This is a genomic window from Chitinophaga sp. (genome assembly GCF_019236475.1).
Lineage (GTDB): Bacteria > Bacteroidota > Bacteroidia > Chitinophagales > Chitinophagaceae > Chitinophaga.
In genome coordinates, this window is the sequence record NZ_JAFAIX010000012.1 from 576,715 (window position 1) to 634,385 (window position 57,671).

Genomic DNA, 57,671 nt, shown 5'->3' on the forward strand with positions numbered 1-57,671 from the left:
GCGGCGAAGGTTCCGTTTAATACGTAATTCTTATCGCTCGTATATCCGATCGCGTTAGTTCCGGTTACAACAGGGTTATCACCATATTCAATATCCGGACCAGGCAAGCCATTAGGCCAGATAGCATTCTCCGTAGGGCGACCACGCATTAATGCTCTGAAGATAGAACCTGCACTGCGTGGAGGGAAATTACGGTCTTCCAACCTTCCTGCCAGATCAAATCTCAAGCGGATATAATCATTCACCACCGCATCCAGGTTGGCTCTTACGTTCTGTTGTTTGTAATTGGTAGCACTGCTTTTGTAGATACCATCCTGGAATAATGATCCTGCTGATACGAAGTAAGTCATTTTATCTGTTCCACCGGAGAGGGAGATATCATGTCTGTTTTGCAGGGAAATTTTCTTGATGGCAGCATCATACCAATTTGTATTTGGGTGCAGCCAAGGGTCTGAACCATCTCCGAATTTTTTAATGTCGTCCGCAGAATAGCGAATAGGATCGCCACCATAGCTCAGAATTTCATTTACGATCTGTGCATAAGTAGGCGCATCGGCCATTTTAGGCAAACGAGTAGGCGTTACAAAAGATTGGTTGTAACCATAGCTTACAGTAGGTTTACCGCCTTTACCTCTTTTAGTGGTAACGAGGATTACTCCATTTGCAGCACGACTACCATAAATCGCTGCAGCAGCATCTTTCAGAATGGAAACGCTTTCGATATCATTTGGATTCATGCGTTCAAAACCATCCCTTGGAAAACCGTCTATTACTACTAGTGGCTTACTGTTTCCCAGCGTACTACGTCCGCGGATAAAAATCTGTGAGCCATCATATCCAGGCTCACCACTTTGGTTAACGGCGATAATACCTGGAATACGCCCGACCAATGAGTTCGAGATGTTGACGTTGGGCGACTGTTGTAATTCAGTACCTTTTACCATAGATACAGCACCTGTCTTGGTAACTTTTTTCTGGGTACCATAACCTACTACTACGTATTCATCCAAGGTTTTCTGATTTTCCTTCATGACTACGCTGATGGCGGTCGTCTTTCCATCGAAGACTTGTTCTATCGGATCATAACCGATGAACTGAAATACCAACACGGCATCTTTCTTAACATCGTTGAGCGTGAAGTTTCCTTTCTCATCTGTTGTAGCGCCTCTTTGTGTGCCTTTCAGCAACACTGTCACGCCTGGCAACGGACTTCCGTGGACATCCTTCACTTTTCCCTTAATGCTAGAATTAGGCTGCTGCCATGGAGAAATAGGCAACGCAGCAGAGCTTTCCGGTTGCAGAACCGAGCCCAGAAGGCATAGCAAGAGCAGTGCCTTCACATAACGTGGAACCATAAATTTTTAATTTTGGGTGATAAAACTCTAGTCGATGAACGGGCTTTCTTTATCTACAGATACGGCAAATTCATCTGCCTTAAGTTATCAACAATCATCTTAATTATTTTCTAAAAATAAGCGTAGGAAAAACACTTTTGTTTAATTTTTTCCCCTTAAAAAATATGAAATAGAATTTTACTACTTTAACAGTTGTGAATGTGCCGATAGCTGCTTAAACAGATCTTGTACAAGTCAAAAATTCGTAGTCCTTATTTATACCAATAACAGGAAAAACAGCAAACCTGCTGCAGTTCCTTATTGGGCGTAAAATTTTAACTGTTTTTTGCATAATTTCAAGGAAACAACGTTATTAAGATATCCTAACCATATTCAGCCATGAGAAAGGGTCGCCTTTTGGGAACCATAGGCCTCTGCGCTTTTCTGCTCATTTCCTGCAGTAAGGAAATGAGTACGGAGAACGACAGCCCTTCCAGTAGCTGCAGTTATGCACCCTACACACAAGGCTCCTCCTTCACCTATCTCAATGTAAATCAATCTAATGATAGCACTTCCTATACCCTTACCGTCAACGGAGATACCACTATTAACGGTAACGTATATAGGAAAATAGGAGATGATAAAGTTTTCATGTGCTCCGGATGCGCCAATGGCATCTATACACAAATAGCGTCCATACTTAGTTTTGAAGGATATACTGCGTCAGATCTGCGCCTCACCTACCTAAATGATTTCCTACCTGTTGGTAGCTCCTGGACAGATACCATTGCTGCCACCAATAACGGCGCCACCAGCACCGCTGTATTACAGTATACCATTATGGGCAAAGGAGGAAATCGCATGGTTAACGGTAAAGGATATACGGATGTGATCACCATACAAACAGATGCTTCTGCTACTGTCATGAATACCATCCTCCCACTAGGAACCATTTCTACCAGTTATTATGCAAAAGGAGTTGGCCTGATAGAAACGGATCAGGCCCAAGACACCACAAAACTCGTTGGGTTTACTATTAAATGAACATCGCCGCAATAGCGGCGACGTTTCGTTAGTATTCTGTATAAATCATAGTCAACAATCGCTCTATTGCCTTCCGGACACTCGTAGCTTTATCCCGGTTATTATTCACCAATACGCTGAACACCAGTGTTTTATTCTTCTTCGTAACCAAGTAACCACTCAAACAAACACTCCCCGTTAAAGTACCTGTTTTCGCATGCACAAACTGCTCTTTGTAATAATTCTTCAAAGTGCCTTTTCCTCCAGTTGGAAAGATTTCAAACAGTCGTGATGTGGGATACTCTTTATATAACTGCGTCAACACAGTTACAAAATCCCTCGGTGTAAAGAGGTTATATCGCGAAAGTCCAGAACCATCCTCCCATTGCGGACTTTGAGGCAACGTACTCAATGCATTTTCCTGCATATATCGGATCACTCTCCCACTATTGATGCTATCCCACATCAGCGATGAACACATCATCAATATTTGTTCTGCAAAGAAATTATCACTGCGATGCATCATCGGTGTAAACAGTGAATCCACTGGTATACTACGCAACAGTTTGTACTTGCCCGATGGAGCTGCCATAGCTACGCCTATCGGACGATGCAATGTATCTTCCAGTCGCTCGCGCAAATCCTGGATAGACCCAGTGATAAAAGGCACTTCTGTCTTACTGAAACTATTGTCTTTCTTATTGAATTTCAGGTAGAAATAATTATTTCTCTCCTCTCTGTCTGTAGATACTTCTTTACTAGTATCATCTGGCTGTACGGCCATATTATACAGATCAGGGATCATGATGCTGGTATCTTTATGGTGATATAGGCGAACTACATTTCCATACATTGGCCACTCGTTCAGCTCCGGTTGATAGTCATCGGCATAATCACTCCAAGACCATCCTGGCCCATAACGCTTGTTGGCATTACCACTGCTAACAATATAAATCTGCTTCTTCGTTTTTTGCAGTAAAGTCAGCAAGGGTTGATAAGTATAATCCGGATGTAGGAAAGACGGATCTGCAGTGCCTTTTAGGAAGATGGCCGTATCATTTTCAAAATAGCGAACAGCCGGCAGGGAATCTCCTAAGAGTTTCAATCCTGTGTAGAGAGAGAATATTTTGGTGTTGGATGCGGGCGTAAAAAATTTATCGTCCTGGTATTGATACCAGTATTTTCCGGTAGCAGGTTCATATAGGGAGACACCAACATGCGCGTCCTTCAGTGGTGCACTATTCAGCAGTTGGGTGCTAGCCCATTTGGAGATATTCGCCTGTTGCGCTTTTCCCGCGATAGCAGTTAAAGTCAACAGCAAAGCCATGGTAAAATTCCTCATGGCCGGAAAATACGAATAATAAAGATGGCGATGCCGGGAATTTGTGTGTCCTTATAACAAACCCCGGCATCGTCCGTCTAAACTAACCAATATATTTGGTTATGCCGGGTTTGGCATATGGATAGAATCCATCAGCATCAGGCAGTACCGGCGGTTGTGCATCGAAGGCATAAGTCTTCGGATGTATATCCAGTCCGGATTCCAGCGCTTTGTCCCAATGGATTATTTGTCCTGAGTAAGTAGACAAACGACCGATGATCGCTGAAAGCGTTGCCTGTGCGCCGTGGAGGGCATCAGAGAATTTATATTTCCCTGCCGCAATCGCTGCAAACAGCTCATCATGTTCGGTTTGATAAGGATTGTTTTCCTTCTTACGATCAAACTGATACAATACTTTTCCTTTAGCGTCCACGATCTTACCGGCACCACAGTAGATACGGCCTTTGGTACCCACAATTTCCTCATCTACCTTGCTGGCTGCATCTTTCCAGTGACGACACTGACTGTTCATCACTACGCCATCGGAGTAACGATATTCTACACTATGATGGTCGAAGATTTCACCGTATTCTTTTCCGGTACGAATAGCGCGGCCGCCCATACCATAGGCAGTTACAGGGGTATCGCCTTTAAACCAGTTACCGACGTCAATATTGTGGATATGTTGTTCTACGATATGATCTCCGCAAAGCCAGTTGAAGTAGTACCAGTTGCGCATCTGGTATTCCATTTCGGTGTATTCAGGTTTACGTGGTTTTACCCAAAGCGCGCCCTGGTTCCACCATACTTGCATGGAGAGGATATCTCCAATCATACCATCTTTCAGACGTTTGTATAATTCGAGGTAGGAGTTCTGGTATCTGCGTTGCAGTCCTACTACTACGTTGAGTTTCTTGGTGTTAGCTACAGCAGCGGCATCCAATACCCTTTTAATACCTGCGGGATCAGTTGCTACTGGTTTTTCCATGAAGATGTGCTTCCCTTGTTTTACCGCCTCTTCAAAATGGATCGGACGGAAGCCGGGAGGAGTAGCCAGGATCACTACATCTGCCAATGCGATGGCTTCTTTGTAGGCATCAAATCCGATGAATTTGTTTTTCTCTGGAACGTTTACCCTGCTGGCTTTATCGCCCAGGGCTTCTTTGATGTTATTATAACTGTCTGAAAGCCTGTCGGGGAAGGCATCTGCCATCGCTACGAGTTGTACATTTTCTTTGGTGCTGAGGGCTTGTGTAGCAGCACCAGTACCTCGGCCACCACAGCCGATGAGTGCTATCTTGATCACATCACCTTTGGCTTCAAAAGAGGTTGCCTTAGACAGAATAGGCATGGCAAGCAGGCTGCCGGCGATTAAAGAGGACTGCTTTACAAAATCGCGGCGACCCTGAACGTGGAATTGACTTTTTTCAGTGTCCATAAAACTTATTTTTTTGGAAAGTGAGTACTAACGGGAACCAACATATTTATCAATCGTATCTGCGAAAAATTTCTCTGCTTCTTCTTTGGTAGGCTGCTTAACGGGACGGACTAAACGAAAACCTACAAATGGGGCATCAGCATTCCACCAAAAACTTTTGGGGATCTGCGGATCTCTACGGTTCCACACCGGATCGGATTTTAAACGGGCCGCTGAACGCAACAACGGAGCCTCGTCTTCATAACTTCCCCCTTTCAACAGTCTGGGAGTCTTAGCAGTAGGCACTTTCCAGGGATTAGTCTCCTCTGCGTTTGCAACCCCATTCTCATCATATTGATCCATCGTCCATTCTTCCACATTGCCCAGCATATCATATAATCCCCAAGCATTGGGCTTCAACTGCGCTACTTTATGATATTTATCTTCACTGTTATTTTTAAACCATGCATATTCCTTTAGCTTGGAGGCATCATTGCCAAACGGATAAGCAGTTGTCGAACCAGCACGACAAGCATACTCCCATTCTGCTGCAGTAGGCAGCCTGTAGAAAACGCCTGTTTTGTTATACAACCAACGACAATACATCAATGCACCATACTGACTCATACTATTAGCAGGATAACCACCAGACTTGCCCATTCCTAAAGTAAGGTCAATATATGGGGGCGTAGGACGGGTCATACCATCCGGAAGCGGCGTTTTATCTTTTTCTTTATCCGCATACAAATCATATTCATCAAAAGTGACTTCTGTAGCACCCATATAGAAGTCGTCGATTTTTACCTTTTTGGCTGGGCCTTCATCTGCCTTCCTACCCTTCTCATTTTGAGGACTTCCCAGGGTAAAAGCGCCGCCTTTGATCGGTACCATCTTAAATCGTATATCTGTTCCCGGTATCTGCTGCTCATAGGCAGCAAATGCGCTATCTTTCTGAGCAAACGCCGACTGGCAAAGCATTCCGCCCGCTAATAAGGTCACGTAAAACTTGTTCATCTGTATCGATTGGGTAATGTATTCTGGTAAGATAAAAAATGAACGCTTGGAAACAAATATTTTGTGATGAACGAAAAAAATAGCCATTTCTTTATTTTTTTTCGTTTTGCTAGTATTTCCTTTTAAAACCATTTAAATTTAAGGGTGTCCTTTTTACTTTTAATCCAAGCGTTATGAAAAGACGAAAATTTCTGCAGCAAGGAGCTCTTGCCAGCTTGTCCGCGCTCACTTTAGGCGGACTGTCAACCACCGCGAGTGCCGCACCTCATGAAAAAAAACCGGCCGGTCAACCCTTCAATATGCTCTATGCACCACATGATGGCTCCTTCAAAAACAGCGCCGGCGACAACTTCCTCGATCAGATCAAATACATGTACGATCAGGGTTTCCGCGCTATTGAAGACAATGGCATGCTAGGCCGCGATACCGCTATGCAGGAAAAAATCGGTAGCCTCCTCGCACAGAAAAATATGACCATGGGCGTATTTGTAGTTGACACCGGCAATAACTGGAAAACTTCACTCGCTTCTGGCAAACAGGAATTCAAGGATGCTTTTATCAAAACCTGCAAGCAAAGCGTGGAAACCGCGAAAAGAGTGAATGCGAAATGGGCAACAGTAGTTCCAGGATTTTATGACCGCAGTTTGCCGATGGGTATACAAACCGCTAATGTACTGGACGCACTGCGCAGAGGTGCGGAAATCTTTGAACCGCATGGTTTGGTAATGGTACTAGAGCCACTCAGCGACACGCCAGATCTCTTCTTACGTACTGCAGAACAGACTTTCGAAATATGTAAGGCCGTCAACAGCCCTTCCGTTAAAATTCTGTACGATATCTATCACATGCAACGCAATACAGGCCACCTTATCCCAACAATCGATATGTGCTGGGACGAAATTGCGTATGTCCAAATAGGTGATAACCCTGGCCGTAAAGAACCAGGCACAGGAGAAATTAATTATAAAAACATTTTCAAACATCTGCATCAAAAAGGCTACAAAGGTGTGCTGGGGATGGAACATGGCAATTCCATCAAAGGCGCAGAAGGAGAAGCGGCGTTGATAAAAGCTTATAGAGATGCCGACAATTTTCTGTAATTTAAATACTGGAAAGTCGGTTTGGGGAGATGGCCAACCATCTAACCAAACCGGCTGTCTCACCAAAACAATTCCTAATTCCGTTATTTAAATTACTTCCTATGGGTTTCATTGTCCGCGTATTACTCAGTGCTGTTGCCGCTATGTTTACGGCATACCTGTTAAAGCCAGCCGTTAGGGTGGAGAATTTCACAACGGCCCTAATCCTTGCGCTGGTACTTGCCATACTGAATGCCATTGTTAAACCACTGCTGGTAATACTCACTTTGCCAGTAACTATTATCACACTAGGACTGTTCCTGTTTGTTATCAACGCTATTATCATTTTGCTGGCGGCCAAGCTGGTGCCTGGATTCCGTGTAGACGGCTTCTGGTGGGCACTGCTCTTCAGTATCATTATGGCCATCATTAACTCCGTGCTGAGCGGACTGGCGGGCAGCAACTAGGTCATCCTTCTAAATCTTACCGTGCATGTATTTTGACAGATCCAGCATCAGCAAGGATCAGTTATTGTCTTTTTACCAGGCATTAGTATATCCGCGACTGGTAGAAGAGAAGATGCTGTTATTGCTGCGACAAGGAAAAATTAGCAAGTGGTTTTCTGGCATAGGCCAAGAGGCTATCTCCACCGGAGCCACGCTGGCCATGGATTCCGATGAATGGATACTCCCCCTTCACAGAAACCTGGGTGTTTTCACGACCCGACAAATGCCACTGGAGAAACTTTTACAACAATGGCAAGGCCAGGAAGCTGGCTATAGCAAAGGCCGCGAGCGCTCCTTCCATTTTGGAAGCAGGCCCCACTTCATTTGCGGGATGATCTCCCATCTAGGGCCACAGTTGTCCATTGCCGATGGCATCGCCCTCGCACATAAACTGAAAAAAGAGAACAAAGCCACCCTCACCTTTACTGGAGAAGGCGGTACCAGCGAAGGAGAATTCCATGAGGCGCTGAATGTGGCCGCAGTATGGGATTTGCCGGTCATCTTCCTAGTGGAAAACAACGGATATGCCCTCAGCACACCAGTTTCCGAGCAATACCGCTGCCATTCCCTCGTGGAAAAGGCCATTGGCTACGGCATGGAGGGCGTACAAGTAGATGGCAATAACCTACTGGAAGTCTACCAAACCGTCAAAACCGCCCGAGAATACGCCATCTCACACCAGAAACCCGTACTAATCGAGGCCCTCACCTTCCGCATGCGCGGACATGAAGAGGCCAGCGGCACCAAATACGTTCCTAAGGAACTCTTTGAAGAATGGGCCCAGAAAGATCCCGTGGCTCAATTTGAGCAATTCCTCCACCAAGAAGGTATATTGACCGAAGCAGCACAACAACAACTGAAGGATACCCTCAAACATCGTATAGAGGAAGAAGTGGCCAACGGCCTGGTTTCCAAGCCCCGCAAACCTGATACCGCAGCGGAATTGCAGGATATATTCGCTCCTGCTCCGACGCCACAATACCCTATCGGCAAAACGACCGAAAAACGCTTTATAGACGCCATTTCCGATGGCTTACGGCAATCATTGGAAGAATTCCCGCAACTCGTACTTATGGGGCAGGATATCGCCACTTATGGCGGCGCTTTCAAGATTACGGAAGGACTGCTGGAGAAATTCGGGGCTTCCCGCGTGCGCAACACACCCCTCTGTGAGAGCGCTATTCTCGGCGCCGCATTAGGCCTGTCCCTGGAAGGGTTCAAAAGCATGGTGGAAATGCAGTTTGCCGATTTTGTCAGTTGTGGATTCAACCAAATTGTGAATAACTTGGCCAAAATCCACTACAGATGGGGGCAAAATGCGGATGTAGTCATCAGAATGCCTACAGGTGCAGGTGTTGGCGCAGGTCCTTTCCATTCCCAGAGCAATGAAGCCTGGTTTACACATGTACCCGGACTCAAAGTGGTATACCCCTCTTCTCCAGAAGATGCCAAAGGCTTGCTGAATGCGGCTATCGCCGATCCAAATCCAGTGATGTTCTTTGAGCACAAAGCCCTCTACCGCAGCGTGAGCGGCATGGTGCCAGATGAATATTATACGACGGAAATCGGGAAAGCCCGCCTGATACAGGCTGGAGAAGACATTACAATTATTACTTATGGAGCTGGCGTTCACTGGGCCCGAGAATACGCCGCAGACCATCAAGAGATAAGTATCGGTATCCTGGATCTCCGAACCCTCATTCCGCTGGATTATCCCGCCATCCAACAGGCGGTTTCCTCCACCGGAAAGGTACTGGTACTGCATGAAGATACCCTCACCGGCGGATTTGGGGCGGAAATTGCTGCCTGGATAGGCGAACACTGCTTCCATCTGCTAGACGCCCCTGTCATACGGTGCGGAAGTCTGGATACACCTGTCCCGTTTGCCATAGACCTGGAAAAAAATTTCCTGGCCAAATCTAGGCTGGATACACATATCCGACAATTATTAAGCTGGTAGAAAAAAACGGGATTGGGAATTTGGGTGTAATGTTCTAATTTGCATCCGGAAATAATAAACACATTTTACCATGTTCAATCTTTTAGACGTAGTACACACGACCAACTTCTACAAAGTAGGCGATAGCATTGGTCACTTTCTGGCACCGACAGCAATTGTTGTTTTTGGTTTGATGTTCCTGTATGCATGGGTAAAATACGCTAAAGCGTAATAGTCAATCCGTTTTTTCACATCGCATTATAATCAAAAAGGCTTCCTGGAATCAGGAAGCCTTTTTATTTGAAATATAGATCTTGCTTTGTGGTGGCTATTATCCTTTAGCCAGTAATTTTTCGAGCAGGGCTTTCAGCTCTGGAGTAGACGGACGTGGTGCATCGATGGTAACAATCTTACCGTCTTTGTCAAATACCATGAAACGAGGAATACCATTGATACCATAGAATTTGGTCACTTCGCTCCATCCGCTCACGAACATCTGTACGCCTTTCATTTCCTTATCTTTCACGAACTCTTTCCATTTCTCTTTATCCTTGGCTTCATCTACAGAGCACCCCACAAAGGTGACTGCTTTGCCTTCCATCTCTTCTTCCAGTTTCTGTAGAAACGGCAGTTCTGCTTTGCAAGGGCCACACCAGGTTGCCCAAACATCCACTACTACAATTTTTCCTTTCAGGTCATTGAAGCTCACTTGCTTACCTTCTGGGGTTTCACCAGAGAAGTTATAACCAGCTTCACCTGCCGCAAACTTGCGGATAGATTTTTCATAATCTGTGTAACGTTTCTTTTCCAGGTCTGTTACCAGGTATTTCTGATAAGGGCCAATTGCTTCTGTCAGTGCTTCAAAGGTTTTGTAGCCAGCCAGGGAATTGGTGATGAAGAGAGCTTTTACATGTTCATTGCAGAAACCATTCACACCTTGCGCATATCTTTCCTTTGGATCGATCTTAGCCCCTGGATTTGCACTCATGAGGTATCTGAAGGTATTGTACATAGAAATATAATGTCCTATGTTACCCAGTTTCATTACATTCTCATCACACAGTTTTTGATCCTTAATGATGGTGTTATAGAAAGCAGGATACTGTTCTTTCTTTGGATGAACAGCATGAGGCATCAGCAGGAAACGCATCGCAGCAAGTTCCACATCCACATCCATGGCCTGTTTCATCAGGTTCGCGAAGTTTTTGTTTGGAGAAACAAATTGCTTTTTGAAAGCCTGAATTTTAGGCAGTGTAGCTTCCAGCGTTGGGAAATACGAATAATAAGTGGTAGAATCGAACTTGCTAGGAGGTCCGGTAACTGGTGCTGCTACCTTATCCCACTGCTGTAACAGCTTGTTTTCCGCAGAACCGGCCTGCTGTTCGAAGCTATTTCCGTCCAGTTTCATTTTCAACTGATCGCCGGATTTTACATAGATACGTGTACCCAGATCTTTTGGAGAAAGCGCGAGGTAGTAAAAGCCTTCTACTGGCTTGGTCAGTGCAAATGCGAATGCATGATCTGCATTTACTTCAGAGGTAGCGATTTCTTTGGTAACACCTTCTTCCACTGCCATGAGGGCGATTTTGGTTGCTTTTTCATTGGCAGTTGTTCCTTGGATAATGGTGAGCGTAGGAACAGGGCCGGGGCCTGCTGCTGCACGGGCTGTAGTGAATGCCATGCACAGGGCTACCGGCAGCATGCTGCTGGTTAGTCTTTTCATTCTAATGGTGGTTTTGGTTTTTGTGATTTATGGGCATAAATATAATAAAGCCTGGCAAATGTCAGGCTACATTGTGTCAAACGGCTGATAATCATTACCAGATAGCTATTCCGGCTTTACATACTGATGGTAATAGTGTTGTACATAATGGAGATTTTCCTCATCAAAACAAACGAGCATGACTTCTTGTACACTGCTTTCTTTTTCCAACCAAGCGGTGATGGTTTCCAGGGCTATTTTCGCGGCTTCGTCTTTTGGAAAATGATAGATCCCTGTAGAGATATTGGGAAATGCTATAGTATGCAGATCATTGCTAGCAGCAAGTTCTAACGAATTTCGATAACAATTGGCGAGTAGTTCACGTTCGTTATTTTGCCCACCTCTCCATACTGGACCAACAGTATGAATGACATGTTTGGCTGGCAGTCTCCCCCCGGTCGTTATAACCGCCTCTCCTGTTTTACATCCTCCTTGTCGGGCAACAATGGCGCGGCAGTCCTCCAGTATGGCAGGGCCACCAGCGCGATGTATAGCGCCATCCACCCCACCACCGCCCATGAGGGAACTATTGGCGGCGTTTACAATAGCATCTGCCTCTATTTTGGTGATGTCTCCCTTAACAACTGTTATCTTTTTCATGGCGCTTTATTTACTTCTAACGTACACCAATTTACCTGATTTCTTACCGCCTTCCCGCAGGTCAATTTCAAAGTTGGGAAAGCTCTGAATCAATTGAATCAGCTTATTGAAGCCATAGTTACGGGAATCGAAGTCGGGCTGTTTTTTCAACAGTAAATTTCCCAGTTCGCCCAGGTAAGCCCAGCCATCTTCATCCGCGATATCATTGATACTGGTGGTCAGCAGGGTAATCAATTCTTTATCTGCCTTGCTAATGCCTTTGTTTTTTTCTTTGGATGTTCTGGTTTTGCCTTCGGCAGACGACTTCTTCTCTTTCACCGCCAATATTTCTAGGTAAATGAATTTGTCGCATGCGGAAATAAAGGCTCCTGGCGTCTTCCGCTCACCCATCCCGATAACGTACATGCCGGCTTCGCGAAGCCTGGTAGCCAGTCGGGTGAAATCGCTATCACTGGAAACCAGACAGAATCCATCCACACGACCTGTGTATAGGATATCCATGGCGTCAATAATCATGGCGCTGTCGGTGGCATTTTTGCCGCTAGTATAACTGTATTGTTGAATAGGCGTGATAGCATAATCGAGCAATACGCCCTTCCACCCTACTACTGTGGGTTTGGTCCAGTCGCCATAAATTCTTTTGAAAGTGGGATTACCATATTTGGCTACTTCTTCCAGCATCCCTTTCACATTATGGTAGGGAATATTATCGGCATCAATGAGAACTGCCAATCTGAGGTCTTTATCTTTGGTGGTATCCATATTTGGGTATTAAAAACAAAACGTGTTGATTACTACCGTTTTCCTGGTTGTAACCAACACGTTCAGATATGTTATGAACAAATAATTATTTCAGGTAGGAACGGATCATCCAGGCGATTTTCTCATGGTTTCTCATGAGGCCAGTTACGAAATCGCTGGAGCCTTGATCTTTATATTTAACATCAAATTCCTCGATCAGGTTGCGGAGGTTTCTGATGATGGTTTCATGGTCAGCTAACAGGCTTTGCAACTGCTTTTTCGGATCGTTGGTATATTCCTCTTCAAGGAGGTGCGTCAAAGACAGCGCATCCACCATACGACCCAGGGCATAGTGACCAATCGCACGGATTCTTTCCGCTACTTCATCGCTGTACTCTTCCAGCTCTTCGTATTGTTCTTCAAAAAACACATGCAATTCCTTAAAGCTAGGGCCTTCAATATTCCAGTGACAGTTACGCGTTTTTGCATATAACACCATTTCATCTGCCAGCACCTTATTCAATTCCAAAGCCACCTGTTGCGCGTGTTCAGGTAGTATGCCAGTATTTACTTTCATATCATTGAATTTTTTTGGTTACTATAAATTTAATGAATCCCGGAATAAGGAAACATGAGATTTGTCACTATTTAACAGCCGGTTAATATTAACAGTGTAATGTCGCTTTTGTTCGCGATTCCGGGGGCTCAAATACCTTACTAAAATTGTACCATTGTTGTAATTTTGCGGCATGGACCAATCGACAGGAAGAATCTACAATCTACAGTTTATACTACTGTGTATAAGTAATGCCCTTTTCTCCGCCAGCTTCAACATGATGATACCGGAATTGCCGGCATACCTCACAAAACTCGGAGGTGAAGATTACAAAGGTTATATCATTGGTGTGTTTACCCTCATGGCAGGTTTATCCCGCCCTTTCAGCGGCAAACTAACAGATACCATTGGGCGTGTACCCGTGATGATATTCGGTTCTTTGATATGTGTGGTTTGTAGCCTAATGTATCCCTTAGTGAGCTCTGTTGCGGCGTTCCTGTTACTGCGCTTCTTTCATGGTTTCTCTACTGGTTTTAAGCCTACCGGTACTTCCGCTTATGTTTCCGACTTAGTACCTGCCAATCGTCGTGGTGAGGCAATGGGAATGATTGGGATGGCCTCTATCATTGGGATGGCAATAGGTCCTGCGATTGGAGGTTGGGTGGCAGTTAGATGGAATATCAACGTGATGTTCCAGCTCTCTGCGGCGTTTGCATTGTTGTCTGTGGCTATTCTTACGGGCGCGATGAAGGAAACCCTTCCGAATAAGCAACCATTCAGTCTTTCACTGCTACGCATACACCGAAATGAAATCTTTGAGCCATTAGTATGGGGTCCTGTTATTGTCACCTTCCTGACGTTCTTCAGTTATGGCGCTATTTTGACGGTTATTCCTGATTACAGTACTTACTTGGGGATTGCTAATAAGGGATTGTTCTTCACCTTCTATACTGCCAGCTCTATGGGTATTCGTTTCCTGGCAGGCAAGGTGTCTGATAAATACGGGCGTATTCCTATTTTGAAGGTCTCGTCCTTGATTATGGCGGTATCCATGCTGATGTTGGCTTTCGCTACCAAATCATACATATTGCTCACAGCGGCTGTATTCTATGGTATGGCCACCGGATTGAACTCTCCAGCAGTTACCGCCTGGACGGTAGATCTCAGCAATCCGCTGTTTAAAGGCCGGGCATTAGCGAGCATGTACATTGCGATGGAGGCAGGTATTGGCCTGGGCGCATGGCTATCTGCCTTAATCTATCATAATCATTCAGAAAGATTCCCGATGACTTTCTTCGTACTGGCGGGTATAACGTCAGTGGCTATACTTTATCTGTCTTTCTTCCATGTTCCAAGAAACTTTGAAGAACAGATGGCTCGCCGGCAGGCTGCCGAAGCAGCCCGCCATTGATATTAATTGTCTTCAGGTTCCGGAAGACTATCCGCTTCCGGAGCCTTTTGCACATATATTTCAGGCAATTTCTTTTTACTGTCTACTCCCAGCTTGCGCATTCTCTCCGCCCTACTTACCAGGTTACCATTACCACTAGTGAGTTTTTTCATTGCCTCTTCATAGGCATCCCTACTACGTCCCATGAGGGCGCCTACAGCTTCCAGATCAGACACAAAGCCAACGAATTTATCATACAGTGCACCACCTTGACGTACAATTTCTTGTGCGTTACGATTCTGCTTATCCAGCTTCCACATGTTCTCAATAACGCGCAGCGTAGCCAGCAGAGAAGGTACGCTCACCAGGATAATCCTTTTACGAAAAGCAAAGTCGTATAGGTCTTCATCCGGCTGCATAATAGCCAGTGCATATGCGGGTTCTATAGGAATGAAGAGCATCACGAAATCCGTGGTATTGTTGTAAAGGGAATGATAGGCTTTTGCACTGAGTTCATTCACATGGTTCTTCACTGATTGCAGATGCGCTTTGAGAGCTTGTTGTCGGGAAAAATCATCTTCCGCACTACAATATTGCTCATATGCTTTCAGGGATACTTTTGAGTCGATGACCACACGTCTGTCTTCCGGCAGATGTAACACTAGATCGGGCCTGCGGAGCTGCCCTTCCTCATCATAGCGACTATCCTGCGTGAAATAATGGATACCTTTTTCTAGGCCAGATGCTTCCAATACTTTTTCCAGGATGATCTCACCCCAGTTCCCTTGTTTCTTGGTATCTGCCTTTAGCGCATTGGTAAGGTTATTGGCTTCTTTACTGAGGGTCTGGTTCAGGAGCAGCAATCGTTGTAGTTCAGAGCGCAATTCTGTGCGCTGCGTGGTTTCCGCCACCAGCGATTGTTGTACGCTACTACGAAAGTTGTCGATCTTTTCCGACAAGGGTTTCAACAGATCATCCAATTTGGACTGGTTCTGTTCCATAAAGCTACCAGAAATACGTTGTAGCAACTGGTGCGCCATGCTCTCAAACTCGTGCCTGGCGTCATTTTGCTGTTGGATCATGCGCTGGCGCTCGTCCGACAACTGTAATTGCAGGTATTTATTCTGCTCCAGCAATCGGCCCATATCTCCTTTTTGCAACGCATATTCTTCGTTTAACCGTTCCAGTTGGTCTTGTGCATCTTGCAGTTGCGCCTGTTTGTCGGTAATGTTTTTTTCAAAATATAATTGCTGGGCCTCCAATTGTACCGCCCTGTCTTGCAATTGCTGGTGACGGGCTTCCAATATCTGCTGCTGATTTCGAGCAGCAAACAACAGATACAAAAGAACGAGAACAACAATTCCTGCAGCTATTAAAGGTACTAGCATGACAATCTTCCTCCTGTTACAAATTTCTTTTTTCGCTGCGCATTGTAATTGCGTATCAACGATGTTTCTTTATAAATCCTATCTCTTCACGGGAATCATTCTCCCAACTAATCATTTCCTCGAGGAACTTTTCTACAAATCGTATAATGAAAGCTTTGTCTATTTCTTCCGGTTCAACAGTTTCCAAGGTGGCATTTTTCGGTCCATCCTGTGTAATACCATCAATAAATGGATAGGCTACCCATGTAACAATCTGCCCGTTACGTGATTGTGAGAAAGACAACAATCCCCCTTTCTTCATTTTCTGAATCACTGAACTGGGATTCTTTTCCACGATACCACTAGCAGAATAGTTGAACATGATATAAACAGATTCCATGTTCTGCCAGGCCTCATTTATATCCACGACCCAGTCGAACATAGGGAACCGGGCTGCTATTTCTTTTAAAGTATTGAATGCCGTCTCCCTGGTGATGGTATGCCAGTGGTTTCTTCTCTCTTCTATTCTAAAAAATACCTGTGCCAGTTCCTGGCCCAGTTTCTCAATGTTATCCATGGTATTTTTTTAGACTGAAGTTAAACTAATAAAGGCATTCCGTCGACGACAGAATGCCTTTATTCCTGTTATACGTAATCTGATTAGAGTCTTTCGTAAAGCTTGCGCAGACGTTCAGCGGTCATGATCGTCTTCCAGTCTTTACCCAGTGCATTTTCCCACAGTGGAGCCATACCCAGGGATACATTGATCATAATATCGAATTGTTCGTCTGTCAGGCCTTTGGTGATACCCTGAGGGATAGTGATGTTGTGTTTTTTCACCATTCTCTTGAATTTCTCCACACCTTCAGGATAGAATTCTTCCAGTTTGTCGAACACGATACAGTTACCGATACCATGTTTGGTACCCAACAGGTAAGCCAGACCGTAACTCACCGCGTGCGCTACACCCACCTGGCTGTAAGCGATACTCATACCGCCTGCATAGGAAGCCATCATCAGTTTTTCATCTGCATCATCATCCCACTGGTCTTTATCCAGGAAAATTTCTTCACACAGCTCCTGTGCCTTTTCGCCATAAGATTGGCTGAAAGCATTCAGGTAAGTACCCGTTAATGATTCTACGCAGTGGATAAAGCAATCCATTGCGGTATAAAAACGCTGGTTAGGTTCCACTGTTTTAGTCAGGGAAGGATCCAGCACGATTTGATCAAATGGAGTGAAGTCAGAGTTCATACCCAGTTTGCGGGTAGGGCCTGTCAGTACGCAAGTGCGACTAACTTCCGCACCAGTACCAGAGATAGTAGGAATACCTACTTTGTATACGCCTGGCAGTTTAACGAGATCCCATCCTTGGTAATCCGCAGAGGAACCTGGGTTGGTCATCATCAAGGCCACAGCTTTCGCCATATCCATCACAGAACCGCCACCAATACCGATGATACCGGATACTTGACCGAATTCCGCTTTCAGTTCATCACGAATTTGGTCAACATATTTGGTTTTAGGCTCGTCAGTTACATCAATCACCACAATTTTATCCTTACCGCGCAAAGGAACGCGGGATAAAAAATCTTTTTTATCCTGGAAATACATGTCCACGAAGAAAATCATGGGAGCATCGCCATTACGCTTAGGGGCCAGGATTTCGTCTAACTGGTCGAAACACCCGTTACCGTAAACCACATAGTCCACCATTTTAAAATTCCTGAATTTCATATATGCGTATTAGTTAGTTAATTATAAAAGTTTTGCAGCTTTTTCCAGGTCTTCCGGGGTGTCAATTTCCACACCCATATATTCTGTTACCACCATTTTCATCGGGATACCATTTTCCAGGTACCGGAGGCATTCAATTTTTTCGGCCAGTTCCAACGGTGTTGGTTCCAGTTTGGTAAATGCCATCAATGTTTCCTTACGGAAAGCATAGATACCAATATGTTCGTAGTAAACAGATGTAATGTCTTTAGCGCGGGGATAAGGAATAACGCTGCGAGAGAAGAATAAAGCATTGGAATTTTTGTCTACCGCTACTTTCACATAGTTCGGATCTTCGATAGACTTTTGATCTGTAAGTACTTGCATGAGAGAGGCTACTTGTACTTTCTTTCCTTCTTCGCCTTCAAATACTTTCAGGAGTTTTTCGAGGGGTTCTCTTTGGGTGAAGGGTTCGTCTCCCTGCACATTCACAACAATCTCATAATCCAGCAGTTCCATTGCTTCCGCGATACGATCGGTACCACATTCATGCTCTCTTTTGCTCATCACTGCTTTACCGCCGTTGCCCACGATTTCTTGGAAAATGATATCGCTGTCTGTCACCACCATTACCTCATCAAATACGCCAGTTTTTACAGTGGATTCATAAGTGCGGAGGATAACAGATTTTTCGCCCAGTTTAGCCATCATTTTGCCCGGAAAACGGGTAGCGCCATAACGGGCAGGTATCAACGCTATTTTCTTCATGCCGATATATTTAAGTGTAAAGGCGTAACCGGGCAGCATCGCTACCCGGGTTACGCCTTTACCAGTATTTACAATGCGCTTTTAATTGCATTCACCATTTTCTCAGCTCTTTCCTTGATCTCAGCTTCAGACCAAGAGAGGTTGATTGGTGTAGAGATATTCCTGCTGATGATAGCATCGGAAGCAGGGAATTCTTTTGTTTTATAGATTTCCATTGCTTGTTTCAGTCCTGGTGCAAATGGCGTCAGCACTTTACCTTGTTTGAAATGATCCCACTGACGAATATAGTGCCAGTTGTTATCATAATAGTAGAATGCTGCGAGACCAGCGGCTTTCATAGCTGCTGCCGCTTTGCGTGCCTGTTCTGCTTCTGGCAGGAAGAAAGACAGGAAGGTAGCGCTATCACCTGCTGGATCTGGCAAACGACGGAAAGTCACGCCAGGGATGGTAGACAGTGCATCTTTGAAAATCTTCTTAGTGCTACGTTGGATTTCCAGGAACTTGTCGATCTTACGGATCTGTGCCAAGCCCACAGCAGCGTGCAGTTCAGAGATACGATAGTTATAACCGATAAACGGATGTTGTTCCAGACCGCGATCGTTGCCGATGTGATCATGTCCGTGGTCAGTGTAACCATCACATTTGATGTACACATCTTTATTATTCGTAACGATACCGCCGCCTTCAGCGCAAGTAATCGTTTTTACAAAGTCGAAGGAATACGTACCCGCATCACCGATAGTACCCAGCGCTTTGCCTTTATAAGTAGCGCCGAACGATTGACACGCGTCTTCCAGTAAAATCAGGTTATGCTTTTTACAGATCGCCATGAGCGCGTCCATATCGGCCATAGCACCGCACATATGTACAGGCATTACCACTTTGGTACGCGGGGTAATGGCAGCTTCAACGGCTTTAGGGTCGAGGGTGAGGGTATCATCCACATCTACCAATACCGGAGTTGCACCAACGGAGAATACAGATTCAAAGCTGGCTACGAAAGTGAAAGTAGGCATAATGACTTCATCGCCGGCACCCAGGCCCAGAGCGGCCATTGCGGTGGTCAGTGCGGCAGTGCCACTGGAGGCTAACTGTGCATACTGTACGTTCAGTCTTTTACACATTTCTGCTTCCAGTTCTTTCGCTTTCCAGATACCTTTACGAGGACCATCAAACCCGTATCTCATCATGATACCGGTGTCCATTATGTCATTTATTTCTTTCCTTTCCTCGGGTCCAAATAGTTCAAATCCGGGCATAAGCTGTTGATTTTAAAAATATAATTGAAATATGGTTGTTAATTGGTGCAGCAAAGTTACTATAATCAGGCTTCCCCTTCACCGATATTTCTGTTTAACTTTTGCTAAAAATTTAACATGCGTTCCCTTTTGGGACTGACCAATTTAATATAAAAAGCAGTGAATACGTAGGTGTATCGCAGTTATCGTTAACATTACGTTTGCAAAACCTGTGATAAAAGTCCCATATATCTGTCCTATCTTTGGACCCTCCTAACGGAGCATAATACCAAAATTCTACCCCATAACCTCTGATCAACCGGCCTAATTTTATCCTCTTCCTGCTGAAAAACAAGTATTGATTTTAACTAACTCCTGTTTAAGACCCGGTATCTATTTCACTTAATAACTTTTATCAACTGGTTATGACCGGGAAATTTTTAAGTATTGTTTGCTTAGCTGTTATCACTTTTTGGAGCTGTACAAAACAGAACGATGTTCAACCCATCGCCCCAACTCCCCCAACACCTACTGCTGTGGACACCACTTCAGTACCTGAAAATCACGTGGACCGTAAAGCCTTGCTGACACTCGTTAATGGATTAAGAAGTCGCGGTTGCAATTGCGGCGGCGTACAAATGCCACCTGTAGGCCCACTCACTTGGAATGGACTGCTGGAAAAAGCAGCTTACCTACACAGTAAGGATATGGCTTTAAACAATTATTTCGATCATAATGCGCCTAATGGCAGCACTCCCGGCATGCGCTTGGATGCAGCCGGATATCGCTGGAATACATACGGTGAAAATATTGCTACCGGCAATATGGATGAACAGGCAGTCGTGTTAGGTTGGTTAAATAGCCCTAGTCATTGTAAAAACATGATGACCGCCGGCTATACGGAGATTGGCGTAGGACGATATGATAAAGACTGGACAATGGAATTGGGCCATCGTAATGGCGGACAATAAGTATCACGGTTCTTTTTCTTTCTTGCGCCACATACGCCAGAAAAAATAAATTAAAGCCGCCAGGGAAATGATCAACCAGGGATAAAAGAAAAGCATTCTGCCGGGAGTAGATTCTTCCGGTACGCCAAAACCAAGATATAAACCCAGAAAAACATTGATCATCATCCAGAAGAATCCAACCACCACTGTGCGCATGATTTTGATGAAATACTTCAGCAGGTCCATGTCGAACGGTGGTTTATCCGGATCCAGACCATTACCCGATTCGGGCTCACTTGGCTGCTGCGTTGGTTCTTCTTGCTTTTCGTCGTTCATAGTACAAAGTTATGGGATTAATAGCTTGGCAAGTGCGGCGCTGTCTCCTTTAAAGACATTAAAATCTACTGTTGTTCGTATACCGTTTACCCTACCCATGTCACTGTGTTGCCAGAATAACCAGCTTCGACTAGAAGAAGGCTTTTCTTTCTGGTAATAGTGCGCTATCCACAATGGATACTTATCAAATTCATCGCCCAAATACGTTTCGTAGAAATGTATGTTGGTATAGATGATTGGCTTCACCTTATACGCTTTTTCCATCTCTTCAAGCCATATCCTGGCCGTGCTGCGGATCACCGCAGCCGGCTGGTTATTGGAGGTTTCTATATCCAATACCGGCGGTAAATCGCCCGACTGCAAATCGACTATGTTCTGAAAGTTGATGGCTTGTTTAAGTGGATCGCGGGTGGCATAGAAAAAATGGTAAGCGCCCCGGATTAGTCCCGCTCTCCCTGCTCTGTCCCAATTCTGCTTAAAGGAAGCATCCTGACGGGTAATCCCCTCCGTAGCCTTTATAAAGGCAAAGGATATACGAATATTATCAACCTTCATCTGGCGTACAGCCGTCCAGTTGATATCCTTTTGAAATTTCGATACATCAATGCCATGAATCCTGTAATTAACCGGCATATCAATTCCGAATTCATCATATCGTACGAACTTAATTTTTTCTTCCCTGGTTTTCCACCAATACCAGCCTGCCACGACTAGTATCACCAGTATTATTCGAATCCAGAAGCTTTTCACTTTAATTTCAGTTAGTTGCAGGTAATTTGGGTAATTGCTGACAGCGTTAATTTTATAGCAATTATAGGCTATAATTTGATTAAAGACAGTACTTTTACAAAGGTCAAGTGAATATTTATGCCCGATTTTAACCTGAATGATAGCCTCAACCTCTTTTCCAAGTTCACTTTCCGCCGCGCTTTAAACGCCGGAAAAGTACTGGGATCTTATTTCGTCAGCAAATGGACTGGAAAACCTGTTCAATGGGGATATCCTATTTCAATATCTTTCGAACCTACCACTTCCTGTAACCTGCGCTGCCCGGAATGTCCGAGCGGTCTCAGAGCCTTTACGCGCCCTACAGGCATGCTACAGCAGGATTTCTTCAAGCAAACCATTGACGAAATTCATAAAGAACTGCTGTACCTGATCTTCTATTTCCAGGGAGAACCATATCTCAATCCAGGTTTCCTTGACATGGTCAAGTATGCTTCTGAGAAAGGTATCTATACCGCTACTTCCACCAATGCACACTATCTCACAGATGCCAATGCTAAAAAAACGGTGGAAAGTGGACTGGATCGCCTGATTATCTCCATCGATGGTACTACCCAAGACGTATATACGCAGTATCGCGTGGGGGGCCATCTGGATAAAGTTATCCAGGGCGCCAAGAATATCGTGAAATGGAAAAAGGAACTGAACTCAAAAAAACCTTTTGTCTTCTTCCAATTCCTGGTGGTAAAACCCAATGAACACCAGATTGAGGATATCAAACAACTGGCAAAGGAAATCGGTGTAGACCAGGTACGTTTCAAAACAGCCCAGGTATACGACTATGAAGAAGGGAACCGCCTCATTCCTACGATCGACAAATACTCCCGCTACCATCGCAACGAAGATGGCACCTATAGCATCAAAAACAAACTCAGTAACCACTGTTGGCGCCTCTGGCACTCTCCTGTTGTTACCTGGGATGGCCTCGTAGTGCCGTGCTGCTTTGATAAAGACGCACAACACCGCCTAGGCAACCTGAAAAAAGAATCTTTCAAGGCTTTATGGCATAATAAAGAGTATATCCACTTCCGTAGTGAGATCCTGGAGTCAAGAAAGAATATTGATATCTGTGCTAACTGTAGCGAGGGTACGAAAGTCTGGGGATAACCTTATATAACATTGACATTCAAAGGACTGTATCAATACTAGTGACCAAATTTGAAATCGATGCCTTCGGCATCGATTTTTTTGTTCCGCGCTTCGCGCGGTAGGCTGGCGCCAGATTTTTGTTTCAGCCGTATTTATTCAAATTCAGGTTCGTTATCTTTCTTTTCTTTACGACTCTTAGCAAACTTATTAAACAGTTTGATGCCCAGTTGTACGCCAAAGAATTCCAGGGCGGTGATTAAGGCTCCCGTAGCAAAGTTCTTGAACTTACCACTTTCCCATGCAAATTTGGCTACTTTACCTGCCGCACTAATCATACTGGTATGTTTTCCACTACCTGGAATAATGGAATTCAGGGCCATTCTTTTATAGTTGTCCCGGAAGTGATCTACGCGCTCCAGCAGCACATCTTCCAGATCTACGGAACGTTTCTGCAGCCGGGCTATCTCTTGCTCCAGTGCATCAAAACCATGTATTTTCTTTTTCTTGGCCATGCCGTGCGTCGTTATGGGTGTTCTATGGCTTCATCATCAGGAACGTATGCATCATCCGCTGGCGTTACCGCCTGACTTCTTTCCTTTTTCTCTTTCACTTTTACGGCTTCCCGCTCTTCAATTTCATCAATCAGTACAGTAATGAGCAGCCTGGATAGTGGTCTTTCGATCAGTTGTCTTCGAAAGAATATGATGACAACAAAAAATACAATAAATAATCCGGAGGCACAGGTGAACCCTAAGGTAAAACTGCCAGATTTTTCACCAATCCAAAATGCGACCAACATTCCCAGGAACACAATGACAAAAAAGAACAGCAGGAAAGCCATTAGTACCGAGAAAAATAATCCCAGTGCTTTTGATAGCTTTCCCGCTGCCTGGAGCTTCAGAAGATCCAGCCTCGTTTCGAGGTAATCTTTGGCAACTTTCCCTGTTTGTTTAAAGTAATCGCTGAAATTTTCTTCCATGCAGTTTTATTTAATCAAATAGAGTTAAGCCAGCTCATTCTCGAGGGCATCTTCGAAATGGTCCCTCTTTTTCTTCCATTTATCTTTCAGCTTGTCGGCTTGATATTTCATTTTTTCCACCAGTTCATCCTTTTTATCGGAATTGAGGAAATAACCAACTGCTACACCTACAGCAGCACCAACAATAAATGATACCACAGCTTTTGAACTTCTACTCATAACAAAGTTTTTTTAAAGATTAGAAAATTATCATTTGAGCATTAGTAGCTAATGGCTCACAAACATTATTCCAAGAACAAGCAGTATAGAAATTTGTTTACGATTTACAATAAGGTAACCTCCTGCTACACTTTGAAAGTAGCTCAAATTTTACGAAATTAAATTATGAGTTATATTGATAATGCCCGACTGAAACAGATAGGATTTATCCTGCTGATCTTGTTCCTGGCCATACTTTTGTTTACTAACCTGTATACTTACTTTCCCGGATTTTTGGGAGCTATTACCTTTTATATTCTTTGTCGTAGATGGATGATCCAGCTTGTAGAGCGGTATCATTGGAATAAGAGTTTGGCTGCATCGCTGTTATTGCTTTTTACCTTTCTCATCATTTTAGTGCCTGTGGGCGCATTGGTTAACATGCTGAGTTCCAGGGTAGTTTATGCTATTTCGAACTCGGCTAATCTAATTCAGCAAGCTAAAATGCTGAACGACAGGCTCTCCGAAGAGTTGGGCTTTACCCTTATCACGGATGCACGACTTCAAAAATTGCAGGAGTCGATCACCACCTTCCTCCCCGGATTCCTGGGCGCTACTTTCAATACGCTGACCACCATCGCCATCATGTATTTTATCTTGTTTTTTATGCTGGTGAAATTACGGGAGATGGAAGCCGCTCTGTATGAATATATTCCACTGAAAGACGAAAATGTGGACCTCCTGGGTAAGGAATTCAACAAACTGGTCATAGCCAATGCCGTGGGAATCCCGCTGATCGCTATTATCCAGGGGATTGTGTCCCTGATCGGTTATTTAATTTTTGGTGTTTCTCAGCCGTTTTTCTGGTTTATTGTTACCTGTTTTACAGCGATGTTGCCTGTGATAGGCGCCGCGGCGGTATATGTACCACTAGGCGTGTATATTTTATCTACTGGCAACACTTTCCAGGGATTGGCAGTGTTGATCTATGGCTTTGTTGTCGTTGGTACTTCCGACAACATCGCCCGATTCCTACTAGCTAAACAAATCGCGGATGTACATCCATTGATTACCATTTTCGGTGTGCTGATAGGCGTTTCCTTGTTTGGCTTTATAGGCCTGATTTTCGGTCCACTCCTCATTTCTATGTTTATCCTGTTATTGCAGATCTATTCCAATGAATACCTGGTTAAAAAACGGGAGGCACCTATCGTTCCAAAGCGACTATCAATGAAATCCAAGAAAGATCAACAATAAATATTAGCGATAGTAATTATTCTCTTGAATATAGGAAATCACATTGTCTGGCACCATAAAACGAACGGATTTACCTTCTTTAATCCATTTGCGTATATCCGTTGCTGATATATCCAACATGGGGGCGTCCAGTACTTCTAGGCGTGCGCCGTAGGTTTCTTTTATTTCATGGCCCGGCCTGCGATAAACATAAATGGGATAATGCCGAACGATATGTTCATAATTTTTCCAGCGAGGGAGATTTTGGAAGCTATCGCTTCCCATGATGATACAAAACTCCTGGGTAGGGAATTTTTCACCCAGGTAGGCCAGGGTATCCACTGTAAAGGAAGGTCGAGGCAATGAAAATTCTATATTGCTGGCTCGCAACCTTTGTTCATCTTTAATTGCCAGTTCCACTAGGTGAAATCTGTCGTGCTCATTTAACAGCGTGGAGGAAGGTTTAAGCGGATTTTGTGGAGACACCACCAGCCAAACCTTGTCCAAGTCAGTATTGTACGCAACGTAATTGGCAATTATCAAATGCCCCGTGTGTATAGGATTAAAAGACCCAAAATACAAGCCTATCTTCATGATTCATCTATAAATTTGCCATCGGCATCTCAATAATGCGTGTAAAAATAGGCATTTCCTGCAATCCTGCTTAGTCCAGCGGCTTAAAGTGTTCAAATATCTGTCCGCAAGACTTACAATAATGGATAGCCCGACAAAGCGTAGAACCAAAGGGGGCCCGCAGATAAGTGTCTGTACTTCCGCAGTGAGGGCAGGGTACAGCTACAAATAATTCTTCACTCACGCCATTCAGGACCTTTCGAGGAGGGGCGATTCCAAAGGCGCTTAATTTTTCTTTTGCTTCCGGGGAGATGCGGTTGCTCTCCCATGCAATATGTTTATCCACAATAACAGTAACGGATATATGAAGATCCGCTTCCAGCTTTTCACGAATATTCCTTTGAATATAGGTAACAGCGGGGCAAGCGGCAAATGTGGGAATCATGTGTACCTCTGCCCCGTTGTCCGTCATCGTAACGGAAGTGATCATACCCAGTTCCAACACGTTTAATACGGGGATTTCCGGGTCCATCACTTGTTCGAGTGACTTATAAACATCTTCTATAGTAATCTTACTCACCATGTCGGTTTTCTTTGCTTCTTAACTGACAGCTATTACCAGTTGGCATCTACGTCTAGGTTAAACACCTCTCCCATTTCTTTCAGCAACGGCGCAAGATAGGCAGTATGTTTCCCCTGACGTCCGCCGTAGCCTGGTGTGAGCCCTGCCATATCAGGTAGATTCAAGGAGGATTTTACCAATACAGGATAAATACTCTCCAACCAACGAGTATAGAGTTCCTTTTCACCTGGATAAACTTTCTCTGCGATTAGGATATCTTCATAGTCTTTGCTAGGCTCAAAGATGCCTGCTGCCAGGCCAATAATTTCATTCAGGGCTGTCTGCATCCTGTCGTAGCTTTCTTCTCCACCTTTGCCCAGTTGCATTACCCAAGCATTAGCATGAAGGGTATGGTATTTCAGTTCTCCTTTCACTTTTTTGCTGAGGTGTTGGAGTGGTTCAAAGCTGCTGTCTTGCAGACTTTCATACCTAATCGCCTCTGCATGGTCGAAGAGAAAATGCCGCATCAGGCTGAAATCATAGCCAGCATTAGGTAATTCTACCAAGTGGCTACATTTGAAATCCTTTTCAGCACGGCAGAAAGCGAACATATCGGCAGATTGTCCGATGAGTTGCTTTTCTTCCATGATATTATACAACGCCCATGCATGACCGATTTTATCCTGGGCCATACTGGAAAATGCAATATCTTCTTCCATTACCGGACCTAATCCGGTCCATTCAGAATTACGATGACCTAAAATCAGTTCATCGTCCGCCATTTTCGTGAGGAGGTCTGTAAGTGCTTTATTTAACATGGTTGGTAGTGCCTTTGGATTGTTTGAATTTGTTGATTTTCTCCATCACTTTAAAGCCGCTGGCATCGCGATATGTCTTTTCCATATTGGTGGCAAACATATCTTCATCTTCTGAATCAAAAGCCAGGATATCAGCGCTTCTTACCACCCATAGGTTAACGCATTTTTTCCGTCGGCCAAATTGTTCTTTCGCAAAGATCAGGGCCATCTGAGGGTCTGGTGCGTGTACACAGCCTACATGTTCGTGGTGAGCGCCTCTTTTCTCTTGGTGAAAAACTTCATACACATTCCAGTTTTCTCCTGCTTCTACCTTTATTACTGCCGTAGGATCACCTAGTTTTAATCTGTTTACACGTGGATCTAATGACATGATTGGTTCTTGGTGTTGATGTATAAAAAATTAAGCTACAGGCATTGCATGCTTTTCCGTTGGTTGCATAAGGGCTTTACGTACCCATCTGCCATGTTCTTCTGCCCATTTACGTACTTGCAGACGCTCTTGATTGCAAGGGCCGCCGCCATTGATAACGCGGAAAAACTCATCCCAGTCTGGATCGCTGTACTCCCAGCGTCCTGTTTCCTCATTTTTATGCAATGCCGGATCAGGTAATGTCATATCCAGTTCCCAAATTTTAGGAACATAGGTATCCAGGAATTGATTACGCATATCATCATTGCTGGCCATTTTCACTTTCCATTCCATCAGCTTTTCACTGTGCAGTGAGGCTTTATCCGGAGGGCCAAAGAAATGCATAATTGGTTTCCACCAACGATTGAGGGCATCTTGCAACATGGCTTTCTGATCAGGTGTTCCTGTGGCCAGTTCAATAAATGCATCCTGTCCTTGTTTTAAATGGAAACTCTCTTCGTAGCAGATACGTTCCAAGGCCCTGCAATAAGGACCATAGGACCCTTTGGAGTTGGCTACCTGGTTCACAATAGCAGCCGCGTCTATCAGGAAACCAATGACAGTAACATCCGCCCATGTTTTGGCTGGATAATTAAATACATTGGAATATTTAGATTTTCCGCTGAGTAAGTCATTGATCATTTCTTCCCGGGTTTTGCCCAGGGTTTCAGCGGCATTATACAGCAACTGACCATGACCTATTTCATCCTGAACTTTAGCGATAAGTGCCAGCTTACGTTTGAAGCCTGGCGCCCGGGTGATCCATGTGCCTTCGGGTAATGCGCCAATGATTTCAGAATGAGCGTGTTGTTCAATTAAACGGATGAGCTGTCTGCGATATTCGGTAGGCATCCAATCGCCAGGTTCTATCTTTTCTCCCCTTGCGATACGTTCTTCGAATGCAGCCAGTTTTTCCGGCTCATCATGGACCTTTTCTTCCCTCAACTGTTTGTTGTTGGGTTCATCAAAAATATATCCTCCGCCGTACATAGTGCGATTGTTTTGGTCGAATCGTAAATTACGGAAAAAAGCGCGGTTTCGGTCGAAACGGATTGTTAAAAACCCTAATTTTATCTGGGTGTATTATCTATGCTATCGCTCTCTGTAATACTATGCTGGGTGCTACTTTTTCCATCTAAAATGGGGGAACGACCACACACTGCTAACCGTACTTCTCGTACAGTTGTGCAGTTGGATTTTCATTTCCAGGAGCAGCCTTATACCCAAAATTCAGATACACTGTATTATTCCTCCTATCGTCATTTGAAATGGGATGATTTTCAGGGTACTCCATCTCCCAATGGCCCCAGTGCAGCAGTGTCATATACTAGTTTTGCCTATGAGGGTAGCAGTAGATTATATAAAGATACCCTGCATATTACGCTGCTGTTACAGGTGTTTTTTGTTAAAAGTGCCAGTTGGGTAAGACCCGGTTATCAAACGGAATATGGCCTTGCACATGAACAACTGCATTTTGATATTACCCGGTTGGTAGTGGAACGCTTTAAACAACGATTAAAACAAACCGCATTGAACCGGGACGATTATGATAGTGTTATACAATATCAATACCTCGAAGCGTTTAAAGAAATGAACAGGTTTCAATATGCCTTCGACCGTGATACACATAGCGGAATGAATGCCGCCGCACAGGCAAAATGGAGAGATAAAGTAACAATGGGCCTCAAAAACAACGGTAACTTACCTGAAGAACTGGGGAATGATATTAACAGGATTCCTTTCAGACAAAATTAAACGTTGAGGTTTTTTTATCGTTTAACCTGTTACGTTAGCTGTAAACCAAATTTCATGCTTAAATTGTACATATGCAATCAAAATCTATGTGGCGGATGTTGACCGCCTTTACCCTAATGCCCCTCCTGTTTGCCGCCTGCAAAAAGGATATGGCCCGCAACAATGGTACTACTCCCGGTACTGGTGTAGTCTCCAGCAATGACAGTATATACGACGTCTTTAAAGATATTTACCTCTGGACAGACGCTGTTCCAGACTCCGCTACTTTCAAACCAGATAGCTACTCCACTCCATTTACGATGTTTGACTCCCTGAAAGGCTTCAAAAAGAACGCCAACGGAGCCAATCTTGATAAGTACAGTTTCCTGGATAATGGTACTGTAGCACAGGTACTTTCCGGACATGCGGGTGATTTGGGTTTCCAAGTGGGATTCCAAACTGCCACTGAACTGCGTGTAGTATACGTATATCCAGGTTCTCCGGCTGATCTTGCAGGGGTGAAACGCGGCTGGAAAGTGACTTCCATCAATGGCACTTCCAGTTTCCAATATGGTAACCAAGCTACCTATACGCTGCTGGATAACGCCTTCGGTGCTGCATCTGCTAATTTTGTTTTCACCAAAACAGATGGCACAAGCCAAACCAGCACCATCACTGCGGCACAATACAATTTGAATCCAATCCTTTATAATAACATCTTTACCCTCAACGGTACGAAGGTGGGTTATATCGTTTTCAACTCTTTCGTTGCCCTGAATGTAGTACAGTCCCAGTTCGATAATATCTTCCAGAGCTTTGCCGCTGCTGGTGTATCCAACGTGATCATCGACCTCCGTTATAATGGCGGTGGTGAAGTGGCCACTACAGAATACCTGGCCAATAAATTGGCTCCAGCCTCTGTGACGAATAAACTGATGTACTCTACTCTGTTCAATGCAAATGTTACTGCTGGTAAATTTGGTTGGCTCTTCTCTTCTATGAAAGCTCTCCCGGATTATCCACAGTACAACTGGACTGATATCTTCTATTCTGAAGCCACTACTTATGCTAAAACTAATTTTGGTACTACCGGTTCACAGAATATCACCAAGCTGTCTTTCATTGTTACTGGCAATACTGCTTCTGCTAGTGAATTACTGTACAATGTACTGCTGCCGTCCATGACTCCTCGTCTGGTGGGTCGTACTACTTATGGTAAACCAGTTGGATTTATCGCAGTACGTATAGGCGTTAATGATATGTATTGCATCAACATGCAATCCCTCAACTCTGCCGGCAACGGAAGTTACTTTAATGGCCTCACGCCGGATGTAAACGTGCAGGATGATTATACCAATGATTGGGGTAGTTTCTCTGATCCAATGTTGCGAGCAGCCCTCACGGATCAGGGTATCCCTGCCAGCGCACTGGGTCGTATCGCTTATGCGGAAAGCCTGAGAACTGCTGAAATCCCAACCTTCTTTACCAAGGCCAACCAGTTTAAAGGCATGGTAACCCATTACAGCAAACGATAAAAATAACCTTATAAAAAGAGCGGCGGCGCCTGGTGATGTACCAAGCGCCGCTGCTTATTTTTTATGAAAATTGGCTTATTTCTGCCAATTTTGATCTAATTCACGCACTACATCGAGTATAGTCTTCACTGAACGGAAATAAAAACTGTGGTTAATCCGATCATACTCATCTGTTACTTTATGGTAATCCGGATGGTCTTCTACTCCAAAATAGATAAAAGGAATTTTCGCTTCGTAGAAAGGTAATTGATCACTTTGAGGAATCCAGTTGTCGTGCCCAGCATCAGGTGCATCATGCCCAATGATCAGTTTTACGCTGCTGGCAGCAGCTACTTTTTCCACATAGGGTTTTAGCGCTGGCTCTACTCCCGGTCCACAGGCATATAGCTCATTCTTATCATTATGGGCAATCATGTCCATATTAAGGTTCATGAAGATATTCTCTCTTGAAATAGGCGGATGCTCTACAAAATCTTTTGCACCCAATAGTCCCATTTCTTCCGCATCTGTAGCGAGGAAGATCAGGGTATGTTTGGGCGGATGTGCCTTGAAATACTTGGCAATAGCCAAGAGGCCACCAATTCCGGAGGCATTATCATCTGCACCGTTGTAGATGCTGTCGGTAGCGGGGGCTTCGTGTCTCCCTATACCTAAATGATCATAATGAGCGGAAATCACAATTGCCTGAGGAAGCTGCCCTGGAATATATCCATACAGGTTGGTTCCCATGATGTTACGTTCTCCTACCTTGAAGTAGAAAGGATATTCATAACTGTCATGAAAAGCGGAAATCCCGATTTCCTTGAATCTGTCAAGTATGTAGAACTGGGCTTTGCGACTTCCTGGAGTACCGGTTTTACGGCCAGCATAGGAGTCAGCAGAAAGGGTACGTATATCTTTCATTAAATGGGTGGAATCCACCTGAGCTATCGCCGGGGCGGTTAGCAACACCCTTGCACAGAGTAACAGCCATTTCATAGCACGAAACATTTCTTGCAATGTACATGATTATTACGCTGTGCAGCTATTTATTTGAGGACCTGAAAAGCAATTAAACTGAAGACATAAGCCAGGCCGGTCATATAAACCAATTGGAACAATGGGAATTTCCAGGATTTGGTTTCTCTCCTGACAATGGCCATGGTACTCATACATTGCATCGCAAATGCATAGAACAACATCAGCGCAATGCCCGTTGCAAATGTATATACAGGTGTACCATCTGCCCGCTTGGCTGCTGCCATCTTTTCCCGTAGAGTGGCGTTATTATCATTTGGATTCTCTCCTACGCTATACAATGTAGCCATTGTTCCTACAAACACTTCACGGGCAGCAAAAGAAGTAATCAATGCGATGCCCACTTTCCAATCAAAGCCCAACGGCGCAATGGCCGGCTCAATGGAATGTCCGAGGATACCTGCGTAGGAATTGGATAATTTTTCTGATTGGAACTGGTGATTCAAACTGTCGGCCTGTGGCGACTCCTTCGGCACCGCTGCCATCAACTGTTCATACTTTTGATGGATAGGTTGCATTCTCTTTGTTGGGCCATAAGAAGCCAGGAACCAGAGAATAACAGATATCACCACAATCACTTTACCCGCATCAGTAATGAAGATCTTAGATTTTTCCAACATGGTGATACCCACGTTCTTCCAACGGGGAGCCCGATAAACAGGCAATTCCATGATGAAATAGCTTTTCTCTTTGATCCGTACAAACAGTTTCATTACCGCTGCTATCAGGATAGCCATGAAGAAGCCAAGGAGATATAATCCCATCATCGCCAATCCTTGCAATCCCAAAATGCCGAATATGCGCTTATCTGGTATCACCAAGGCAATCATTACCGTATAAATAGGCAACCTCGCCGAACAACTCATCAACGGCGTTACCAAAATAGTGATCAGTCTTTCTTTTTTGTTTTCGATAGTTCTGGTGGCCATGATCGCAGGCACCGCACAGGCTACGCCACTAATAAGGGGCATCACAGATTTACCGTTCAGTCCCACTTGACGCATCAATCTATCTGTGAGGAAGCTAATACGCGCCATGTAGCCGCTGTCTTCCAATATCGTGATTAACCCGAAAAGGATGGCAATCTGCGGAACGAATACCGCAAATCCACTGACACCCGCTAGGATACCATTTATGAATACATCCGTTATTTGATTGTTTGGCAGCACGCTTGTCAGCCAGCCGCTCATTTGGCCAAATCCAGCTTCGATCCAGTCCATCGGATACTTTGCCAGCCAGAATATACTCTGGAATAGCAGGAACATCACCACCAACAAAATCACATATCCCCAGAAACGGTGCAGGAGCAGGTCGTCGATTTTTTCTGAGCGGAGCTGCTTTTGCAAAGGATCAGCTTCTACCACTGTAGATTTCATGATATGCTTAATGCGGGCATATCGTTGCATGATCTCTTCCGCTTGCACTTTGGTTTTGTTGAATTGATTGGTTTGTAGTGCATTTTTGATGGCCAGTTTTTGACCACCATTGAGGAAGTTCAACTCATCGCTGTTTACTGCCACATGGAGTGCAGCATAATCACTTCTGGAGTTAGTATATTTTTTTACTTCTTCGATTGATTCTTTAGCCAGGCCGATATTGTTGATAAAATCACGGGCAGGAACTGCATGATTGCCTTTGGAAGACTGCTCGATGAGTTTTTTCAACTCTGTTACCCCTTTATTCTTACGCGGGTTGATGGCCACCACGGGCACTCCCAACTCTCTTTCCAGTCCATCCAGATCGATTTCCACGCCTTTTTTGCGGGCAATATCCATCATGGTAAGGGCAATAATCACCGGCATTTTCAGGTCGATGATCTGAGAACAGAAGAGGAGATTACGTTTCAGGTTGGAGGCATCGGCAACAATAATCACCAGGTCAGGGGCTTCGGTAGCATTTACATTGATGAGGACATCATAAGTCACGTATTCATCGGCGCTTTTCGGGTACAGACTATAAGTACCTGGTAAATCAATGACATTGGCAGCAAGTCCGGGAGCAATATTTGCATGACCCGTCTTTTTGTCAACCGTCACGCCCGGAAAGTTACTAACCTTCTGGTTCAGACCTGTGAGAACATTGAAAAGGGAGCTTTTTCCACTATTCGGATTTCCTACCAGCGCGATGTTTAATGATGCCTGCATTCCTTACCTATCCTGTTGTTTAGATTTTTGGCAATTGCCGAATGCGCAAAGTTAAACATTAATAAGGAGGGGTAATGATCAAATCGGGAAAAAAGCAGGAAGGCGTAAAAAAGAAAGAGGGTCGTAGTATATACCACAACCCTCATACGTATCATATTGGTTTATTGTAAATTATCCTTTCATTTGCATGGTAAAAACACCCAATAGGTTAGAGAAACCATCTACAATTACTCTCTTTTTTTCACAAATCCTTTTGTTTTCTGTAGCTGGCACCTCTGGTTCGGAAAAACTGCTATGGTAATGATAGTTTTTTTCCAGGGAATCTTTATCGGATGAAGGTGTTGTACTATCATTGGAATCATCTTTTGATTTTTCCTTGTCTTCCTTCACACCTTCTGGGGTAACGATCACTTTTGTGTTTCCGTTATCTGAATCCCAATCATTATTGTCATAGAAATCTTCGCCTACATATCGGTGGCCGTTGATGAATCTATGGGAGAAAGTGCGTCTCACGTCATTATCCATCTCCAGGTTTTTACCTTTTGGTACTCTCAGTACAACAATAACGCGTTGTACACGGTATTTCGCATCTGGGGCGAGGCCAAATCCATGAGGGATCAGGAGTACAGAGTCTTGCTGTTGCAGGTTGAAGAGAATTTCCTTCGCATTGTTGGTGGCAGCGTCCATATTGCGGCCTTTGGCATAGCGAATCACTTGTACTGCAAAGCTATCGTTAGTACTTTGTTCTACACGTAAGCGGATATCATTGATAACAGTGGTATCGCTAGTGATACGCAGGTCTTCGTCGAAGATGCCAAATTCGAAGTCGCGATCATCATTGTAGGCATAGTCGCTTGGTGCTACTTTCACCGTCAAGGTATTTCCTTTCGGCTGTGAGAGTGCGAAGGTTTCTTTTATAGTGGCGCTTCTGCGACCTTCATGGACCAGGCTGTTGGCCAGCAATCCGGCTGCGATCAGACCTATTATCCAGAGGAATCCCAGGGTTGGCGCTACAAAGCGAACGGATTGTTTGGAACCGGTAGCTTTACGGACGATGAAGATAATCAGTGCCAGTACTGGAATACCAATCAGTAAGCCGGTGCTTAACCAGAAGAGTATTACCTGGATACTAGAAGAAAAAATCAGGTGTTGGAGCGGAACGATGGCCGCGGAAGAAACGATGAGTGCAATGCCTACAACAACTAAGCAGAACAACATTACTACCGAAAAGAATATGAAGAAGCTTTTGGTAACAAAAACGATCACTTTACCCAGGCCTCGTGTCAGGCTAAGGAAAAATCGTTCAATATCGTTACCTATTTGCCTTCCGCGGCCTTGAGAAAAATTTCGGATATCATTTCCGGCTTTGTTGAACTGATTTTTAACATTGTGCATTTCTTCTTGCACAGTGGCTTTGATATTATTCAGGTCGACCTTCTCTCCTCTCATTTCCAGCTTTTCAGCGGAAGTTTCCGCATATGGAGCAGAGATCCATAATACGATGTACACCACTGCCATGGCTCCGAAAGAACCCAGGATAGCCAGTACGAAGATGATACGGAAGATTACCGGATCCAGGTTAAAGTAGGCACCCAGACCACCGCAAACGCCACTCAGCACTTTGTTTTCCGGATCGCGGTAAAAACGCTTACGCGGGCGCTGGTCCGTATTATATGTAGCTCCAGCGGTTTGCTGTTGCTGATCTTTAGGCGCGTCTTCATCGAACTGTTCTGGAGTGCCCATAGAATGCTTTACCGTTTCCACGTCGTCGTCGGTAATGCAATGTGCACCAGCTTTCAGCTTATCCTGAAACAATTCAGCAATACGGGATTCTATGTCCAATACGATTTCATCCCCACCTTCCTCTTTCGCGAAATAACGCTTCAGACTGTCCAGGTACTGACGAAGCACCTCGTAGGCACTATCCTCGATGGGGATAAGTCTGCCGGACAAGTTTATGTTAATAATCTTTTTCATTTCGTTTTTGGGTTTAGGCTTTAGGTAAAAGGTTGATTAAATGGTACTTGTATCTTGTGTTAACTGGTGCACGGCATTCGCCAGTTCATTCCAGGTTGTCTCCAGTTCCTTATAGAATTGTTCTCCTTTATCGGTCATGGAGAAATATTTACGAGGAGGTCCGGAACTGCTTTCTACCCAGCGGTATGTTAGAAGTTCCGCATTTTTCAATCTTGTCAATAAAGGATAAAGTGTGCCCTCCAAGATATCCAATTTAGCCTCTTTCATCTTTTCAATGATATCAGAAGGGTAAGCTTCTCCTTGCTTGATTATGGACAAGATGCAGAACTCCAGCACTCCTTTCCTCATCTGCGATTGTGTGTTATCTATGTTCATGGCAAGTGAGCTTTTGGTGATCTATTATTTTTAAAAGTTGGTCTAGCTATTTCAACCTTAGGACACAAAGATAGGAACTTTATACTACTATGCAATACACAATACCATAGAAAGCAAAATAACTTGCTTTAAAAGTTACCTATCCATACAGCCCAAAAGCATATCCATCAAGGGAATTGTCAAACACATTATTGTATTTACTAATTTAATTAATTGGGATGAGCGGTAAAATGATAGGGATGAAATACAGTCTATTCGCTTTAACATTTTTTTAATTATGCTGATTTATAATTTGTCATTCTCCTCATTTACTTTTGTAACAACGGTTTAACACATGAAGAAAGCGATCGGCATATTCCTGCTGGCACTCCTGGTGTCTCAGTTCCTCCCTATCAAGGAGGTCGGAAAGCTGCTGTTCAATAATCAGATTGTGGAAGAACATCCGATAGATGCAGGACATGATCATGTGAAGATGGCGAAAGAATTAAAATTCTGTAGTATCACTGATGATCTGTTAGGGTGGCATCTCGCTAAAGAATTAAAAGTAACCCGTTTTCATTCCAACGAAAATATACCTAGTAGTCCTTCTCAGGAAATACACTGTCCCCCTCCCAATGGCTTCATGGCCTAATACATAGTTCACTGTACGCTATCAGTACAGTATTATTTTCATTCTATTTTCTATTTAACGCTTTTTTGTCGCTACGCGCGCAGGCTCTGCTGTATTCATATATCTGTATGTGTATACTAGGATGGTCTTGTCGTACTCTGTAGCTCATTGTTTCTGTTGGTATTACTTCCACGGTTGCCGCATGCTATGCTGCTATCCGAGAGTGTCATTCCTACAATGAAAAATCTATTGCCATGAACAAACAGACTTCCATTTTCTCCAATATAAAAGGCGACCTGTCTGCAGGTCTTGTAGTTTTCCTCATTGCAGTGCCGTTGTGTTTAGGTATTGCCCTGGCCTCCGGCGCCCCGCTGTTTTCCGGCATGATAGCCGGCATTGTAGGCGGTCTGGTTATTGGATTCCTCAGTGGCTCACAGTTGAGTGTCAGCGGCCCAGCCGCCGGTCTTACCGCTGTAGTATTGAGTGCTATCACCAAACTGGGAGGATTCGATATTTTCTTGCTCAGTGTAGTCATTGCCGGTGCCATCCAACTGGTATTCGGCCTGATCAAAGCAGGAACAGTAGCGAATTATTTCCCTTCGAATGTGATTACCGGGATGCTAACAGCCATTGGGATTATCATTATCATGAAACAATTGCCGTATGCATTCGGGTATGATAAAAGCAGTGACAATGTCTATGAATTCATAGATGCAGAAAATACTTTGCTCGCAGCTATTAACCATATCAGCTTAGGGGCTACCATTATAACCGTCATATCTATTCTTATTATTCTGTATTGGAGCAAAGTACCCAAAGTCAGTATTGTGCCGGCGCCACTGGTGGCTGTAATTGCAGGTATCCTGCTAAATATGGCTTTCTCAGGCAGCGCCGTGCTGGCTCTGGGGGAAAATCATCTGGTGAGATTGCCAGTGCCACAGGGATTCAACGACTTTCTAGGTCAGTTTACCCTCCCGAATTTTGCGGCTATTACGAATAAGGAAGTCTGGATTACTGCCATCACAGTAGCGATTGTGGCATCTATAGAAACTCTATTGAACGTAGAAGCAACAGACAAATTGGATCCTTTGAAACGCTACACCTCTCCTAACAGAGAATTAAAAGCGCAAGGGATTGGGAATATCGTTAGCGGTTTGATTGGAGGTTTACCTATTACTTCTGTGATCGTTCGTTCCAGTGCCAATATCAATGCCGGCGGCCGTACTAAGCTTGCCAGTATGGCACATGGTGCGCTCTTACTGGTGTGTACCGCACTGATCGCGCCTTTTCTGAACATGATACCACTGGCTACTCTAGCAGCAGTACTGTTGGTAACCGGTTATAAACTTTGCAAGATCTCCATCTTCAAGGAAATGTTCAAGAACGGTAAATATCAATGGGTACCTTTCGTGGTAACAGTTGTGGCCATCGTTTTCACAGATCTCCTGATCGGTATTGCTTTGGGAATGGCGGTTAGCGTACTGGCTATCCTCCGTGGTAATATGAAAAGTTCCTACTTCTTCAAAAAAGAGAAATACCAACATGGCGATAGTATCCGACTGGAACTGGCGCAGGAAGTTTCCTTCCTGAACAAAGCCAGCATTCTGCTGACACTGGACCACCTGCCATCCAATACCACCGTTATCATAGATGCTACTAAAACAGCCTATATCGATTTCGATGTATTACAGACGATTAGGGAATTTAAGGAGATAAAAGCCCCTCAGAAAAATATGCAAGTAGTGCTCACCGGATTCAAGGAGGTCTATAATATTCAGAACTCTCCCAACCTGACGGCCGAGCAACAATCAAAATTAACTAACGGACATGTACATACGATCGCGTCCGGAAATCATAATGACCTGCTAAAAGAGTTACAACTCAATTAAGATGCATAATGATGATAAGGAGAAACCCCACGGAAACCATGCCCTTTTCATCAGCGATTATTAACACATAAAAATGAAAAAAATGAAAACACTTGATAAAATAGCACAATCGAATATTACACCAAGACAAGCTCTGGAACTCCTCAAAGCTGGCAATATCCGCTTTGTGGAAAACTTACGTATCAATCGCAATCTCCTGCAGATGGTGAATGATACCTCCAACGGACAATGGCCCATGGCGGCCATTGTTAGCTGCATGGATTCCCGTACATCGGCGGAGTTGATCTTTGATCAGGGGCTCGGAGATGTGTTTAGTATTCGTTTGGCCGGCAACGTTATATCTGAAAATGTACTGGGTAGCTTAGAATATGCCTGCAAGGTAGCCGGATCCAAATTCATAGTGGTGCTAGGACACAGCAAATGCGGCGCAATCAAAGGCGCCTGCGACGCAGTAGAATTGGGCAATCTCACTGCTCTTCTGAGTAAAATTGCACCTGCTGTATTTGCAGAAAAAACGATTACGGAAAATCGGAGCTCAGATAATCATGCTTTTGTAGAAGCTGTTTCAAAAATACACGTGGAACGCTCTGTACAAACGATTATGGAACAAAGTGTTATCCTGCGAGATATGATTCTCAAAGGGGAAATAGGCATCATCGGTGCATCCTACGATGTGGAAACCGGCGTTGTCGCTTTCATGGACCATACATTGGTACTGGAAGGAATAATGGAAAGCGCGCCTGCAGTAGCGGTATAATCCCGGCGCCTTTTATATCAACAGGGAATGTCTGTGTTCAATAAAAGGAGGCGTTGATAACCGTCTCGAAACAATCTTTTTAGGGGTGATTGTGTAGAGCGGTTATTAACAGCCTCCTACTTTTTATATGCGGGACAGTCGCACTGCAGCCTGTTCCAGCGTTTCTTTCTTTTTCGCAAAACAAAAACGCACTACATGGTCGTCTTTCCCATTCTCATAAAAAGCAGAAACGGGAATGGATGCCACACCAAACTCTTTGGTAATGCGGGTTGCAAACGCTTTATCTCCTTCATCCGAAATACGATCATATTTCATCAATTGGAAATAACTGCCTTTGCTGGCAAGTGGGGTAAACCTGGTATCACGCATCAGTTCCAGGAAGTAATCTCTTTTCTCCTGGTAAAAGGCCGGCAGCTCCAAGTAATGGGAAGGTGTTGCCAGGAATCTAGCCAATCCATGCTGCATGGGCGTATTCACTGAAAAGCAGAGATACTGATGTACTTTCCGATATTCCTGCATCAGGTGCTTGGGAGCGATACAATATCCCATCTTCCAGCCGGTATTGTGAAATACTTTTCCAAAGGAAAAAGTTACGAAGCTATTCCTGAAAATATTCGGATAGCGCAATATGCTGAGATGCTGTGCACCATCATACACCAGGTGTTCATACACTTCGTCAGATAATACCAGCAAATCAAATTCCGCTACCAGTTTTTCCAATTCAAGGATATCTTCTGCTTGCAGAATGCTACCGGTAGGATTATGCGGTGTATTAATCATGATCATGCGGGTGCGCGGCGTGATTTTGCTGCGTACCTCCTGCCAGTTGATACGATAGTCAGGGAAAGACAAGGGTATCAGTACTGGCTTTCCGCCATTGACAAGTACATTCGGAATATAACTATCGTAAGCCGGTTCAAAGATGATCACTTCATCACCAGGATGGATATACGCTGCAATCGCAGTATAGATCGCATAGGTTCCGCCTGGAGTAATAGTGATCTCCGTTTCCGGATCTACTTGTGGTCCGTAAAGGGCCGCTACTTTTTCCGCGATGGCAGTGCGCAATGCAGGTAATCCCGGCATGGGAGCATACTGGTTATACCCTTGTTGCATGGCCTCATTTACCATTGCTTTCAGTTCATCACTGCAGTCGAAATCAGGGAAGCCCTGCGACAAGTTGATGGCCTTATGTTCAGCCGCCAGGGCTGACATGACGGAGAATATCGTAGTGCCGACGTTAGGCAGTTTGGACATGACAATCGCTTAAAGATACTTTTCGCCTTTGTTTCTTTTGATTTCCGCTACATAATCCTTGATTTGTTGTTCATGATCTTTTTTCGCGATCAGCAACACATCAGGCGTATCAATCACAATCATTTCATCCAGCCCTTGTAACAGCACGAGTTTATCGTTAGGAGCCTTAACCATACATTTAGTAGCATCGATAACGACTACATTCTTTCCTTGTACGGCGTTTCCTAGATAGTCTTTCTCGATATTTTCATAGGCAGATGCCCAGGTACCCAGGTCGCTCCAGCCAAAATTGGAAGGAATCACATATACGTTGTCCGCTTTTTCCATAATTCCATAATCGATGGAAATATTGGTGCATTGCGGATATACCTTTTCAATGGCTTCTTTTTCCTCTGGTGTGTTCAATGCTGGAGTAGCAGCAACGAACAGTTCATCTGTTTCCGGAAGATATTTTTTAAATGCCGCTAGAATTGTTTGTACGTTCCATACAAAGATACCTGCATTCCAAAGGAAATCTCCGCTCTGGATAAAGGTTTTAGCCAGTTCCAGGTTAGGTTTTTCCGTGAACGTTTTCACTTGGTAGATATTATCTGCCACGTGTTGCGGTTCAAACTGAATATATCCATATCCTGTATCAGGACGAGTAGGTTTGATGCCCAATGTGAGGAGTGCACTATGTTTTTGTACAAACAGCAGCGCATTCAAACAAGCATTCGTAAATGCGGTGCTATCCATGATCAGGTGATCTGCAGGCGCACAGATAATATTTGCTTTGGGATCCTGTTTATTAATTTTATGGGAGATGTATGCCACACAGGGTGCAGTATTCTTACGGGATGGTTCGCTGACGATATTATCGAAAGGAAGTTCCGGTAGTTGTTCTGCCACTTTTCCAGCATACTGGTGATGTGTAACTACAAAAATGTTATTCTTAGGTATAAACTGGGAAAAACGTTCATAGGTCCACTGGAGCAACGTTTTGCCTGTATTCAAGATATCCAGAAACTGTTTTGGATTATCCGTCCGGCTATGAGGCCAGAAACGGCTTCCAATGCCGCCGGCCATAATTGCCACATAAAAGTGGTTGTTTAGTTGTGTCATCGCTATATAATTCCTTCTCTGATTAAATCATGTAAATGAATAATGCCCGCATATTTGTTATCATCCATTACGAGCAATTGCGTGATATCATGTTTGCGCATCATTTCCAGTGCATTGATAGCGAGCTCATCCTGTTGGATATTTTTGGGATGAAGCGACATGATATCTTTTGCAGTCACGGTTTCCGGCGCTACATTCTTTTCTAGCATACGACGCAGGTCACCATCCGTGATGATACCTTGTAGCGCGCCATTTTCATCCAGTACGGCCGTAACTCCCAACATTTTGGAAGATATTTCCACTATCACATCTCTCAATGAGCTACTTAACAACACTTTAGGTGCCTGATGTAGTTTACTGAGATCCTGTACTTTCAGATATAATTTTTTCCCTAATGCACCACCTGGGTGGAATTTGGCAAAATCTGCTGCTGTAAAGCCATGCCATTCAATTAGGCATACTGCCAGGGCGTCTCCCATCGCTAATTGAGCGGTGGTGCTGGTGGTTGGCGCTAGGTTATTAGGGCAAGCCTCTTGGGAAACAGTGGTATTCAGGATATAATCTGCTTCCACTGCCAGGAAAGAGGTAGTATTACCCACCATGGCCACCAAAATATTTCCAAAATTTTTTACAAGAGGAACCAATACTTTAATCTCCGAAGAGGTACCGCTTTTGGAGATGCACATCACGATATCTTCCTGCCGGATCATCCCCAGATCGCCATGGATGGCGTCTGCAGCGTGCATAAATAAGGCAGGAGTCCCTGTAGAGTTAAGGGTAGCAACTATTTTTTGAGCGATGATGGCACTTTTACCAATGCCCGTTACGACTAGTCGCCCTTCACATCTGGCAATGAGTTCCACCACTTTCTCAAAATCTGCATTTATAAACTGTTGCAAATCATTGATAGCCGACGCCTCCATTGCAATTGTTCGCTTGGCAACTTGTCCTATATCGATCGTTAGATTCTTTTTCATGACTATTTACAAATTTATCAATTTTTAGCCAGCAAGGGAACTATACTGAATTAATATTGCCTGTCCGCACTTTTTTAAGTAACTTCGTGTCCCCTAAAAAACATATAAACTAAATTTGTCATTTGTTAGTTCTTTAGAGTTTACCGTATTAAAATGAAATGCAATGGCTGTTGTTAAGGAAAGTTTGATGGATGCATTACGCGAACATTTCGGGTTCGATTCCTTTAAAGGAAATCAGGAAATCATAATAAAAAGCATCCTGTCAGGTAAAGATACATTTGTGATCATGCCAACTGGTGGAGGTAAATCACTATGTTACCAATTACCAGCATTGATGAGCCCAGGATGTGCGCTCATCGTATCACCACTTATCGCTTTAATGAAAAACCAGGTAGACCTGGTTCGTGGTTATAGCAGTAAAGATAATGTTGCTCACTTCCTCAATTCTACCCTTTCAAAAGCGCAAATTAAAAAAGTGCGCACTGACCTGCTTTCCGGTAAAACGAAGATGCTGTACGTAGCACCTGAAACGCTTACCAAACAGGAAAATCTGGATTTCTTCAAAGAACTGGAAATCTCCTTTATTGCGGTGGATGAAGCGCACTGTATTTCTGAATGGGGTCATGATTTCAGACCGGAATACCGTCGTCTGAAGGAAATGATTGAGCAAATCAGTAACAACCTGCCTATCATCGCGCTCACCGCTACTGCTACGCCTAAAGTACAGAGCGACATTGTGAAAAACTTGGGATTAAATAATCCTAATATTTTCATCTCGTCTTTCAACCGTCCAAATCTGTATTATGAAATCAGACAAAAACGTAAGAAAGACCTGACTATCAAAGAAATAGTAAAATATATCCATCAGCATAAAGGAAAGAGTGGTATTATCTATACCCTCAACCGTAAAACGACCGAAGAATTGGCCGATATGCTGGTGGCCAACAATATTAAGGCTGTTGCTTACCATGCCGGCCTCGATCCTGCTACCAGAGCGCAACGCCAAGATATGTTCCTCCATGAAGATGTGGAAGTAATTGTGGCTACCATTGCTTTTGGTATGGGTATCGACAAACCAGATGTTCGTTTTGTGATCCACTATAATATTCCGAAAAGCCTGGAAAACTACTACCAGGAAACAGGAAGAGCGGGCCGCGATGGACTCGAAGGAAACTGTATTTGCTTCTATTCTCATAAGGATGTGCAGAAACTGGAACATCTCATGCGCGATAAACCGCTTAGCGAACGCGAAATGGGTGCCCAACTGATTAATGAAACGGTAGCCTACGCAGAAAGTGCCGTTTGCCGCCGGAAAGTGATCCTTCACTATTTCGGAGAAAACTACGAAGTAGAAGACTGTGGCCAGTGTGATAACTGTCGCAATCCAAAAGAGAAAATCGAAGTAAAAAACCGCGTGGTGATTGCGCTGAAAACCATCCGCGCATTGGAAGAACGCTTCGGCTCCGAGTACGTAGTGAATATCATCACCGGAAAAACCAGTCCACAAATAGCCACCTATCGCCACGACCAACTGGAAGTATTCGGCGAAGGCAAGGAATTTGACGCACATTTCTGGAACTCCCTCCTGCGCCAAATGATGCTGGAAGGATTGATAGAGAAAGATATCGAAGAATATGGCCTCCTGAAAGTAACCGAAAAAGGCACCAAATTCCTCAAAAAACCATACTCCATCATGGTGGCACTCAACCATCAATTTGATGAAGAACCTGGAGAGGATGAGGAAGAAGCTATTGCAGCACAGGTTTCCGCAGATCCTGTACTCTTCGAACTGTTGAAAGAACTGCGTAAAAAAGTATCTAAAGAAAGAAACTTGCCTCCATTCGTTATCTTCCTGGAAACTTCCCTGGAAGATATGGCAACTCAATATCCTACCACTGTACAGGAACTGGAAAAAATCCAGGGTGTGAGCAAGGGTAAGGCGGTACGCTACGGTAAACAATTCGTAGACGTCATCTCCAAATTTGTGGAAGAAAACGATATCACCAAACCGGATGATTTCGTGATGAAAAGCGTGGTGAATAAAAGCGGTCTGAAAGTTTTCATTATCCAGAATATCGATAAGAAAATTCCGCTGGAAACCATTGCTAAAAACAAAGAACTGACCATCGCCAAACTGCTGGATGAAATGGAAACAATCGTTGCCAGCGGTACTAAATTGAACGTGGATTATTGCCTTGATGAAGAACTGGACGATTACGCCCAAGACGAGATCATGGAATACTTCAAAGGCTGTGAAACTTCCAGTCTGGCCCTCGCCCGCGAGGAGCTGATCGATAGCGATTATACACTGGAACAGTTAAAACTGATGAGAATTAAATTCCTGGTGGTATACGGTAACTAATCCGCCCGGAGAGACACAACAAAGTGAATGTTTGCACGCAGAAATTTATCATGAGTATCACAAGAATTAAGGAAATCATTGCTCCTGCTAGGGAGAAAGTAGTAGCTCACCCATTATATAGCGAATTACAAACACTAGACGACGTACGCATCTTCATGCAATATCATGTGTATGCTGTCTGGGATTTTATGTCTTTGCTGAAAGGATTACAACAACAGCTTACCTGCGTTGATGTACCCTGGATTCCAAAGGGTAATGCAGCTACACGTTATTTGATCAATGAAATTGTTACCGGCGAAGAGAGTGATGTGGATGCTGCCGGTAATCGTTGTTCTCATTTTGAGTTATATGAAAGTGCCATGGAACAGGCTGGTGCAGATACCAGCGCTATCCGTAGCCTCATTCAAGCAGCAGTGAATGGGATGCCTATACAGGATGCCATTGCTGCTGCGGCACTGCCTGAAGGCGTGAAAGGGTTCCTCCGTTTCACCTTTGAGGTAATAGCCTCTGCAAAGCCACATGTGATGGCGGCCGTATTTACTTTCGGTAGAGAAGATTTGATCCCGGATATGTTCTATGCACTCGTGAAAGACCTGGATCAGAAATTCCCTGGAAAGCTGACTACTTTCATCTATTATTTAGAAAGACATATCGAAGTAGACGGCGATCACCACAGTCAACTCGCTATGCAAATGGTGCAAGAGCTCTGTGGTAATGATGAAGGCAAATGGAACGAAGCGGCTCAATATGCCCAACAGTCGCTGGTTTGGAGACATCAGCTCTGGTCTGCTATCCTCGATGAAAAAAAAATTTTATAAAAACTTGAATAAAAATTTTGCAGATTCAAAATAAGTTGTACTTTTGCAATCCCATCACACGAGACGGGGCAACAAAAAAGATGGTGCGGTAGCTCAGTCGGTAGAGCAAAGGACTGAAAATCCTTGTGTCGGCGGTTCGATCCCGCCTCACACCACAGAAAAAAGGTCATCAAATTGATGACCTTTTTTTGTGCCCATAACTGTCGTACCAGTTGATATGCTAACAAGCTGACCGCTATCATTTTACCCACACAGCAACACAACCGAATTGTTGTCTCTCAAAATTATTATACCATCTGGGAGTGTGCGAACGACCAACTGGTAACGCTTACCAAGGAAGCATGGGATAAGATAATGAAAGATAAATAGTGACAGTTTTTTCAACTTCACCATATATCAAAAGCAATTATTTAACAGGCAACAACTATCCGGTTGATATAGTAACATATATCAACAGAGAGACACGTATCTCCCGAAATATTACATATACCCTATTCTCCGCTCTTTTAAAATCGCTTTAATCAACTGACTAATTTCATCCGCACGCTGTTTCAATCGGACGCTGGAACCTCGAACCAGCGTATTGTTTACATGAATCACACCCCGTTGTACCATAGCAGCCAAAGTGGCTATCATCTCATCAGTAATTATTCTTTTATCTTGATAATTACTGCTCACCACAATGTAGTGCACTTCAAACTGACTCCGGTTCAATCGGTGGATAATCGGACCGATATGATGCGGCCCATAATCATACAACACCAGATTTAATACCAGGCAACATTCAGCACGTTCGTGCATGGCTATAAACCTAAGCAGCTCTGGTAAGTAATCTAAGGTCGATAAACGGCTGTTATTCACATTCAGAATAGCAAACCTTTGCGACCCAAATTTGGGTACAGTTATAGGCCCCTTAAACGGGAAAAAACTAGATCGCTCAAATACCCTGTGCGCCGTATCATAAACACCGCCATTGGGTATGCTCACGAACACAATTAACTTGTGCAGGTTAACAAACATGACTTTCTGGGTTAGGTTGGGTTAAAATTGCTTATCTATCGCAATTAAAAGATTGATATGGTTCAGTTTGTTTATCAGATGTTAACATACTCATTCTTTCCAATAGACTTTCCTAAATTTTCCCCGTCTATGGCTATTCCAGCCTAAATTCTGATAATAAAATATTAGAATATCCGGTATTCTTAGCTTTTATTTGTAAATAATACGCTTAATCCGCCCGTTAGAAAAATGAACCGCATGAAAAAATTAACAGCACTATTTCTGCTGCTATATTCCACGGCCACCTATGCGCAACAACAACTGATCAGAATCAGCACCGCACATACCAACCTGGTATATACCACCAATCAGCAAGGCCGACTAATCCAGAAATACCTGGGAGAAAAATTGCAACCTGAAAATGCTGACACCTTGAACAAATCTTCCCAAGAAGCCTACGTTACAGCGGGCATGGAAAGTCTACTGGAACCGGCCATCCGCATCGTTCACAACGATGGCAACCCTTCCCTGGAACTGAAATACGTTTCTCATCAGGTCAGCAAAAAAGATAATAATATCACCGCTACCGATATCGTATTGAAAGATCCCGTATACCCGGTAAACGTTATACTCCACTTTGAAAGCTATTACAATGAAGACGTCATCAAAGCATGGAGCGAAATAAAACATAGCGAAAAACAAGCGGTACGACTCACAGACTACTCTTCTTCCATGCTGCATTTTAATGCTGATAAGTATTATCTGACACAGTTCCACGGCGATTGGGCGTCTGAAGTGAAAATGGAAGAACAACCGCTGACCGCCGGTATGAAAATACTCGACAGCAAACTGGGCACCAGAGCCAATATGTACCAATCTCCTATGTTCCTGCTGGGACTGAACAATCCTATAGCAGAGAATACAGGAGGCGTACTCGCTGGAACCCTCGCCTGGACAGGTAATTTCCGTTTCGCATTTGAAGTGGATCAATTGAATGCACTCCATATCAACGCAGGTATTAACCCATATGCCAGCGATTACCTGCTACAGCCGAATGAGGTATTTACCACACCTGCATTCATCTTTACCTGGTCTGCTAATGGTAAAGGCCAGGCTAGCCGCAATCTCCATCATTGGGCCGTGAATTACGGTATCCTGGATGGACACTCCCCTCGCCTTACACTCCTCAATAACTGGGAAGCTACTGGCTTTGACTTCAATGAAAAACGCCTGTCGGAACTCTTCGGCGGCGCTGCTAAATTGGGTGTGGATATGTTCCTCCTCGATGATGGCTGGTTCGCAAATAAATACCCTCGAAATGGAGATAATGCAGGGCTGGGCGACTGGGAACCTAACAAAGACAAGCTCCCACAAGGCCTTGGATACCTGGTGAAAGAAGCGGAAAAACAAGGCGTGAAATTCGGTATATGGCTGGAACCTGAAATGGTAAACCCGAAAAGTGAATTGTACGCCAAACACCCTGAATGGATACTGAAACTGCCAAATCGTAGCGAAAACTACTTCAGAAACCAACTGGTACTGGACCTCACCAATCCTGCCGTACAAGATTTTGTATATGGTATTGTGGATAAAACATTATCTGAAAACCCAGGTATCGCTTATATCAAATGGGACTGCAATCGCATGCTCACCAATACTTACAGTCCTTATCTGAAAGAGAAACAATCTCACCTGTTTATCGATTATGTACGTAGCTTCTATAAAGTAATGGACAGGGTGAGAAGCAAATATCCTCATCTGCCGATAATGCTTTGCAGTGGTGGCGGTGGTCGTACAGACTATGGCGCCATGAAGTATTTCACTGAATTCTGGCCAAGTGATAACACCGACGGACTAGAAAGAATCTTTATCCAATACGGTTACAGCCACTTCTTCCCTTCTATTACGATGTCTGCACACATTACCAACTGGGGTAAACAATCCCTGAAATTCCGTACAGACGTGGCAATGATGGGTAAACTAGGATATGATATCAAAGTGGATGCATTTACCGATAAAGAACTGCAATTCAGTCACGATGCAGTTGCTACGTATAATCGTTTACGTGATATCATCTGGTATGGCGACCTGTACAGGGTTATTTCTCCATATGAGGAAGATAGAGCAGTGTTTCAATACGTATCCGCAGATAAACAGAAAGCGGTGGTATTCAACTACATGATGAACGTAAGAAGGAAGGAAATTTTCTCCAACGTAAAACTAGAAGGATTAGACCCTGCTAAACAATATACTGTGAAAGAAATCAACCTCTTCCCTGGTACTACTTCTAGCCTGAAATTGAATCAGACATATAGTGGTGATTACCTGATGAAAGTAGGTCTGAACCTGGTTCCAAGAGCAGTGTCGCTCACTAGTAATATATTGGAAATAACTGCACAATAACAGTTCAAATGTCTCCTACCTGTCGTCCCTGCCCGCTGGGCAGGGACGACGAAAAATAAAGCAAGGAATTGACGTCTGCGACGTCAATTCCTTGCTTTATTTTTTGATACAGGCTATTTTGAATTTTATAATGTTATATGCAATGTAGCATTATCATTTATCGTATATGCTTTTACGTTAGTATCTGTAGTAACTGTCACTACAAGTTTACCAGCACTTTTTCTATTTACCACCAGATCAAATTTTTTACCAAAAGCATGCATGTTTTTAATTGCCATGCGATTCCATTTTACTGGGAGTCGTGGTGTACAATCAAAACTATTTAATCCTGTAGGACGCATACCAAACATCCCTTCTGTAAAAATACGGCAATAGAGTCCGCTTTCAGCAGAAAGGTGGCGTTGATTCCCTTCTGGATAAGCTTCTACCGGATAAGGTACATGTTCTCCAAGGAGTCGACGGTTAGAATAGTATTCCAAGAATTTCATGGCTTTCTCTGTTTCTCCAGCAGCCAGTACGCCACGAAGCGCATAGAGTGTGGATCTGTCCCAGAAGGTACGATCGCCGGACTGAGAGGCCACGCCATCTTCTGTCCATAGTTTTGGTGAAAATAAAGCATCAATAGTGCCTTCTTTTCTGTCCATTATACCGGTGACCAAAGGAGTTGCAATCCATGCACGAAGGACCGTATTCTCCGCATAATAACGATAGGTATTATATCCTTCAATCGTAGCGCCAAAATATTTATCGATATTCTTTTTCAGCACAGCAGCCCTGGATTTATAATCCGCCAATTGTTTAGCAGGAATGTGCAACTGTTGGCCTAGCATCGCAGCAGAGCAAAGCGCATCGTAGTAAAGCGAGCTAGTATTGAGATTTGCTTTACCTGCCGGGAATCTGCCTTCCAGTTCATCGCTGTTTGAAAAGACTACGCCGTCCTGGTTGATATTTTTTTGAAGGTATTCCAGGCACCATTCAATGAGTGGCCACAGCACACGAGCCGAATCCGCGTCTCCCTGGGCCATAGCAAATCTACTCGCGCCATATGCAATCATGGCCATATCGCCTCTATCGCGGGCTCCATGCCAGTTACTATCCCCTTCTGCAACGATAGAACTAGGAATAGCGTTGTACGCAGGGTTCATATAAGACGCAAACCAACGATAGCTGTTCATCCCTGATTTCAATGCGATCGTATCTCCCAGGAATCCAAAGAACGGGTTCACATATTCCGCCTGATCATTTGCCCAGATGGCCGCGTAATAACGTAATCCGCCAGGGCCATGCATATAACCACCTTTAGTAAGATAGATGCTTTCAGTAGCGCGCAGTTTGGCGAAGTGGAAAGCCGTATTCAACAAGGTATCTGGCGTTTCCAATTGCATCAGGTCTTCAATACCCGTAATCCTGTTGCGGCGCGATATTTCTTCCATAGCAAGATCCGCCATTACTGGCTGTTCTTGTTTTCGTATAGCCTGATACGTTATATACAATATGGTGGAATCTCCTGGTTGTAATTGCTTTACACCGGAACCGGAAGTATTCATTACAAAATGCAGCGGTCCGTCGGAAGTCTTTTCAGGAGAAGGATTTCTATATAGTTGCATTCCTTCCATTTCAACCGTAGCTGCTGTTTTACGGTTGTTTATAAACACCATTTTTTCCACCAACAGTGGTTTATCCACAGAGGGGAAAAAGGAATGTTTCAGTAGCATACTACCATCTTTATCAGTGAAAGTACTTACCAAGGTAGTGATACCATCATGCGTGATATATTGTACTTTCTCTGGGCTAGATTTGGAGGGTGCACCCGCTATTATATCTTCTCTCCAGGGTTTATTATTGATGAAAATACGTGGTAGGTCCTTATCTCCGATGGTATACATCATGGAGGCATGGGTATTATTGGGAATTAGTCGGAAAGTTGGGAAGACAAGGGTCCTGTTGAGCACACTGGCTCCACTGGTATCTACGCCATATCTCAACCAGATGGCCGACTTCAGACCAGCCATTTCAATATGATCTTCATGTGGAATCCGGTTGTCTATCGTCCATCGGATGCTGCCTGGGCTATTGATAGCCCATCTGTTGGAGTTTTCTGCTGTTGGTAACGTTTGTGCATATACGTAATTATGCAGTAATAAGGCACAAAAAAACAGCCGCGTCTGTAATTTCATAACTATAGAATTTTTGAAGGGAAGCAAATTATACGATCCTTCTCAGAAATTATAATATTTGGGATAAGTTTTAGATGAAACCATTATAAACCAAGGGTTTCGTATCTTCACAACAGCTAAATCAGGCTACCGTGCATCAGCTTTACACCTTTCTTTACGGAATAGACTGGCATCCATATATGAAGTTAGGGAGCACCCTCCTGGTGACGCTAACGCTGGTGGGTGTTGTATTTACCATTTTGCTGGAAAACAGGAATCCGGTAAAAGCTATCGCTTATATTCTCCTATTGGTTTTCGTACCTATCCTTGGTTTAATTATCTACTACTACCTTGGGCGTGATTTCCGTAAACAACGTCGGTTTACGCTGAAAGGCAGCAGGGATGAGATATTGTTTGAAAACTACATGCAATCGCAGCGGGCAGAATTAAAGCAAATGCAGTTGGACCTACGATTATCGCACGGGCAGAAACAGGAGTTATCCGCCATGCTGCTGAATTCCAGGCAATCCATACTCACCCGCAATAATGAGGTAAAAGTATTAGTGAATGGAGAAGAGAAATTCCCTGAAGTATTCAACGCCCTCAGAGACGCCAAACATCATATCCACATAGAATACTACATCATCACGGATGATGATATTGGCCGGGAATTATTGCAGATCTTACTAGAGAAACTGCAACAGGGTGTACAAGTACGATTCATCTACGATGACCTTGGCAGTAATCATATTCATAAGATCCCGAAAATACTAAAGGAACACGGTGCAGAGGTATATGTATTTTCACCGGTATTGATCAATTTCTACCTGAATGCCAACTATCGTAACCACAGAAAAATCATAGTTGTAGATGGGCTAATAGGATTTGCTGGCGGTATAAATTTGGATGATCGATATCTGAATAACGGTAAGCATAAATTGTTCTGGAGAGACACGCATCTCAAAATTACTGGCGATGCTGTAAACATCCTACAGTTGCAGTTTCTGATGAGTTATCGTTATGTCAGTAAAAAGGTTTTTCGCTTTGAATATCCCTATTTTCAGCGCGCTCAATTACGTGGTACTTGTTATACAGATATTATAGCCAGTGCGCCGGATTCAGACTGGCCGATGTCCATGAATTGCATTGTAATGGCCATCAATTTGGCGCAGCATAGGATCAGGATTACCAATCCTTATTTTATTCCTACAGATCAGATATTAACAGCCTTACAGTTGGCTGCACTCTCAGGCAAAGAAGTAGAGTTGCTGCTGCCGTATAAAGGGGATTCCTTTATTGTGCAACATGCTGCCTTATCATATATGAAACCCTTGCTGGAAGCGGGTGTTAAGGTATATTTTTATACCCGTGGTTTTATACATGCCAAGACGATGGTGATAGATGATAATCTTTCTTGGATTAGTTCTGTCAACCTGGATAACCGCAGTTTTTATCTCAATTGCGAGATTGCTGCCATGGTATATGATGAAGCCGTAGCTGCCAGTCTGAACCGTGTTTTTGATGAAGATTTATTGTATTCATCTCCGGTTCAGGAAACGCGCTGGAATAGAAGGAATCCTTTGAAACGCTTTATGGATAGCGCCTGTAGGTTGTTGGCGCCATTACTATAATCAATTATTAGTACTTTTCTTCTTCAAATTCATCATTATCTTCAATTAGGTCATCGTTGGTTTCTTCTAGATCTTCATGTCTGTCGCCGCCAATGCTATAGATATTATTTTCTTCATCTTCACTACCTACCCTTTCCTCTTCATCATCCAGATCAGAGCCGGGAATATCCAGGTCATCTCCTACTTTATCCTGTTTCCAGTTTTCTTCTTGTTCATCGCTTTTTGACGGGTTTTTACCGCGTTTGGATGGTAGTTCACTATTATGTCTGAAAGACCTGGTAATATCGTCCATATCGAGGTCTACTTCATTTTCCCTGTTGCTGCCACTCATGATATCTTCATTGGAAGGATAAGCAGGATATCCTGGGAATTCCTCTTCTTTTTTCTTCTTTCCCTTGGGATTATCATCTTGTTTGGGGGGATTCGTTTTCTTAGCCATATCCTTGTTTTTTAAGGAATTTACAAAAAATCTACGGTAGTTGATATTGCTATATCAAACATTAACAATGATCTGGAAACGTTTGTTTACCATCCGCTATGGTGGCTATTGTGGGGGAATTTTAATGTTTTCGGCCGGTGAGTGTAAGTTGCAGGGAAATGCCTGTGGAGACCAGTTTTACCTGGCCTGCTCCTACTCCAGTAATGGGGATTTTTACATAAGGTTGTACGCCAAGTATGAGTCTGTTACCTACTGGCTGTTGATAGAGTATACCTGCATTGAGTACAGCGAAATAATTCCTGTTTTGATTGCGGATTTCTACGGTTTTATCTGTGCCGTATTCATAATCATAATAATATTTTTCTTTCAGCATGAAATAGCTGCTGCTGCCCAATAATGCCGCAATGCTATGCTTATTGTTTTTCACAAAAGCATAGTTAATATTCAATGGTATATCTAATACATCACAATTGGCATTCACTTTTGTGATTTCATCGTTAGGATCGTAATAGTTGCTTTTATACTCCGTTCCTGCTGCATCATAGATTTTCTTATTGTAAACAGCGCCAGCGGTAATAAACCAACGCGGTTTAAAATAATAATGTAAGATGACACCTGCATTAAAGCCAATAGCACTATATCGAAAAGAAGCAGTGGTATTAAAATCAGGACCGGCAGTTATGCCAACGAATAATTTAGGACGAAATTTTCTCTTGGCATAAGTTACTGAAGTGTCTTTTAATGAATCGGATGTAATATTTGATTTTACAGGCATTACAGCGGATTCATTAATTTTCGTGTATTCGTTTACGTTATATGAATTTATGGCAGCAATTTCTACATTATCATGGTTGAAATCGTTCGTATAGGTAGTCTGTTTTGTATTGTTAGTGATAGTTGTTTTTTGCGTGGAGGTGATTGCTGAATGTAATGGTGTACTGATAGTATTTTTGGGAGATGACAGTCGCTCTGACCCATGATTTTCATGCTGGGAAATAGTTGGAGAGACCTTATCCACATGCTGATTACTACTAGTTACCGTATTTTCCGCAGCTTGATTGGAAGCGGTTTTCAGTGGTTGTTGGTTTTCATTTCTGGGTAGTAGGAACAATAAGCTAATGAGTATCGCGGACAGTGGCAGAATCCACCACCACAGTGGTCTTTTTCTGTCCTTGTCTTTATTCAGCAGGTTTTCCATTTGTTTCCAGGCGTCCTGGTCAAATGGAAAATCAGCTTCCTGCAGCTTTTTACGGATACTATTTTCGAAGTTATCGTTCATTGTTAAATGCGGTAATATCTGCGTCTTTGTTATCCCTGGAAGTGGGATTGAGTTGTAATATTTTCTCTTTCAGTATTTTTTTTGCTTTGAATAAATTGGATTTGGAAGTACCTTCTGAAATGCCCAGCATGGCTGCGATTTCCTGGTGTTGATACCCGTCCATGACATATAGATTAAATACTGTTTTATATGATGGCGGTAATGTTTGTATCATTTGCAACAGTTCATTATAGCTTAGTTTCTCTACAACGCTATCGTCTATACCTATTTCATGTACAGGAGATATTTCTTCTGTGAAAGCGATTTGTTTCCGTTTCCTTAGGCTATCAATGGCGGTGTTGACTATTATTTTCGCGATCCAAGATTTAAATGCTCTGCTGGTATCGTATGTATGAATATGCTGGAATATTTTCAGGAAGGCATCATTTAATATTTCCACTGCTGATTCCTTGTTATGTGCATATCGCATGGCGATACTCATTGCATAGCCGAAAAATTTCCGGTACAATGCTTCCTGACTGCTACGATTTTTTTTGCAGCAACCAGTAATGAGTTCTTGTAGGTCTAAATCGTGCACTTAATGGATACCCGTTTCCGGTCAGTTATATTCGAGCTTTTTGTATAGGTAAATACGACAACTCCTGGCTGAAGGTTGTCTACTCCGGAAAAAAATAAAAAGCTTTCCAAATTCGCATTTTTAGCCCTTTTAAGCCCGCACACCCTCTTTTGAACACAAGTACTCAACACAGAAACGATCTTTGAAATTTACCCCATTTCTGAAGGTCGATTTTGGGCAATTTTGCCCCATTTTTTTTAAAAATGGCATAAAAAAAGGCAACCTTTTCAGGTTGCCTTTTTAAATATTGGGAGGGCGGATTATCTGCCCATATATACCATCAAGATTTGTACATCACTTGGATTCACCCCGCTGATTCGGCTGGCTTGTCCTAATGTACGTGGACGGATTTTATTAAATTTCTGTTTGGCTTCTGCGGAGAGGGAAACCAGTTTACTATAATCGAAGCTATCTGGAATAATCAGGTCTTCGAGTTGACTCATTTTTTGAACGAGTTCATTTTCTTTTTCGATGTACACATCATATTTCACTTGGATTTCTGCTTGTTCCAATGTTTCATTATCGAAGCCTTCGAGTGCTTTAGCAATTTTAGGTACTTCATTTTTCATGGAGAAGATATCCAGTCCTGGGCGCAGGAGAATCTGATGTGCTTTTTGTTTCTGAGTTAATGGAGCAGAGGATTTCGCATTTAACAGATCGCTGATTTCAGCAGGTTCGATAGAGAGGTCTTTCAGAATTGACTTAATCTTTTCCACTCCATCTTTTTTCTGTTGCACTCTGGTCATTCTTTCTTCGGAGGCCAGGCCCATTTTGTAGCTTCTTTCTGTGAGTCGGAGGTCCGCATTATCCTGACGGAGCAGGGTACGGAATTCGGCTCTAGAAGTAAACATACGATAAGGTTCTTCTGTCCCTTTATTAATCAAATCATCGATGAGTACACCGATGTAGGCTTCACTTCTTTTCAGTACAAAAGGATCTTGTTCGGTTGCTTTCAGGTGTGCGTTGATACCGGCCATGAGTCCTTGGCATGCAGCTTCTTCATATCCGGTGGTACCGTTTATTTGACCCGCGAAGAAGAGGTTTTGTACATGTTTAGTTTCCAGGGAGAATTGCAACTGGGTAGGTGGGAAATAATCATACTCGATCGCATATCCTGGACGGAACATGCGGCAATTTTCAAATCCTGGTACCATGCGCAGTGCTTTCATCTGTACATCTTCCGGCAGAGAAGTGGAGAATCCATTTACATAGATTTCCACAGTATCCCAACCCTCAGGTTCAACGAAGAGTTGGTGTCTTTCTCTTTCAGCAAAGCGGTTGATTTTATCCTCAATACTTGGGCAGTAACGAGGTCCGGTTCCTTGGATTCTACCTTGGAACATAGGAGACCTGTCGAATCCTGTACGGAGTATTTCATGAACGGCTTCGCTGGTATAAGTGATCCAGCAACTACGTTGTTGAGCGGGTTGAATTCTAGGTATATCCAGGTAAGAGAATCCCACGATTTCGTCGTCACCTTTTTGTTCTTCCATTTTGGAATAATCGAGGCTACGACCATCTATTCTTGGAGGGGTACCTGTTTTCAAACGGTCGCTCTCAAAACCGAGCTCCACCAATTGTTCAGTGATACCAGTGGCTGCTTTTTCAGCTACGCGTCCACCGCCGAATTGTTTTTCTCCGATGTGGATCACTCCATTGAGGAAAGTACCATTGGTGAGTACTACCGCTTTCGCCTGGATTTCATGTCCGAGTCCGGTGATCACACCATGACATCTGCCATCTTTAACAAGGAGCCCTTTCACCATATCCTGGTAGAAGTCTACATTTGGAGTTTTCTCCAGTGCTTCTCTCCATTTAGCGGCGAAGAGCATGCGGTCGTTCTGTGTTCTCGGACTCCACATAGCAGGTCCTTTGGAACGGTTCAGCA

Annotated in this window: 54 protein-coding genes and 1 tRNA gene (2 of these 55 only partly in view); 19 read left to right on the top strand and 36 right to left on the bottom strand. The window is 43.7% G+C overall.

The window, feature by feature from the left end; genetic code table 11:
* Positions 1 to 1,355, bottom strand: partial view of a TonB-dependent receptor gene (locus tag JO154_RS18560; RefSeq protein WP_291948270.1) — the 5' end (the start) only. 1,714 nt of this gene lie to the left of the window's left edge; only the first 1,355 of its 3,069 coding nucleotides appear in the window; its start codon is at positions 1,353 to 1,355; the stop codon falls past the left edge of the window.
* Positions 1,356 to 1,733: 378 nt separating this feature from the next.
* On the opposite strand from JO154_RS18560, the gene JO154_RS18565 reads away from it, so the two are divergent.
* Positions 1,734 to 2,378: a hypothetical protein gene (locus JO154_RS18565; protein WP_291948271.1), complete on the top strand. Its 645-nt coding sequence runs from the start codon at positions 1,734 to 1,736 to the stop codon at positions 2,376 to 2,378.
* Positions 2,379 to 2,406: 28 nt separating this feature from the next.
* Here JO154_RS18565 and JO154_RS18570 read toward each other — a convergent pair whose 3' ends face one another.
* From JO154_RS18570 to JO154_RS18580, 3 genes are all read right to left on the bottom strand, one after another.
* Entirely contained in the window at positions 2,407 to 3,699 is a 1,293-nt protein-coding gene (locus tag JO154_RS18570) for a D-alanyl-D-alanine carboxypeptidase (RefSeq protein ID WP_291948272.1), read from the bottom strand.
* Positions 3,700 to 3,781: 82 nt separating this feature from the next.
* The gene (locus JO154_RS18575) at positions 3,782 to 5,116 is read right to left on the bottom strand and encodes a Gfo/Idh/MocA family oxidoreductase (RefSeq protein WP_291948273.1); all 1,335 of its coding nucleotides are present in this window, start codon (positions 5,114 to 5,116) and stop codon (positions 3,782 to 3,784) included.
* A 27-nt stretch (positions 5,117 to 5,143) separates the two neighbouring features.
* Positions 5,144 to 6,109 (bottom strand): SUMF1/EgtB/PvdO family nonheme iron enzyme, encoded by a 966-nt coding sequence (locus JO154_RS18580; RefSeq protein WP_291948274.1) that lies wholly within the window; start codon positions 6,107 to 6,109, stop codon positions 5,144 to 5,146.
* Between the two features lie 173 nt (positions 6,110 to 6,282).
* Between JO154_RS18580 and JO154_RS18585 the strand changes: the two genes are divergently transcribed.
* The 4 genes from JO154_RS18585 to JO154_RS18600 all read left to right on the top strand — a co-directional run bounded on the left by JO154_RS18585 (position 6,283) and on the right by JO154_RS18600 (position 9,865).
* Entirely contained in the window at positions 6,283 to 7,209 is a 927-nt protein-coding gene (locus JO154_RS18585) for a TIM barrel protein (protein ID WP_291948275.1), read from the top strand.
* 101 nt (positions 7,210 to 7,310) lie between these two features.
* Positions 7,311 to 7,655 (top strand): phage holin family protein, encoded by a 345-nt coding sequence (locus tag JO154_RS18590; RefSeq protein WP_291948277.1) that lies wholly within the window; start codon positions 7,311 to 7,313, stop codon positions 7,653 to 7,655.
* Between the two features lie 25 nt (positions 7,656 to 7,680).
* Complete coding sequence (locus tag JO154_RS18595; protein WP_291948278.1) at positions 7,681 to 9,654, top strand: dehydrogenase E1 component subunit alpha/beta; 1,974 nt, start codon at positions 7,681 to 7,683, stop codon at positions 9,652 to 9,654.
* A gap of 70 nt (positions 9,655 to 9,724) precedes the next feature.
* Positions 9,725 to 9,865 (top strand): hypothetical protein, encoded by a 141-nt coding sequence (locus tag JO154_RS18600; protein WP_291948279.1) that lies wholly within the window; start codon positions 9,725 to 9,727, stop codon positions 9,863 to 9,865.
* 99 nt (positions 9,866 to 9,964) lie between these two features.
* On the opposite strand, the gene JO154_RS18605 is transcribed toward JO154_RS18600, so the two are convergent.
* The 4 genes from JO154_RS18605 to JO154_RS18620 all read right to left on the bottom strand — a co-directional run bounded on the left by JO154_RS18605 (position 9,965) and on the right by JO154_RS18620 (position 13,313).
* Entirely contained in the window at positions 9,965 to 11,356 is a 1,392-nt protein-coding gene (locus JO154_RS18605) for a TlpA disulfide reductase family protein (protein ID WP_291948280.1), read from the bottom strand.
* A gap of 105 nt (positions 11,357 to 11,461) precedes the next feature.
* A complete protein-coding gene (locus JO154_RS18610; protein WP_291948282.1) occupies positions 11,462 to 11,995 on the bottom strand; it encodes an O-acetyl-ADP-ribose deacetylase in 534 nt (177 codons plus the stop codon).
* A gap of 6 nt (positions 11,996 to 12,001) precedes the next feature.
* Complete coding sequence (locus tag JO154_RS18615; RefSeq protein ID WP_291948287.1) at positions 12,002 to 12,757, bottom strand: NYN domain-containing protein; 756 nt, start codon at positions 12,755 to 12,757, stop codon at positions 12,002 to 12,004.
* Positions 12,758 to 12,842: 85 nt separating this feature from the next.
* Complete coding sequence (locus JO154_RS18620) at positions 12,843 to 13,313, bottom strand: DNA starvation/stationary phase protection protein (RefSeq protein WP_291948288.1); 471 nt, start codon at positions 13,311 to 13,313, stop codon at positions 12,843 to 12,845.
* A gap of 172 nt (positions 13,314 to 13,485) precedes the next feature.
* Here JO154_RS18620 and JO154_RS18625 point away from each other — a divergent pair, with 172 nt between their 5' ends.
* Positions 13,486 to 14,703 (top strand): MFS transporter, encoded by a 1,218-nt coding sequence (locus JO154_RS18625; RefSeq protein ID WP_291948290.1) that lies wholly within the window; start codon positions 13,486 to 13,488, stop codon positions 14,701 to 14,703.
* Positions 14,704 to 14,705: 2 nt separating this feature from the next.
* Here JO154_RS18625 and JO154_RS18630 read toward each other — a convergent pair whose 3' ends face one another.
* From JO154_RS18630 to JO154_RS18650, 5 genes are all read right to left on the bottom strand, one after another.
* The gene (locus JO154_RS18630; RefSeq protein ID WP_291948292.1) at positions 14,706 to 16,070 is read right to left on the bottom strand and encodes a DNA recombination protein RmuC; all 1,365 of its coding nucleotides are present in this window, start codon (positions 16,068 to 16,070) and stop codon (positions 14,706 to 14,708) included.
* A gap of 55 nt (positions 16,071 to 16,125) precedes the next feature.
* Positions 16,126 to 16,626, bottom strand: a complete 501-nt coding sequence (locus JO154_RS18635; protein ID WP_291948293.1) for a hypothetical protein — start codon at positions 16,624 to 16,626, stop codon at positions 16,126 to 16,128.
* A gap of 83 nt (positions 16,627 to 16,709) precedes the next feature.
* A complete protein-coding gene (locus tag JO154_RS18640; RefSeq protein ID WP_291948295.1) occupies positions 16,710 to 17,786 on the bottom strand; it encodes an iron-containing alcohol dehydrogenase family protein in 1,077 nt (358 codons plus the stop codon).
* Between the two features lie 21 nt (positions 17,787 to 17,807).
* Positions 17,808 to 18,533: a 3-deoxy-manno-octulosonate cytidylyltransferase gene (gene kdsB / locus JO154_RS18645; protein ID WP_291948297.1), complete on the bottom strand. Its 726-nt coding sequence runs from the start codon at positions 18,531 to 18,533 to the stop codon at positions 17,808 to 17,810.
* 68 nt (positions 18,534 to 18,601) lie between these two features.
* Positions 18,602 to 19,738 carry a DegT/DnrJ/EryC1/StrS aminotransferase family protein gene (locus JO154_RS18650; protein WP_291948299.1) on the bottom strand — a complete coding sequence of 379 codons (1,137 nt, stop codon included), beginning with the start codon at positions 19,736 to 19,738 and terminating at the stop codon, positions 18,602 to 18,604.
* Positions 19,739 to 20,196: 458 nt separating this feature from the next.
* On the opposite strand from JO154_RS18650, the gene JO154_RS18655 reads away from it, so the two are divergent.
* Complete coding sequence (locus JO154_RS18655; protein WP_291948301.1) at positions 20,197 to 20,742, top strand: CAP domain-containing protein; 546 nt, start codon at positions 20,197 to 20,199, stop codon at positions 20,740 to 20,742.
* Between the two features lie 3 nt (positions 20,743 to 20,745).
* Here the strand turns inward: JO154_RS18655 and JO154_RS18660 are convergent, their stop codons facing one another.
* Entirely contained in the window at positions 20,746 to 21,057 is a 312-nt protein-coding gene (locus tag JO154_RS18660) for a hypothetical protein (protein ID WP_291948303.1), read from the bottom strand.
* 9 nt (positions 21,058 to 21,066) lie between these two features.
* The gene (locus JO154_RS18665; protein ID WP_291948305.1) at positions 21,067 to 21,807 is read right to left on the bottom strand and encodes a glycoside hydrolase family 25 protein; all 741 of its coding nucleotides are present in this window, start codon (positions 21,805 to 21,807) and stop codon (positions 21,067 to 21,069) included.
* A 117-nt stretch (positions 21,808 to 21,924) separates the two neighbouring features.
* Between JO154_RS18665 and JO154_RS18670 the strand changes: the two genes are divergently transcribed.
* The gene (locus JO154_RS18670) at positions 21,925 to 22,950 is read left to right on the top strand and encodes an SPASM domain-containing protein (protein WP_291948307.1); all 1,026 of its coding nucleotides are present in this window, start codon (positions 21,925 to 21,927) and stop codon (positions 22,948 to 22,950) included.
* A 134-nt stretch (positions 22,951 to 23,084) separates the two neighbouring features.
* Here the strand turns inward: JO154_RS18670 and JO154_RS18675 are convergent, their stop codons facing one another.
* Genes JO154_RS18675 through JO154_RS18685 form a run of 3 tightly spaced genes read right to left on the bottom strand, consistent with a single transcriptional unit; the run spans position 23,085 to position 24,130 of the window.
* A complete protein-coding gene (locus JO154_RS18675; protein WP_291948309.1) occupies positions 23,085 to 23,444 on the bottom strand; it encodes a hypothetical protein in 360 nt (119 codons plus the stop codon).
* Between the two features lie 11 nt (positions 23,445 to 23,455).
* Entirely contained in the window at positions 23,456 to 23,911 is a 456-nt protein-coding gene (locus JO154_RS18680; protein WP_291948311.1) for a hypothetical protein, read from the bottom strand.
* A 24-nt stretch (positions 23,912 to 23,935) separates the two neighbouring features.
* Entirely contained in the window at positions 23,936 to 24,130 is a 195-nt protein-coding gene (locus tag JO154_RS18685) for a YtxH domain-containing protein (protein ID WP_111591170.1), read from the bottom strand.
* A 165-nt stretch (positions 24,131 to 24,295) separates the two neighbouring features.
* Between JO154_RS18685 and JO154_RS18690 the strand changes: the two genes are divergently transcribed.
* Positions 24,296 to 25,366 carry an AI-2E family transporter gene (locus JO154_RS18690; RefSeq protein ID WP_291948315.1) on the top strand — a complete coding sequence of 357 codons (1,071 nt, stop codon included), beginning with the start codon at positions 24,296 to 24,298 and terminating at the stop codon, positions 25,364 to 25,366.
* Positions 25,367 to 25,369: 3 nt separating this feature from the next.
* Here JO154_RS18690 and nadD read toward each other — a convergent pair whose 3' ends face one another.
* The 5 genes from nadD to paaA all read right to left on the bottom strand — a co-directional run bounded on the left by nadD (position 25,370) and on the right by paaA (position 28,697).
* Positions 25,370 to 25,939, bottom strand: coding sequence for a nicotinate (nicotinamide) nucleotide adenylyltransferase (gene nadD / locus JO154_RS18695; protein WP_291948317.1), 570 nt, complete (start codon positions 25,937 to 25,939; stop codon positions 25,370 to 25,372).
* A gap of 70 nt (positions 25,940 to 26,009) precedes the next feature.
* Complete coding sequence (gene paaD / locus JO154_RS18700; RefSeq protein ID WP_291948319.1) at positions 26,010 to 26,501, bottom strand: 1,2-phenylacetyl-CoA epoxidase subunit PaaD; 492 nt, start codon at positions 26,499 to 26,501, stop codon at positions 26,010 to 26,012.
* A gap of 32 nt (positions 26,502 to 26,533) precedes the next feature.
* Positions 26,534 to 27,298 (bottom strand): 1,2-phenylacetyl-CoA epoxidase subunit PaaC, encoded by a 765-nt coding sequence (gene paaC / locus JO154_RS18705; protein WP_291948321.1) that lies wholly within the window; start codon positions 27,296 to 27,298, stop codon positions 26,534 to 26,536.
* A complete protein-coding gene (gene paaB / locus JO154_RS18710) occupies positions 27,288 to 27,668 on the bottom strand; it encodes a 1,2-phenylacetyl-CoA epoxidase subunit PaaB (protein WP_291948323.1) in 381 nt (126 codons plus the stop codon). Before paaB ends, paaC begins: the two co-directional genes overlap by 11 nt.
* A 30-nt stretch (positions 27,669 to 27,698) precedes the next feature.
* Positions 27,699 to 28,697, bottom strand: a complete 999-nt coding sequence (paaA, locus tag JO154_RS18715) for a 1,2-phenylacetyl-CoA epoxidase subunit PaaA (protein ID WP_291948325.1) — start codon at positions 28,695 to 28,697, stop codon at positions 27,699 to 27,701.
* Between the two features lie 150 nt (positions 28,698 to 28,847).
* Between paaA and JO154_RS18720 the strand changes: the two genes are divergently transcribed.
* Together JO154_RS18720 and JO154_RS18725 are read left to right on the top strand one after the other, a co-directional pair.
* On the top strand, positions 28,848 to 29,462 hold the full coding sequence (locus tag JO154_RS18720; RefSeq protein WP_291948327.1) for a hypothetical protein: 615 nt from the start codon (positions 28,848 to 28,850) through the stop codon (positions 29,460 to 29,462).
* 71 nt (positions 29,463 to 29,533) lie between these two features.
* Positions 29,534 to 30,976 (top strand): S41 family peptidase, encoded by a 1,443-nt coding sequence (locus tag JO154_RS18725; RefSeq protein ID WP_291948329.1) that lies wholly within the window; start codon positions 29,534 to 29,536, stop codon positions 30,974 to 30,976.
* A 75-nt stretch (positions 30,977 to 31,051) separates the two neighbouring features.
* Here JO154_RS18725 and JO154_RS18730 read toward each other — a convergent pair whose 3' ends face one another.
* The 4 genes from JO154_RS18730 to JO154_RS18745 all read right to left on the bottom strand — a co-directional run bounded on the left by JO154_RS18730 (position 31,052) and on the right by JO154_RS18745 (position 36,489).
* Positions 31,052 to 31,954, bottom strand: coding sequence for a M20/M25/M40 family metallo-hydrolase (locus JO154_RS18730; protein WP_291948331.1), 903 nt, complete (start codon positions 31,952 to 31,954; stop codon positions 31,052 to 31,054).
* A gap of 50 nt (positions 31,955 to 32,004) precedes the next feature.
* Complete coding sequence (gene feoB, locus JO154_RS18735) at positions 32,005 to 34,137, bottom strand: ferrous iron transport protein B (protein WP_291948333.1); 2,133 nt, start codon at positions 34,135 to 34,137, stop codon at positions 32,005 to 32,007.
* A gap of 171 nt (positions 34,138 to 34,308) precedes the next feature.
* Positions 34,309 to 36,114, bottom strand: a complete 1,806-nt coding sequence (locus JO154_RS18740) for a PspC domain-containing protein (protein WP_291948335.1) — start codon at positions 36,112 to 36,114, stop codon at positions 34,309 to 34,311.
* A gap of 36 nt (positions 36,115 to 36,150) precedes the next feature.
* Positions 36,151 to 36,489: a PadR family transcriptional regulator gene (locus JO154_RS18745; RefSeq protein ID WP_291948337.1), complete on the bottom strand. Its 339-nt coding sequence runs from the start codon at positions 36,487 to 36,489 to the stop codon at positions 36,151 to 36,153.
* Positions 36,490 to 36,823: 334 nt separating this feature from the next.
* Between JO154_RS18745 and JO154_RS18750 the strand changes: the two genes are divergently transcribed.
* The 3 genes from JO154_RS18750 (at position 36,824) to JO154_RS18760 (ending at position 39,745) form a co-directional block, all read left to right on the top strand.
* Complete coding sequence (locus JO154_RS18750) at positions 36,824 to 37,120, top strand: hypothetical protein (RefSeq protein WP_291948339.1); 297 nt, start codon at positions 36,824 to 36,826, stop codon at positions 37,118 to 37,120.
* Positions 37,121 to 37,353: 233 nt separating this feature from the next.
* Positions 37,354 to 38,988 (top strand): SulP family inorganic anion transporter, encoded by a 1,635-nt coding sequence (locus tag JO154_RS18755; protein WP_291948341.1) that lies wholly within the window; start codon positions 37,354 to 37,356, stop codon positions 38,986 to 38,988.
* Positions 38,989 to 39,070: 82 nt separating this feature from the next.
* A complete protein-coding gene (locus JO154_RS18760) occupies positions 39,071 to 39,745 on the top strand; it encodes a carbonic anhydrase family protein (RefSeq protein WP_291948343.1) in 675 nt (224 codons plus the stop codon).
* A gap of 123 nt (positions 39,746 to 39,868) precedes the next feature.
* Here JO154_RS18760 and JO154_RS18765 read toward each other — a convergent pair whose 3' ends face one another.
* From JO154_RS18765 to JO154_RS18775, 3 genes are read right to left on the bottom strand one after another with little or no spacing between them, the layout of a single operon-like run.
* Positions 39,869 to 41,002: a methionine aminotransferase gene (locus tag JO154_RS18765; protein ID WP_291948344.1), complete on the bottom strand. Its 1,134-nt coding sequence runs from the start codon at positions 41,000 to 41,002 to the stop codon at positions 39,869 to 39,871.
* Positions 41,003 to 41,011: 9 nt separating this feature from the next.
* Positions 41,012 to 42,103 carry a mannose-1-phosphate guanylyltransferase gene (locus JO154_RS18770; RefSeq protein ID WP_291948346.1) on the bottom strand — a complete coding sequence of 364 codons (1,092 nt, stop codon included), beginning with the start codon at positions 42,101 to 42,103 and terminating at the stop codon, positions 41,012 to 41,014.
* A gap of 2 nt (positions 42,104 to 42,105) precedes the next feature.
* The gene (locus JO154_RS18775) at positions 42,106 to 43,080 is read right to left on the bottom strand and encodes a KpsF/GutQ family sugar-phosphate isomerase (protein WP_291948348.1); all 975 of its coding nucleotides are present in this window, start codon (positions 43,078 to 43,080) and stop codon (positions 42,106 to 42,108) included.
* 163 nt (positions 43,081 to 43,243) lie between these two features.
* Between JO154_RS18775 and recQ the strand changes: the two genes are divergently transcribed.
* From recQ to JO154_RS18790, 3 genes are all read left to right on the top strand, one after another.
* On the top strand, positions 43,244 to 45,442 hold the full coding sequence (gene recQ, locus JO154_RS18780) for a DNA helicase RecQ (RefSeq protein WP_291948350.1): 2,199 nt from the start codon (positions 43,244 to 43,246) through the stop codon (positions 45,440 to 45,442).
* A 50-nt stretch (positions 45,443 to 45,492) separates the two neighbouring features.
* Positions 45,493 to 46,260: a DUF3050 domain-containing protein gene (locus tag JO154_RS18785; protein WP_291948352.1), complete on the top strand. Its 768-nt coding sequence runs from the start codon at positions 45,493 to 45,495 to the stop codon at positions 46,258 to 46,260.
* An 82-nt stretch (positions 46,261 to 46,342) separates the two neighbouring features.
* Positions 46,343 to 46,415, top strand: a tRNA-Phe gene (locus JO154_RS18790).
* Between the two features lie 325 nt (positions 46,416 to 46,740).
* Here JO154_RS18790 and JO154_RS18795 read toward each other — a convergent pair.
* Positions 46,741 to 47,280 carry a hypothetical protein gene (locus tag JO154_RS18795; protein ID WP_291948354.1) on the bottom strand — a complete coding sequence of 180 codons (540 nt, stop codon included), beginning with the start codon at positions 47,278 to 47,280 and terminating at the stop codon, positions 46,741 to 46,743.
* A 237-nt stretch (positions 47,281 to 47,517) separates the two neighbouring features.
* Between JO154_RS18795 and JO154_RS18800 the strand changes: the two genes are divergently transcribed.
* Positions 47,518 to 49,662 (top strand): alpha-galactosidase, encoded by a 2,145-nt coding sequence (locus tag JO154_RS18800; RefSeq protein WP_291948356.1) that lies wholly within the window; start codon positions 47,518 to 47,520, stop codon positions 49,660 to 49,662.
* Between the two features lie 125 nt (positions 49,663 to 49,787).
* Here the strand turns inward: JO154_RS18800 and JO154_RS18805 are convergent, their stop codons facing one another.
* Positions 49,788 to 51,839, bottom strand: coding sequence for a hypothetical protein (locus tag JO154_RS18805; protein ID WP_291948358.1), 2,052 nt, complete (start codon positions 51,837 to 51,839; stop codon positions 49,788 to 49,790).
* 131 nt (positions 51,840 to 51,970) lie between these two features.
* Between JO154_RS18805 and cls the strand changes: the two genes are divergently transcribed.
* The gene (gene cls / locus JO154_RS18810) at positions 51,971 to 53,449 is read left to right on the top strand and encodes a cardiolipin synthase (protein ID WP_291948360.1); all 1,479 of its coding nucleotides are present in this window, start codon (positions 51,971 to 51,973) and stop codon (positions 53,447 to 53,449) included.
* 7 nt (positions 53,450 to 53,456) lie between these two features.
* On the opposite strand, the gene JO154_RS18815 is transcribed toward cls, so the two are convergent.
* The 4 genes from JO154_RS18815 to mnmG form a co-directional block, all read right to left on the bottom strand.
* On the bottom strand, positions 53,457 to 53,888 hold the full coding sequence (locus JO154_RS18815) for a hypothetical protein (RefSeq protein WP_291948362.1): 432 nt from the start codon (positions 53,886 to 53,888) through the stop codon (positions 53,457 to 53,459).
* Positions 53,889 to 54,009: 121 nt separating this feature from the next.
* Positions 54,010 to 55,167: a porin family protein gene (locus JO154_RS18820; RefSeq protein ID WP_291948365.1), complete on the bottom strand. Its 1,158-nt coding sequence runs from the start codon at positions 55,165 to 55,167 to the stop codon at positions 54,010 to 54,012.
* Positions 55,157 to 55,744 (bottom strand): RNA polymerase sigma factor, encoded by a 588-nt coding sequence (locus JO154_RS18825; RefSeq protein WP_291948367.1) that lies wholly within the window; start codon positions 55,742 to 55,744, stop codon positions 55,157 to 55,159. Before JO154_RS18825 ends, JO154_RS18820 begins: the two co-directional genes overlap by 11 nt.
* Before the next feature lie 299 nt (positions 55,745 to 56,043).
* A protein-coding gene (gene mnmG, locus JO154_RS18830; protein WP_291948368.1) for a tRNA uridine-5-carboxymethylaminomethyl(34) synthesis enzyme MnmG crosses the window boundary here: on the bottom strand, positions 56,044 to 57,671 show its 3' portion. The gene runs 241 nt beyond the window's last position; the window shows 1,628 of its 1,869 coding nt (coding positions 242–1,869); its start codon lies off the right edge, out of view; it ends in the stop codon at positions 56,044 to 56,046.

Coding starts and splice junctions, on each gene's coding strand:
- JO154_RS18650 (WP_291948299.1), bottom strand. CDS start 19,738: ATGGACACCGGTATCATGATGAGATACGGGTTTGATGGTCCTCGTAAA.
- JO154_RS18770 (WP_291948346.1), bottom strand. CDS start 42,103: ATGACACAACTAAACAACCACTTTTATGTGGCAATTATGGCCGGCGGC.
- feoB (WP_291948333.1), bottom strand. CDS start 34,137: ATGCAGGCATCATTAAACATCGCGCTGGTAGGAAATCCGAATAGTGGA.
- JO154_RS18580 (WP_291948274.1), bottom strand. CDS start 6,109: ATGAACAAGTTTTACGTGACCTTATTAGCGGGCGGAATGCTTTGCCAG.
- JO154_RS18795 (WP_291948354.1), bottom strand. CDS start 47,280: ATGTTTGTTAACCTGCACAAGTTAATTGTGTTCGTGAGCATACCCAAT.
- JO154_RS18685 (WP_111591170.1), bottom strand. CDS start 24,130: ATGAGTAGAAGTTCAAAAGCTGTGGTATCATTTATTGTTGGTGCTGCT.
- JO154_RS18570 (WP_291948272.1), bottom strand. CDS start 3,699: ATGAGGAATTTTACCATGGCTTTGCTGTTGACTTTAACTGCTATCGCG.
- JO154_RS18595 (WP_291948278.1), top strand. CDS start 7,681: ATGTATTTTGACAGATCCAGCATCAGCAAGGATCAGTTATTGTCTTTT.
- JO154_RS18675 (WP_291948309.1), bottom strand. CDS start 23,444: ATGGCCAAGAAAAAGAAAATACATGGTTTTGATGCACTGGAGCAAGAG.
- JO154_RS18615 (WP_291948287.1), bottom strand. CDS start 12,757: ATGGATACCACCAAAGATAAAGACCTCAGATTGGCAGTTCTCATTGAT.
- JO154_RS18815 (WP_291948362.1), bottom strand. CDS start 53,888: ATGGCTAAGAAAACGAATCCCCCCAAACAAGATGATAATCCCAAGGGA.
- JO154_RS18745 (WP_291948337.1), bottom strand. CDS start 36,489: ATGAACATAGATAACACACAATCGCAGATGAGGAAAGGAGTGCTGGAG.
- JO154_RS18670 (WP_291948307.1), top strand. CDS start 21,925: ATGCCCGATTTTAACCTGAATGATAGCCTCAACCTCTTTTCCAAGTTC.
- JO154_RS18725 (WP_291948329.1), top strand. CDS start 29,534: ATGCAATCAAAATCTATGTGGCGGATGTTGACCGCCTTTACCCTAATG.
- JO154_RS18760 (WP_291948343.1), top strand. CDS start 39,071: ATGAAAACACTTGATAAAATAGCACAATCGAATATTACACCAAGACAA.
- JO154_RS18660 (WP_291948303.1), bottom strand. CDS start 21,057: ATGAACGACGAAAAGCAAGAAGAACCAACGCAGCAGCCAAGTGAGCCC.
- kdsB (WP_291948297.1), bottom strand. CDS start 18,533: ATGAAGAAAATAGCGTTGATACCTGCCCGTTATGGCGCTACCCGTTTT.
- JO154_RS18730 (WP_291948331.1), bottom strand. CDS start 31,954: ATGAAATGGCTGTTACTCTGTGCAAGGGTGTTGCTAACCGCCCCGGCG.
- JO154_RS18680 (WP_291948311.1), bottom strand. CDS start 23,911: ATGGAAGAAAATTTCAGCGATTACTTTAAACAAACAGGGAAAGTTGCC.
- JO154_RS18755 (WP_291948341.1), top strand. CDS start 37,354: ATGAACAAACAGACTTCCATTTTCTCCAATATAAAAGGCGACCTGTCT.
- JO154_RS18720 (WP_291948327.1), top strand. CDS start 28,848: ATGGGGGAACGACCACACACTGCTAACCGTACTTCTCGTACAGTTGTG.
- JO154_RS18800 (WP_291948356.1), top strand. CDS start 47,518: ATGAAAAAATTAACAGCACTATTTCTGCTGCTATATTCCACGGCCACC.
- JO154_RS18690 (WP_291948315.1), top strand. CDS start 24,296: ATGAGTTATATTGATAATGCCCGACTGAAACAGATAGGATTTATCCTG.
- JO154_RS18775 (WP_291948348.1), bottom strand. CDS start 43,080: ATGAAAAAGAATCTAACGATCGATATAGGACAAGTTGCCAAGCGAACA.
- paaA (WP_291948325.1), bottom strand. CDS start 28,697: ATGTACGGCGGAGGATATATTTTTGATGAACCCAACAACAAACAGTTG.
- JO154_RS18630 (WP_291948292.1), bottom strand. CDS start 16,070: ATGCTAGTACCTTTAATAGCTGCAGGAATTGTTGTTCTCGTTCTTTTG.
- JO154_RS18620 (WP_291948288.1), bottom strand. CDS start 13,313: ATGAAAGTAAATACTGGCATACTACCTGAACACGCGCAACAGGTGGCT.
- JO154_RS18585 (WP_291948275.1), top strand. CDS start 6,283: ATGAAAAGACGAAAATTTCTGCAGCAAGGAGCTCTTGCCAGCTTGTCC.
- recQ (WP_291948350.1), top strand. CDS start 43,244: ATGGCTGTTGTTAAGGAAAGTTTGATGGATGCATTACGCGAACATTTC.
- paaC (WP_291948321.1), bottom strand. CDS start 27,298: ATGTTAAATAAAGCACTTACAGACCTCCTCACGAAAATGGCGGACGAT.
- JO154_RS18740 (WP_291948335.1), bottom strand. CDS start 36,114: ATGAAAAAGATTATTAACATAAACTTGTCCGGCAGACTTATCCCCATC.
- JO154_RS18820 (WP_291948365.1), bottom strand. CDS start 55,167: ATGAACGATAACTTCGAAAATAGTATCCGTAAAAAGCTGCAGGAAGCT.
- JO154_RS18750 (WP_291948339.1), top strand. CDS start 36,824: ATGAAGAAAGCGATCGGCATATTCCTGCTGGCACTCCTGGTGTCTCAG.
- JO154_RS18785 (WP_291948352.1), top strand. CDS start 45,493: ATGAGTATCACAAGAATTAAGGAAATCATTGCTCCTGCTAGGGAGAAA.
- JO154_RS18575 (WP_291948273.1), bottom strand. CDS start 5,116: ATGGACACTGAAAAAAGTCAATTCCACGTTCAGGGTCGCCGCGATTTT.
- JO154_RS18625 (WP_291948290.1), top strand. CDS start 13,486: ATGGACCAATCGACAGGAAGAATCTACAATCTACAGTTTATACTACTG.
- JO154_RS18610 (WP_291948282.1), bottom strand. CDS start 11,995: ATGAAAAAGATAACAGTTGTTAAGGGAGACATCACCAAAATAGAGGCA.
- JO154_RS18605 (WP_291948280.1), bottom strand. CDS start 11,356: ATGAAAAGACTAACCAGCAGCATGCTGCCGGTAGCCCTGTGCATGGCA.
- JO154_RS18805 (WP_291948358.1), bottom strand. CDS start 51,839: ATGAAATTACAGACGCGGCTGTTTTTTTGTGCCTTATTACTGCATAAT.
- JO154_RS18640 (WP_291948295.1), bottom strand. CDS start 17,786: ATGAAATTCAGGAATTTTAAAATGGTGGACTATGTGGTTTACGGTAAC.
- paaD (WP_291948319.1), bottom strand. CDS start 26,501: ATGGTGAGTAAGATTACTATAGAAGATGTTTATAAGTCACTCGAACAA.
- JO154_RS18590 (WP_291948277.1), top strand. CDS start 7,311: ATGGGTTTCATTGTCCGCGTATTACTCAGTGCTGTTGCCGCTATGTTT.
- JO154_RS18635 (WP_291948293.1), bottom strand. CDS start 16,626: ATGGATAACATTGAGAAACTGGGCCAGGAACTGGCACAGGTATTTTTT.
- JO154_RS18565 (WP_291948271.1), top strand. CDS start 1,734: ATGAGAAAGGGTCGCCTTTTGGGAACCATAGGCCTCTGCGCTTTTCTG.
- JO154_RS18655 (WP_291948301.1), top strand. CDS start 20,197: ATGACCGGGAAATTTTTAAGTATTGTTTGCTTAGCTGTTATCACTTTT.
- paaB (WP_291948323.1), bottom strand. CDS start 27,668: ATGTCATTAGATCCACGTGTAAACAGATTAAAACTAGGTGATCCTACG.
- JO154_RS18600 (WP_291948279.1), top strand. CDS start 9,725: ATGTTCAATCTTTTAGACGTAGTACACACGACCAACTTCTACAAAGTA.
- JO154_RS18765 (WP_291948344.1), bottom strand. CDS start 41,002: ATGTCCAAACTGCCTAACGTCGGCACTACGATATTCTCCGTCATGTCA.
- nadD (WP_291948317.1), bottom strand. CDS start 25,939: ATGAAGATAGGCTTGTATTTTGGGTCTTTTAATCCTATACACACGGGG.